Raw genomic sequence first — 56,731 nt, forward strand, 5'->3', positions numbered from 1 at the left:
GCGCGTGTCACGCCCGTCGCCTCCGCGGCCGCCAAGACACGGCCGATGGCCTGGGCCAGCTCCGCGGCGCCCGGCAGCTCCATCCGCGGCTGCACGGGGCCGTCCGCACTGATCAGCGCGACGCTGCGCGTCGGGTCCATACTTTCCGCGTCCACGCTGCCCAGCTGCACGCGGTCGAAGGCCAGCACGTCCGCGCCGACCGTCAGCAGGATCAGATCGGCCTCCATGCCGCCCAGCACCTGGACCGGGCCGGAGAGTCGGAACGCCCCGTCCGCGTCGCGCGAGGCGAGCCCCTCCGGCACGGTACCAACCGCGCCGACGACGGTGCCCTCGGCGAGCCCCGGCAGTGACAGCTGCTGCTGCTGCTCGGGGGTGCCGCTCGCCGCGAGCAGCGCCGAGGCCCAGACTGTCGGTAGGACCGGGCCCGGGGCCAGCACTGCCGCGAGCTCCTCGACGACCACCGCGGCCTCGCCCATACCCATGCCCGCCCCGCCGACGTCCTCAGGGAGGTGGATGCCGAGCCACCCGAGCTCCGCATATTTCGCCCAGTCGCCCGGCAGGCCCACAGTCGGACTCTCCAGCCGGGCACGGGTCTGCCCGAGGGCGTCCGTGCGGCGGTAGTAGTCATTGATTGATTCAGCCAGCGAACGCTGGTCCTCGGTAAGCGCAATAGCCATATTGCGGACATTACTGTAAGGCTGGGGTGAGGTTGGCCACGTCGTCGGCGTAGGCGTAGGCCGGCACCGTCAGTAGGCAAAATCCTCGGCCGGCCAGATGTGAGACCAACGTGCTCGTCTGCTCGAGGCCGTCCACTCGCCTTCGATCCGGTGTTCCCGTCCATCACACAACAGCAATGTCCGTAATTCTTCCTTCGCGATGTACGCCGACAATATCTGCGCCCTGGGATCTCGAGCACCGACGCCGTCTTCACCCCGTGAAACCGTTGTCCGACATACGTTCCCGCGCTCGGAGTAGTCGGCGCCGGTTCGGTCAGACGGCGCTCCTCGTGAACCGGCATGAAAGCACGAGGCCAGGTCAGGCCAAAACTAGGCCGGTTTCAGCCGCCGTAGACCTTCGGGTGAAGAGTTCCGATGTACGGCAGATCGCGATAGCGCTCGTTGTAGTCGAGTCCGTATCCGACGACGAATTCGTTGGGAATGTCGAAACCCACGTTCGCGACCTCGATGTCCACTTTGATCGCGTCGGGCTTGCGAAGCAGTGTCACCACCGACAACGAGGCAGGGTTACGAGTGGCGAGGTTGCGCTTGAGCCAGGACAGCGTCAGTCCCGAATCGATGATGTCCTCGACGATGAGTACGTGACGGCCGCTGATGTCGCGGTCGAGGTCCTTGAGAATTCGAACCACTCCGGAAGACGACGTCGACGAGCCGTACGAGCTGACCGCCATGAACTCGAGTTGCGTCGGAATCGGGAGCGCGCGAGCAAAATCCGTCATGAACATGACGGCGCCCTTGAGGACACCGACCAGGAGAAGATCACCCTCCGGCGCGCCCTGCGGATAACGCTCGGCAATCTCGTTGGCAAGCTCGATCGTACGAGTCTTGATCTGCTCCTCGGAGATGAGAATCGATTCGATATCGCCCTCGTACACGGCGCTTCCCTTCAATTGTTTCTCGTACCTTCACAACTCTCGCAGATTCAAGCACCGCCATGTCGCAGGCTCCACTCTTGCTCGAGCATCAGCCTGCCACGTCGACGCGCGACCACCAACCTGGCGTCGGACGCCCCTGAACGGACAGCTACGCCCCCCTGCCCGTGCCAATCTCCGACGAGATCGTCTATCAGCCGTAACTGCTTGTCCGACAGCGCCTTCACGCCACTTCGCAGCAACCACAAACGCAATGCCCGACGACGCAACGCAGCGGGGACCGACGTGAGGGTCGTCACGTCCACTTCTGGTTCGGCGAAGTTCTCCCGTACCAAGGTCTCGGCCATGGCGTCGAGAACCGTGAGGTCTTCACGAAGTTGCGTCGCCGTGCGAGCAAGAGCCGCCGCGACACCACCACCGAGCGCATCTTCGAGCAGCGGCAGAATCTCGTGCCGAAGCCGGACGCGAGTGAAGTCGGTGTCCGTGTTGTGCGGATCTTCGAACGGCGTCAACCCCAACTCGGCACACGTTTGCCTTGTCACTGCTCGCCGAACCCCCAGCAGTGGTCGGCCCCACGGCTGATCCACCGGGGACATACCCGCGATCGATCGCGGCCCGGACCCTCGCGAGAGTCCGAGCAGAACGGTCTCCGCTTGATCGTCGAGTGTGTGCGCGAGGAGGACTGTGGCGTCGCCGCGGTGGCGGTTCAATGCCTCGTACCGCGCGCGACGAGCCGCGGCCTCCATTCCCCCCGAGCCACCGACGGTCACCGTCAGCACCGACGCGTCGACGCACCCCAGCTCCAGTGCCGTCGCTGCAGCAGTCTTTGCCACCGTGTCCGATCCCTGCTGTAGCCCGTGGTCGACGACTAGTGCTCGGACGTCCGGGGCCTCCGCGGCCACTGCAGCGGTCAGCGCGAGTGAATCGGCACCGCCGGACAGTGCGAGCACCACTGGGCCCGGGCTCGATGCGAGCCACCGACGAACTGCCTGGCGCAGCTCGAGAATCGCAGGCTTCTCCGGCAGCGCCACCCCGGTACGCCGCATCATCGAAGTACGCGGGCGATCCACCGGTCGGGGTCCTCGATCTCGTCGAGAAGCGGCAGCGTGGCGGAGTCGGTCCAGATGGTGTTGAACTGTTCCATGCCGACCCTGCCGACGACGTGGTCGACGAACGCTTTGCCTCGCACGTACTGCGCCATCTTCGCGTCCATCCCGAGAAGGGCCCTGATGAGGCGTTGGAGTGGGTTGGTCTTTCGTCGACGCCTGCTGTCGAAAGCCTGGCGGATTTGCAGGACCGAGGGCACCACTGCGGGCCCGACCGCGTCCATGACGTGATCGGCGTGACCTTCGAGGAGCGTCCCGAGCACGAGGAGCCGATCGATCGCGTCCCGCTGGGCCGGGGCTTGCGTTGCGCGCAGCAACCCGACGATGCCCGCGTCCTCGGCTTTGCCGGATTGCTTCCGGTTCTTCAACGCGCTCGTCAATCTCGCCGCGAATTCACCGATCGGTTCGTCGACACCGCCGGACAACAGTGCGACGGAACTGCGCATGTACTCGCCCAACCACGGCGCCGAGGAGAACTGAACTCGATGCGTCACCTCGTGCAGGCATACCCACAGCCGGAAGTCGCTCGGCGGCACTCGCAACGCCCGCTCTACGGCGACGACGTTCGGTGCGACGAGTAGAAGCGTCCCGTGCTCACCGGTGAACGGGTCGTACTGACCGAGAATCGCGCTGGACAGGAACGCGAGCATCGCGCCTGCTTGCACACCCGCGGGTTTACCGCCGAGCAGACCGGAAGGAGGCTCTGCATCGGCATCGCCCGTCAGGTGTTTCATCGATGCCGATGCTGCGTGGATCCACCCTGCCCGATCGACGACGAGTGCCTGCGGTACCGGAAGTCCGTCGGCGAGACCTGTCGTTTCACGTACCGGTCCTTCCGCACGCACCGACGCCTCCGACAACTCGGCGACGACAGCTTCAGCGGTGTATCGGGAGATCGACGGTTCTTTCGGAGCCAATTTGGCACCGGTCTTCGCGGCCAACGCCCAATCCACGGATCCACTGAAGCCTTCTGCGTCCGCTGCTTCGTTCGTCATCGGCAACCACACAGTCTGAGGGTAGCCGCCACGGCGTCGAGCGCCGGTCTGCTGACTTCGGGTGGACGGTCGTTGGACATCAACGCGAACGTCAACGTCCGGCCGTCCACATCCACTACGTATCCAGCGAGAGCACTTGCGGTCGACAAGGTGCCGGTCTTGGCCCTCACCCAGCCTGCTCCGACGCGTTCGGCGCTGGCGTATCGATCCGACAGCGTGCCGGTGGACCCGGCGACGGGAAGGTAGTCGAGCATCGGGCGGAGTTCGGGCTTGCCCGATCCTGCGGCCGAAGTCAATATCTGATCGAGCAGTCTTGCCGGGATCACCCCGTCGACCGACAGTCCGCTCGAATCGTGCAGCTCGAGGCCGGACATGTCGAAACCGGCGGCGAACAGTGTCTGTTCGATCGAGTCCACCGCACCGGTGAAGGAAGGCTGCGTGTTGGTCTCGATGGCGATCTCGCGCCCGATGGCTTCTGCGAGGACGTTGTCCGAGCGGCCCATCATCTGGCCGAGACGATCACGAAGAGGTGCGGATTGAACACTCGCCACCTGATCGGCACCGGGTGGTGCCGCACCGGTGGACACCCGAGCCGGGTCGATCCCTAGGCCCCGGGCCAGCGCGCGACCAGCATCGAGGGCCGGCTCGACGCTTCGCGGGGACTCGTCTTCCAACGGATCGGATCGGCCGCCGTCGATCATGATCGGTTCGATCGGCGTGATGTAACCGGCTGCGATGTCAGGAGCAAACCATCCCTGTGCCATTGTCGGGCCGCTGTAGATGGATGTGTCCACGACGATTCTGTCGACCGGCGTACCGGATTTGGATATCTGCTCCACCAGATCGTCTATACGCGCCGAGCCTGAGTAGAAGCTTTCGCTGCCCAGGGGCCGAGCGGTGATCGTCGGATCGCCGGCGGCCACGATGACGATCTCACCAGCGGATTGCCCCTTCACCACTCTGGTGGTGACGCGATGTTCCGGTGACAGCGCGAGCATCGCCGCGCCTGCCGTCAAGACCTTGGTCGTCGATGCGGGAGTCATCGGGGTGTCCGGCCCCGAGGACCACAGCACCTCCCCCGTGACGGCGTCGGCCACAGATCCGGTGAATGCGCCGAGATCCGGCGATGCGACCACCGGCGCGAGCGCGGCAGCGATACCTGCGACGGAGGGTGCAGGTGCAATGTCCGATATCGGCGCGATGGTCGGCACGAGCGTTACCGGGTCCGGCTCGGGCGCGAGAAGCACCTCGGAGTTCGTATCGGCTCCGTGCGGGACGATGGCCGCAATTGCTGTTCCGCCCGCCGCAAGGACCAATACCGCAACGAGAATCAGAAGGATGCGGGTTCTCCGTCGCCGCCTCCCCGCGGTGGGACCGAGATTTCGCTTGGTCAACCTGGCCAACATTCCTCCATCGGTGTCTTCTTCTTCCCGTTGCCAGTTTCTCCAACAGTATCCTCGGGTCCGGTACGCTGACCCCGCCACCATCGTGCGTCATTCGAGACGCAAGACGAGAACAAAGAAGAGCGAGGGCAGCGCGTGTCGTTCGACGTCACCATCGAGATCCCCAAGGGTCAGCGAAACAAGTACGAAATCGACCACGTTTCCGGTCGAATTCGCCTCGACCGCTACCTGTACACGGCGATGGGTTACCCGGCCGACTACGGCTTCATCGAGAACACCCTCGGCGAGGACGGCGATCCGCTCGATGCTTTCGTCCTTCTCCCGGAATCCGTTTTCCCCGGAGTCGTCGTCGAGGCCCGCCCAGTGGGAATGTTCAAGATGGTGGACGAGGCCGGCGGCGACGACAAGGTCTTGTGTGTACCCGCAGGCGACTCACGCTGGGACCACATCCAGGACCTCAGCGATGTCTCGACATTCGAACTGGACGCGATCAAGCACTTCTTCGTCCACTACAAGGACCTCGAGCCCAACAAGCACGTCACGGCCGCGGACTGGGTAGGCCGGGCCGAGGCAGAAGCCGAAATCGCTGCATCGTTCAAGCGTTTGGCAGACAATCCAGAGCACTGAAAACCTTTCGACACCTGCAGTTCCGTACTTGAATGTTCCCGGCAGGGGAAGTGTTTGCGCTTCCCCTGCGGTACGCAGCACAGCATGGTTCGATCGACGCACTAGTGGGGAGATTTATGAGCGAAAGCAATTCCGTCGATTCGTCCGCAGATTCGGGCGAGCGTCGTAAGAACAGACAAGTCAGCTTCGTCTCCGATGCGGGACAATTTCCGGAGCTGCCGGTGACGGTTGTTCTCGACCGCATCCCCGTGCCGATTCTCGCCGTCGATCCCAGTGGCGCAATCGTGTTCGCGAACGAAGCCTTCGACGATCTATTCGGCACCGAGGAATCCGCTCGTGCAGACTTTCATTTGCATGACATCTTTCCCGATCAGGCCCCCGAGGGCGTCAACGTCGCCGACATGTTCTTGACGACGGTTGCCACGCGAGCTGATTCGCTGTGGCGCATGACCGACAAGACCGGCGATGTGGTCCAGGTTCGGGCCAGTAAATCGATCCTTCGTCGAGCCGAGGACACGGTCGTACTCGTCGCGCTGGAGGACTTCACCGATCAACTCTGGAACGACCCCAAAAGCGCCCTACGCTGACTCCGGGTCGTCATGCCTCGACCGGGTAGCCCGAAGACGAGACATGACCGACCTGGATTCGTTCCTCACGAACCTCTGGACGTATCCACTCTGGATCGCTCGTAATCGGTCAGAAATCTGTCCAACAGTTCGACCAATGACGCACGGTCGTCGTTCGACCAGTCTTCGATGATCTTGCCGATGTGCGCGGTCCGGCGCAGCTGGATTCGATGAACTACTTCCTTGCCCGACTCGGTGACGGCCAGGGCAAACGCTCTGCCGTCGCTCTCGTCGCGAACACGTTCGACATGCCCACGGTCGACGAGCTGGGCGACCTGCCTGCTCACCGTCGACGGGTCCGAGTTGACCAGTGCCGCCAGCTCACTCGACCTCATCGGGCCGTCGCGAAGCAATCGAAACAAGCACACGAAAGCTGCCCCGTCGACGCCACCGGACTCTTCGGTCAGCTGCGCGATCTTGCGGTCCCGTGCGCGCTGCAGACGCACCAGCTGGGTACCGATTTCTTCGGCGTAATCCACGGTGGGTCAGCTTCCGGAGAACTCTGCCGGGCGCTTCTCGAACACTGCGGTGATCGCCTCGGTCAGATCGTTCGAGGCGAGGAAAGCCGCGTTCCAAGCAGCTACGAATCGCAGGCCGGCGTCGACGTCGGCTGCACGTGAGTTGTCCAGGACCTCCTTGACGCCCTGCACGACGAGAGGCGGGTTGGCGGCAATCTCTGCTGCCGTAGCCCGAGCACCGGCGATCAGCGCGTCGTGGCCCTCGAACACGTCGTTGATCAGTCCGATCTTCTCGGCACGAGCGGCGTCGATGTCCTTGCCCGTCAATGCGAGTTCGCGAAGGTGACCGTCGCCGATGATCGCGGGCAGTCGCGCGAGCGAACCCATGTCGGCGACGATGGCGACCCGCACTTCGCGAACACTGAATTTGGCATCGGAGCTGGCGTACCTGATGTCGGCGGCACTGATGAGATCGAGGCCGCCACCGATGCACCAGCCGTGCACGGCTGCAACGACGGGCTTGCGACAGTCGGCAACGGCGTTGGTGGCCAACTGCATCCGCTTGATCGTGTTGTGGAATGCGGTGCGCGGACCCGCGAGGGCCTTGTCTGCCATCAGCGGTGCGAACTCGCCTGCCATCGCTGCCAGGTCGAGACCGAAAGTGAAGTGTTTGCCCGAGCCTACGAGGAGTATTGCGCGTACGTCGGGATCAGCGTCGAGCTGCGCGAAAACCAGTGGACACTCGTTCCAGAAGTCCGGGCCCATCGCGTTACCCTTGCCAGGACCGATCAGGGTAACTACCGCCACATGGTCGGCGATTTCGACGGAAAATGCGTTCCAGATTTGTTCCTTCATGCCGCTGAGCCTAGCGGCATGCCTGCGGTCACCTACTAGTAGAGACCGAAGATTCGACCGATCAGCCCAGCTGCGACGATGATCACAACCAGCCCGATAAGACCGAGAAACACGATCGGTAATGCCAACCCTCGTTGCGGCGGTTCGTGATGTGGCCCACCGACGCCAGTTTCTGCCGGTGGCGTATCTCCGGGCTGAACACCGCCGCCTGGTTCCAATCCTGCGGTTTCGTTCGGATCCGGGTTCTGAGCGCTCATGTCGGGTTGAATACCCGATGAGAACCGCTTCAATCTTGCTCGGTCGCCCGGGCGATTGCCCCTGCGAAGAGTTCGGTGATCGCGGCCCCGATGGTTCGTTCGTCGATCTCGTCCGGATCGACGGAATGCTCGACGGACAGTCCGGAGATCAGGGCCAGCAGTGACGTCGCGACTTCTCGCGCATCGAGGGTGTCCGCTACGCCCCACGGCTCGGCTCTGGCGGAGATCAGGTTGGCGAGTTCTTCTCGAAGAAGTCGACGCTCGCGTCGGTAGCTCTCCGCCAATTTCGGGTCTCGACCTGCATGTATGCCGAACTCGGTCACCAACAGTGGCCACCGGGGCTCGGCGACGATCCACGACGCGATGGCGCTACCACCTGCTCCGGCAGCGTCCCCGGGCCCGAGGTCGGACACGTCGTCGACGACTCGCGCGGCGAGTTCCAGCGAACGGCGCGAGAGCAGCTCGGCGAACAGCGCCTGCTTGGACTGGAAATTGGAGTAGACGGCGCCCTTGGTGAATCCAGCTCGTCTTGCGATGTCCTGGAGTTTGGCCGCCGCGAATCCGTGTTCGGTGAACTCGTCGGCTGCGGCGTCGAGCAGCCGCTCACGCACGTTCTCGCGTCCGGGCCTGGCCGTCGGCATCTGTGTCGACTGCCACTCTTCTTGACCATCTACCATCACGATACCTAGAGTATTCAATACCTTAGGTATTGACAATTCGTTCGAGAGGGAGTTCGACCCATGCGCAAGGTTGTCTGGCTAGCGGCCGGAGTGCTGATACTCCAACTCGGCTTCATCCTCAGCTATGTCGCGGCTTTCCATCAGCCCACGCCTCGTGAGATTCCGATCGTGGTCGTAGCCGAGCAAGGACTCCCTGCCGGAGTGGACTCCGACACAGCCGACAAGCTCAACGCCATCGACGGCACTCCCCTCGATGCCCGAACTGCTGCCAGCACGGGTGATGCACGTGCAATGATCCGCAACCGAGAGGTCCTGGGCGCCTACGTTCTGAGCCCGACGGGCACCGATACACTCATCACCGCCAGCGCTGCAGGCAGTTCCATTGCCAGCTCGCTCGAAGCAATCTTCACCAAGGTCGACCAGAGTCAGAACCGCACCTTCGTCGTCCGCGACGATATTCCCGTGAGTATCCACGACAACCGCGGATTGTCCGGCTTCTATCTCTCCGTCGGTTGGGTCGTCGGCGGGTACCTCCTCGCGGCAGCAATCGGGCTCCTCATCGGCGCACCGAAGTCGCTACGCGAAGCGTCGGCTCAATTCGGGGTGCTCATCGGCTATTCGATCCTGTCCGGAATCCTCGGTGCGTTCATCACCACGCATGTTCTCGGAACGTTCGCCGGCCACTGGTTCCCTCTCGCACTGCTGGGGACAGCCGTGGTTCTGGCCACAGCACTGTTCACGCTGGGGCTACGCGCTGCGGTGGGTGTTGCCGCTGTGCCGATCGCGATCATCGTATTCGTCATTCTCGGAAACCCCAGCGCTGGAGGCGCATTCGGTCCGAACGTGCTTCCCGAGTTCTATTCGGCAGTCGGTCGCTGGATCACCCCAGGTGTCAGCACCGAAGGCGTTCGGAGCATCGTCTACTTCTCCGGCACCGGCCTGGGACAACCGGCCCTGGCACTCGTCCTGTACACAGTGATCGGACTCGCCCTGTTCTTCGGCTTCACCTACCGCAGACAACAGAAATCTTCGAACCTCCCAGTCGACGCCTAGTACGAGGCACGGACTGCCGTTTGGCAATACGCTTGCCATATGCACCGGCTTCTTCACCCGAACGCAGCCCACGTCGCGGACGTCCTGATCTCGCGTGGACATCACGGGGTGGTCGTCACCGCGCCCGTGCCGACAGTGACCGCCGACGCCGCCGCCGAATCTCTCGGCGTCGACGTCGGCGCGATCGTGAAGTCACTGGTGTTTCTGCTCGACGACGACCCAGTGCTACTGCTCGTCTCCGGTGCGCACCGCGTGAACCTCGATCGGACAGGTCGGCGCCTGGAGGGCACGTTGTCGCAAGCTTCACTCGAGCTGGTCAAGCACTGCACCGGTCAACCGATCGGAGGCATCGCACCGGTGGGTCACCCGACGAATCTGCCCACATACGTCGATGAGCAACTGGCCGAGTACCCCGAATTATGGGCTGCTGCAGGACATCCGAACACGCTCTTCCGGACGACCTATTCGGAACTGCTGCGCATCACCGCCGGACTCGCTCTGTCTATGACATGAAAGCAAAGGCTGCGGGGACATGACAGCAGAGGCTGCCGGGGACATGAAGGCAGATGCGGAGCGAGTAATAGTGCGAGCTACGAGGCGAGCACGTGCGAGGCAGGTCGAACTCCGGTGGCTCCCTCCACCTTCGACGCCGAGAACGCAACGCCACGATCTTCCAGCCACGGCACGACGCCGTAGGCGACCTTGCCGAAATTCGCTTCCTGGGGACCCACCGCGATCAGGGTGACGCCATCGGCGACGTCAGCAGCTTTCACATCGGCTATCAGGCCTGCCAGCCCGACGGGTGTACCGATATAGCGAATCGAGGCCGGAACTACCGGGGCGTCGAGGCCTGAAAACTCTCGACGGGCAGTGCGTGCATCGTCCGCAATATGTATCTCGATATCGAGATACACGGCCACGTCGTCGGCGTTCTTGCCCGACTCGACGGCCTCGGCCCGTAGCCGCGTGCGCAGATTCTGCGCTTCCCGTAGGTCCTCGGCCTGAATTCTCACCATCTCCGAAGACGGAGTCGAGTCGGTGAGTTCGGTCCACTGACCCAACACGTCGAGGGCCACCCGGATGGGGCGAGCGTGGGCGATATCGGAACTGTGCGACATGCGATCGTGTCCTTCGTACAAGGCAAGGGATGCGGCTTCTGTAAGGGTCTAACCCGAGCGCCTACAAGATCCGGACGCGGTCCGGCACAAATCGACGTACCTGTCGCACCAGCGACGGTTGCGCCACAAGACAATTGCTGTCATATTCCGATGCTAACCGCTTCAGTCGGCGATGGGGCTTCGTTCCACTCAGCGGCACCTGGCTCCCCGAGGGCACTCACCGGCACCGCGGCAGGAACACAGGGCGATCCGACTCCTGCCTTCCCGTCCACCAGATCGGGGAAGGGACGCGGATCGGGCACCGGATTCCACCATCCGTCCTCCTCCGCGTATGTCCACGAAGCACCCTCGTGCACGAGCTGCGTTATGGCTCCGAGCAGGCGATCGACGTCGGCGCTCGAGCTTCCCAGACCGAGGCTCGCCCGCACTGCCCCGTCGGGACGACCTAGGCGCGCAAGAAGTGGATGCGCACAGAATTTGCCGTCTCGAACACCGATGCCATGCTCGGCCGACAGGTAGGCAGCGATTTCACCGGGCCCGAAGCCGTCGATCGTGAATGTGACGATCCCCACAGTATCCGGAGCGTCGGTCCACACTTCGAGCAAGCGCACGCCGGGGGTTGCCGTCAGTCCGGCACGCAATCGGTCCGACAGAGCACGCTCGTGTTCGACGGATCCCGATCTCTCGTGCCCGGCGAGCGCCTCGCACGCCGCAGCCACTGCGGCGACACCGAGGACATTGGGCGTGCCTGCTTCGTGACGCGCGGGCGAGCGCGCCCATGCAGTGGATTCCACGCTCACACTGTGCACGGCACCGCCACCTGCCAGGTACGGCTGAGCCGCATCGAGCCAGTCGCGACGACCCACTAGTACTCCTGCACCGTGCGGGGCGTACAGCTTGTGGCCGGAGAAGGCGAGGTAGTCGATGCCGAGGTCGCTGATGTCGACCCGCCGATGCGGTACCAACTGGGCGCCGTCGACGAGTATGCGGGCACCGTACCGATGAGCCAGCTCTGCGAGTTCACGAATGGGCAACACCTCACCGGTGACATTCGAGGCGCCCGTGATAGCAAGCAACGCAGCAGGTTTCGTGGCGAGCTCGACCTCGATGCGCGCCACTGTCTCAGCGAGGGTGTCGGCAGCAACGACGACACGGCGGTCCCGCCACGGCAAGAGATTTGCGTGGTGCTCGATGTCGAGTACGACGGTCTCACCGGGCACGCACCGCGCCAGCAGGTTGAGCGAGTCGGTGGTGTTCCTGGTGAAGATTGTCACCGAGTCACTGTGTGCAACAACAAAATCCGAGACAGTCGTACGAGCCTTTTCATACGCCGCCGTCGACACGCGCGAGGCATAGCCTGCGCCGCGATGCACACTCGAGTAAAAGGGCAGGAGCTCGAGGATCCGATCGGTCACCGCTGCGAGAGCAGGAGCACTGGCAGCGTAGTCGAAGTTCGCATAAGTGCAGGTACTGCCGTCGACCAGCGGGACCTGGAGGTCCGCCCCACTGACCAAGGCGAACGGTGCGCACGAGCTTTCGAGAACAGCAGTCATGACAAATATCCCCTTGTAGATCAAGGGACTCGAAATATCGAAGAAGGACGATCGAGTCCGCGCTTGCCGCGCCGGTATTCCGGCGTCAGCCAGGTCGTCACCCGGAGCACCCCACCGCGGAGGAGGGTTGCCGACCAGCAAGCCGGGGCTCGATGCTGGTACTCATGACCTGTGAAGAGGATGGCAAACGGTCTACGCGGTTGTCAACCCTTCCGGTAGGAAATCGCGTCTCCAGCCGAGCCGAAGCCGTATCCCGAGTAGAATTCGCGCGGTGTCGAGCCTCACCGATCCATCCGTCCGTTCACCTTCCGGCCACCCGAACATGAGATAACGACCGTCGAGGTTCACTCGCAATTCGGAACCAACGAGAAGAAGGACACCCGGTTTTCTGTGCAACCACAAGCGGATTCGGCCCCCGAGCTGCCTTCGGCCGACGTACCCACCGACTTCTTGCGCTCCGAGCACGCGCCCGAGCAGCGCACGCTCATCGATATCCTCCGCGCCACCGCAGAGCAATACCCTGACGCACCCGCAATCGACGACGGCACTGTCGCGGTGTCCTACAGCGAATTGCTCGTAGACATCGACGAGGGATCACAGTGGCTGTCTCGGGCCGGTGTTCGCCGCGGCGATCGCGTCGGAATCCGCATGCCGTCGGGATCCTTCGCCCTGTACGTCGCCATTCTGTCGATTCTGAACGCCGGGGCGGCCTACGTGCCCGTCGACGCGGACGACCCGGACGAGCGCGCCGAACTCGTATTCGGGGAGGCCCGAGTCACCGCGGTGGTGACCGCGAGCGGAATCGTTGCAGGCACTGCCGAAAAAGACACTGCACCCGCCTCGGACGTCGGCGCCCCGACACCCGAGGACGACGCCTGGGTCATCTTCACCTCCGGGTCGACCGGGACCCCGAAGGGGGTGGCCGTGAGCCACCGCAGTGCAGCGGCCTTCGTCGATGCAGAAGCGCGCATGTTCATGCAGGACGATCCACTCGGCCCCGGCGATCGTGTGCTGGCGGGCCTGTCCGTGGCGTTCGACGCATCGTGCGAAGAGATGTGGCTCGCCTGGCGTCACGGCGCCGCATTGGTGCCCGCACCCCGTTCGCTCGTGCGCAGTGGCCTGGACCTAGGTCCGTGGCTCGTCTCGCGCGACATCACCGTCGTGTCGACGGTTCCCACTCTGGCGGCCCTGTGGCCTGCCGTCGCCCTCGAAGCAGTCAGGTTGCTCATCTTCGGCGGCGAGGCATGCCCACCCGAGTTGGCCGAGCGTCTCGCCGTGGACGGGCGCGAAGTGTGGAACACCTATGGTCCGACCGAGGCGACCGTCGTCGCCTGCGCATCGATCATGGACGGCAAGGGTCCGGTGCGCATCGGGCTACCGCTCGACGGCTGGGATCTCGCGGTCGTCGATGCTGCAGGCAAGCCCGTAGCCGTCGGAGAAGTCGGTGAACTGGTGATCGGGGGTGTCGGACTCGCCCGCTATCTCGACCCCGAGAAGGACGCCGAAAAGTACGCGCCCATGCCCACGCTCGGATGGGAGCGCGCGTACCGCAGCGGAGACCTCGTCAAACTCGAGCTCGAAGGTCTCCTTTTCCAGGGGCGCGCCGACGATCAGATCAAGCTCGGCGGGCGACGCATCGAACTCGGCGAGATCGACAACGCACTACAGGCCCTCCCCGGTGTTGCCGGCGCTGCCGCTGCAATTCGCACCACCGGCGCGGGCAACTCGGTACTCATCGGTTATCTGTCCAGCACCGACCCGAACTTCGATCTCGACGCCGCGCGCACCCTGCTCGCCCAGCAACTTCCATCGGCGCTCGTTCCGCGGCTCACCCTCGTCGATGAGCTGCCGACACGGACGTCGGGCAAGGTGGATCGAAACGCGCTCCCGTGGCCACTCCCCGGCATGGGCGAACACTCCGGGCTCGGCGGAACCGCAGGATGGGTTGCCGAACTGTGGACCGAAATTCTCGGCGCTCAGATCTCCGACGACAACGCCGACTTCTTCCAGAACGGTGGCGGATCGTTGTCCGCCGCGCAGTTGGTAACAGCGCTGCGTCAGCGTTTTCCCGAGGTCACCGTCGCGCAGTTGTACGACCATCCGCGGCTCGGCTCACTCGCCCGCATGCTCGACGACCTCGCACCGCCGGTCGACGTCGTTCCGCGTGAGGTCATCCCGACACCGCGTCGGGCGCAGTGGATCCAGATCGCCGCAACGGTGCCGCTGACCACGCTGACCGGTCTGCAGTGGGTCACCTGGCTCGGCATACTCGCCAACGTCATGTCGTGGTTCGCCGACGTCCCATGGGCGCCGACGGTGTCCTGGTGGTGGCTCCTGGTCGCATTCTTGCTGTTCATCACGCCGGTCGGCCGGATGGCAATCTCGGTCGTCGGCTCACGCCTGCTGCTGACCGGAGTCAAGCCCGGCGCCTACGACCGCGGCGGCAGCGTGCATCTGCGCCTGTGGACGGCAACGCGCCTCACCGACGCCAGCGGCGCCTCCAACCTGTCCGGCGCACCGTGGATGGTCTACTACGCCCGAGCACTCGGCGCGAAGATCGGCAAGGGCGTCGATCTGCACACCATGCCTCCCGTTACGGGAATGCTCGAACTCGGCGACGGCTGCTCCGTCGAACCCGAGGTCGACCTAACCGGTCACTGGATCGACGGTGACATCGTCTACATCGGCGGCATCAGGATCGGTGCAGGGGCAACTGTCGGCGCACGATCGACGCTCCTTCCCGGCACCTCGGTCGGCAAGAACGCCGTCGTCACTGCAGGTTCCGCGGTTGTCGGACGCGTCAAAGCCGGTCAGATGTGGGCGGGCTCCCCCGCCACGAAGATCGGCAAGGCCGAGCACCCGTGGCCCGAGGAAACACCACCTCGCGCGACCCGGTGGATCGTGGCGTACGGCGTCGCGTCGCTGTTCCTGTCGGGTATGGCGATCTTCTCGATCGGCGTCTCGTTGGTACTGATGGGTTGGTGGCTGCACACTGCGGCGACGCTGCTCGGTGCACTCGGCCGCGGCGTGCTGCTGCTACCTGTCGCCACGATGGTCTCGCTCGCGACGTTCGCGCTCATCACGGTGGCCGCGGTGCGTCTGTGCAGCATCGGCCTGACCGAGGGCTATCACCCGGTTCGCAGCCGAATCGGCTTTCAGGTGTGGGCAACGGAACGACTCATGGACTCCGCGCGCACCTTCCTGTTCCCGCTCTACGCCAGCTTGTTGACGCCGGGATGGCTGCGACTTCTCGGCGCCAAGATCGGCAAGGACGTCGAGGCCTCGACAGTGCTGATGATTCCGAAATTCACCACCGTCGCCGACGGTGCATTCCTCGCCGACGACACGATGATCGCAAGCTACGAGCTAGGCGGCGGCTGGATGCGCCTCGGGGATGCCAAGGTCGGCAAGCGCGCATTCCTCGGCAACTCGGGCATGACGGGTCCAGGACGCACAGTCCCGAAGAACGGCCTCGTCGCAGTGCTGTCGGCTACCCCGGACAAGGCGAAATCAGGATCGTCCTGGCTCGGCAGCCCACCCGTGCGGTTGCGTCGTGCCTCCGGGAGAGCAGACTCCTCGCGCACGTTCGATCCGCCGACGAAGCTCAAGATCGCCCGGGCATTCGTCGAGACCTGCCGACTGATTCCCGTGGTTGTGACGTTCGCGATCGGCCTTGGTGTGTTGTTCGGACTCTTCGCATTGGCCGACAGTCATGGGTACTGGCTTGCCGCTCTACTCAGCGGAGTCGTACTGCTGATTGCCGGTGCCGTCGCCGCCGCCATATCCGCGCTGGCGAAGTGGGCCTGGGTCGGCCGCATCGACAAGGTGGAACACCCGCTGTGGAGCTCGTTCGTGTGGCGCAACGAAGTGTCCGACACGTTCGTCGAAACCGTCGCGGCCCCGTGGTTCGCGCGGGCAGCAGAAGGCACGGCGGTGCTCAACATGTGGCTTCGTTGGCTCGGCGCGGACATCGGCCACGGAGTCTGGTGTGAAACATACTGGCTGCCGGAAGCCGATCTTGTGACACTTGCCGACGGCGCGACAGTCAACCGTGGGTGCGTTGTGCAGACGCACCTGTTCCATGATCGGATCATGTCCATGGACAGCGTCACCCTCGGACGAGGAGCCACACTGGGGCAGCATTGCGTCGCACTGCCTGCCGCGGGAATCGGCGACGGTGCGACCGTCGGGCCGGCATCTCTGGTCATGCGCGGTGACACCGTGCCTGCGCACACGCGTTGGCAGGGTAACCCGATCGCGCCGTGGGCAAAGGGCGATCCGTACCGCCGGATCACTGCAGCGGCCGAGGCGACCCTGTGAAACCTGGCCCGAAAACGGTGACTCCGATGTTCGACCTCGACGCCAACGATGCGCCGATCGACCCGTACCTGCCCGAGAGCGGCAACCGCGGATATCGGGTCTCGCGGTACGAGCTGGATCTCGAATACAAGGTCGACAGCAATCGACTGACCGGAACGGCGCAGATAACCGCCGTCACCACCGCGACCATTGCGAAGTTCGCGCTCGATCTCGGGCCTGCACTGCGGGTGTCCAAGGTGTCGGTCAACGGGTCTCGCTCGGTGAAGTTCTCGCAGCAGCGCGGCAAGTTGAAGATCACCATGGCCAAACCGATCCTCTCGGGTGGGGCGCTCGTCGTTACCGTGCATTACGGCGGAATTCCCAAGCCCATCAACAGTTTCTGGGGTGAAGTCGGCTGGGACGAACTCGCCGAAGGGGCCATCGTCGCGAGCCAACCCAACGGTGCCGCGTCCTGGTTTCCCTGCGACGACCATCCCGTATCCAAAGCGAGCTACGGCATCACGATCACCACGGACTCGCCCTACTATGCGGTGGCCAATGGAACGTTGGTGCGCAAGCAGACGCGGGCGAGCCGCACGACGTGGCTATACGAGCAGCCCGAGCCCATGGCGACGTACCTTGCCACCATCCAGATCGGGCACTACGAGCACCGCGTCACCAGCACCGAGCCCGTACCGATAGAGGCGATCATCCCTCCACGGCTGCGTCGGCACTACGATCACGATTTCGGCCGTCAAGCCCAGATGATGGAGACCTTCGTCCGCCTGTACGGCCCGTACCCGTTCGCGGCCTACACCGTTGTCGTCACCGATGACGAACTGGAAATTCCGATCGAGGCGCAAGGCATTTCGATCTTCGGCGCCAATCATTGTTCGGGTGATCGCCGCTTCGAACGCCTTGTCGCACACGAGCTTGCGCACCAGTGGTTCGGCAACAGCCTCACCCTCGGAACCTGGGCGGACATCTGGCTGCACGAAGGCTTCGCGTGCTACTCCGAATGGATCTGGGTCGAAAACTCCGGTGGCGCAAGCGCTCACGACAAGGCGCAGCGCGCATACGCCATCCAGCGGACCTTGCCGAAGGATCTGATACTCGGCGATCCAGGCAAGGCCAAGCTGTTCGATGACCGGGTCTACAAACGTGGCGCGCTGGCATTGCATTCACTGCGGAGGACCGTGGGTGACGAGCGGTTCTTCGCACTGATTCAGCTGTGGACCAAAGAGTATCGCTATTCGACGGTATCGAGCCAGGACTTCATCGACCTGGCATCGCGCTTCGGTTGTCCGCGAACACTCTGGGACAGCTGGCTCTATCAGGCGGAGCTGCCGGCGCTTCCGTAGGCTCCGGCCCGCTTCCGTAGGCTCCGCCGCCGACGCTGGCGCTGGCGCTGGCGCACGACTCAGGGAAGGTGCGCTCTCGACCGTGTGCGAACGGACACCCAGCAGAGCGCAGCGAGAACCGAACCGAAGACGAAGATGGCGGGATAGGTCACGACCCCCGGCCACTGCTCGGTGAGCGCGGACAGAATCGCCGGTATCGCGAACCCCAGGTACGTGAGTGAATAGAACACAGCGGTCAGTCCGGCCAAGTCATCGGGGCCGGCGATACGTTGCACCTCTTGCAATCCGGATACCAACGCCATGCCGTAACCGCAACCGAGCACTGCCGCCGCGATGAGAGCGGCGGCGATCGTCAATACCGATGCGGCCCACGCTGCGAGCAACATCCCGACGACCAGAATGGCGAGCGCAACGAGCGCCCCTCTGGCGTGAGTCGGAGTGTCGATCTTGCGCCCGATCGCTTGGATGGCGAAGCCGGAGCCGAGCGCGATCACCGACATCAGTGCCGATAGTGCGATGGGGTAACCCCCACTGTTGTCTGCCATCAACGACGGCAATACCGCGTACGCGACACTTGCGGCACCGAACACCCACGGCGCCAACGGAACTACGACCAACAGGAATCTTCGGTGCGACGCCGCGGGGATCAACAGATCTTTGCGAAGCGGTTCACGATCCACCGGCGGCACGGCAGCCCGCGTCTCCGGTACCGACGCCATGCCGATCCCTGCGAGGACACAGATGCCTACATGAACGAGGTACGCGAGATGCGTCGGCCACGGCGCCCACTGTGCCAAGATGCCGGCGACGCCTGCACCGAGCGCGAAACCTGCAGTCAAACTCATCGCCGCGCGACGTGCTCCCGCGCCGGCTGCGGCCGAAGAGTCTAGGGCGGTCAGCTCTTTCACCCAACTGCCGCCGACGGCCATCCCGATACCGAGAGCGACTCCGCTGAGAACCCGGCCGCTGAACAGCACGCCTGCGTTGTCGGCGCCGAACGAGATGAGAATCGATCCGGCAGCAGCCACGGCCGTCGCGGGCAACATCACCGGCCGTCGACCCAGCCGATCGGACAGCGGCCCACAGATGAGCAGCGCGGGCACTATCCCGATGACATACGCGAACAGGAACATATCGACCGTGACGGCGGAGAAGCCGTGCTCGAGCCGGTACATCACCAGAAGTGGGGTGAATTCGTTTCCGCCCCATGCGACGGCGAACATGCCTGCTGCGACGAGTAGCCAGCGAGCAGTACCGACCTTGGTGACGTTCGACCCGGTCGAGAGTGCGGTCATTGCCGACCACCCTCGGTCAATCCATGCACCCGGTTCATGTGTTGCTCGACCGCATCAGCGAAACCGTCGACGTCGCCTGCTTCGATCAAGTCGGTGAGCTCGGCGTGATCGTCGACGATCCGCGAGATCTGCCCGGGATCGCGGATGAGCGAATGCGCCGTCATCCGTCGCTGACGCTCGCGAAGACCTGTGTAGAACTCGTCGAGAAGGGGGTTTCCGCCTGCATGCACTATCAGCCGGTGAAAGTCTGCGTCGGCAGCACTGAATTCGGCTGCCGTGCCCGTCTCGACGAGGCTACGTTGGCGCTCGAGGTTGCTGCGGAGATCAGCGAGAAGTTCGGTTCGGGCCCGTTCATCACGGACGATAGTGCGAACGCTGGCAGTCTCGACGATCCAGCGCGCTGAGACGATATGTTCGGCCTCGCCGGGCGCGATCGGCACGACGAGTGCCCCTCGCTTGGGATAGAGCCGCATCCATCCTTCGACCTGAAGTCGGAGGAACGCCTCGCGAACCGGAGTCCGGCTCACGTCCATGCGTCCGGCGATGTCACCTTCGCTGACCAGCTCACCGCCGGGAAGTTCACCGGTGACGATGAGTTCCTTGACAGTCAGGTAAGCCTGCTCCGATGCCGATGTCGGGTTCGATCCATGGATAGACACAACATAGATACTAGATGCCGACGCTTCCCGAACCCATCTGGGGCTTCGTCTCGCATGCCCCTACCCCGAATCGCTCATTCGTCCTCACCCTTCTTGAACACGCGCCGAGCAGTCGGAATGAGCACCACCAGTGCCCCTATGAGAACCACGACCGAGAACACTTCGAGCCACATGCGCTTACTCCTTCGGAAAAGTCGAGAGTGGGACGACACCTGAACTAAGACGCCGGCGCGAGCCAACTGCCGGCTGGGATGTTGCGCAGAATCGTGAACGCCACCACGACGGCGACACTCGCAACGAACAGCCACGTCGGAGGACGCATACTCCCGAAGGCCCTGCCGCGTGCACGGGCGCGCAGCCACACTCCCCACACCACAACCCCCACGGCGACGAGTACGACGGCCAGAGCGTTCGTGGCCAGCGCGGACTGTAGATCACCGCGTACCAGGTCACCGAGGGCCCGCGTCGTGCCACACCCTGGACACCACAACCCGGTGACGGCATGGATCGGGCAAGGAAGATACGTCGACGTCCGGGGATCCCGTACGTAGAACAATGCCCCTGCCGCGACGGCGAGAGCTCCGACAGCCAGCGGTGCTCCTGTCCCCCTACGCAGGTCGAGTGAGATCACCTGTTCCACGATATCGGTGATGCGAGCCCAGGACATCCGACCAGCTACTACAACTCAGCCCTGAACGAGAACGGTTCCCATCATGTCCGGGTGCGGAGTGCAGTGATACGTGTACGTTCCCGGCTCGGTGAATGTGTGGGTGAACGTGTTCGAGGTCATCAGCGGGCTGCGGAAGGACTTGTCATCGGCGACGACGTCGTGCGTCATGCCGCCGTCGTCGAACACCCAGGTCACCGTGTCGCCGACGTCGACGGTGATGCTCGCGGGCGTGTAGGTGCGGTTTTTCACCGTCACCTGGTTCGCCACCGGCGCCGGAGCTTGTTCGGGTTCCGGCGAAGAACAGCCGATAAGAGATGCGAGGACGAATGCCGATGCGATACACCCTGATAGAGCCCTCGAAGTTTTCACTACACCGAGGCTACCGGCAGTCGGGTGGTCCTGAGCTCGGGTAACATCATCGCGGAAGTTCACCCCTGCGAGAGGCACCACCCATGACCGAGCGACACGGTCGCAGCAGCGCAGCTGCCCTGTTCTCCCTTCTGTTCGTCCTCGTCGCCTCGCTGATGGGGTCGGCTACCGCCCAAGCAGCGCCTGCACGCTTCGTGCCTGCTGGGGAGATCAGCCCAACCGTCGGCTTCGATCCCGCCGGAGTGCTCGAATGGCGGCTCGATCAGGTGTTCGTCAACCAACCGATCTTCGTCCGAGTCGACCCTGTGCTCCCCGGCTTGACCGACTTCTCACTCAACAACTGGTGTAATTGCGCCATCAACTGGTTCAACAACACCACCCAGGTCGGTGGCGTCGCATTCCCCGGACCGCTGGACACCGGGCCCATCCGCACCGGATCCGGTGACGTCTCGGCGTGGACCGATATCCCGGGCGGCTGGACGATCGTCCGCGGCAACGGCCACTGGTGGGTTCCCTGACTTCTCGGAGCTATCGGAACACCTGCTCGCCCAGATAGCCGCCTTCCTCGACCCCCGGCGGAATCGCGAAGACCGCAGACCCAATAGGGGTTGTCCACTCGTCGAGCGCATCATGGGCGTCCACCGTCAGTCGCGGCTGAGAGCCTCCCCCATCGTGCGATTCAAGGTATCCAGCGCGCGGACCACGCTACGCACGGATCCCGAGGTGGTCTTGGACTCGAGCAGGACGTCGCGGGCGGAAGTCTCGGTAAGTTTCTCCGGCGGCTCGACGTGTTCACCCGTGAGAGCTCGTTTGACGTCGCCGATCGTAGATTTCGTGACTTCCGCGGCCTCTCGGATCGCCAACGTCGTTGCCTCCGACGGTCTCGATTCCGGTTCGGCGCGTGCTGCGCCGACTCCGGCTCTGGCGAGTGCATGTCCGGATCGGTTGCTGACCGCCATGATCCGCAGCAACCGCTTGGCGCCCCTGCGAGTGCGGGTAGTCGGGCCCAGCTCCAGCGGTTTGCCCGCCGTCATGAGCTCTTTCAACGCGTTGTCGAGCTTGCGTACGTCGGCGACGAGGTTCGTCGCACTTCCGGGCTCGACGACGGACTCGATACTCGAGTCGATGATCGTCGACATCCGGTCAAGGTAATTCTCGACCTTCTTCACCAGCGTCGATCGTGTTCCGGTGGAGAAGACGAAATACGCCGACGCGATGCCGACCAGCCCTCCCGCGGCGGTTTCGTAGATTCGTAATTCGAGCACCTCGAGGCTGAAGGTTCCGAGAAGGCCGTACAACATCGCAAGCATCACCGTGATGAAGAAGGCGAGCAGCGCGTAGGCAACGGTGACGAGGTAGAACGCACAGAACACGCATACGACCAGTAGTACGAGTTGGAGTGGTCGGTCAGGTCCGACGAGGGCAGACAACACCACTCCCGCAAAAACTCCGGCGATGGTTCCGACGACCCGATGGCTGGCACGGGAGAGGATCTCACCGCGCGTCGATGCTCCCGTGAACACCAGGAACGCTGTCAGGACTGCCCAGTACCAGCGATCGGGCGAGATAAGTTCTCCGAGAATCGTTGCAGCACTGGTGGCTACAGCAACCTGAATGGCGGCCTTCGTGCTCGGATTCAGACCAGCGGATTCATCGCCGTCCGGAATGGGGTCGGCGACGTCGTCGTTCTTCTCCACTGGGGATTCCGGATCCTTGCGCAACGCATTGATGGTGATGTGGTGGATTGCAATGTGGGCCTGCACTGCGCGCATAGCAACCGCCGTAGCGATTCCCGCCTGGGTCGACGGGTCTGCCTTGTCGGCCGCCGCCGTAGCGAGACGTCGCGCCGCACGCAGTTGATCTTCCGATGGGTTGTTCTGCAGGCTCGAACCGAGGGCGGTCGTAGCCTCACCGAGCGGTTCCGGCCATGGCTCGTTCGGATCGAGCGCCCATAGTGCACTCACCAACTGTTCGGTAGCGATCTGCGCATCGAAGATTCGTAGTGAGAGGTCGTCGCTGGTGACGCTGAAAAGTTGGGCCGCGTTGTTGCGGTCGAGCCAGTCGTCGATCATCAGGGCGGTGCGGCCGAGCCGGTCCAGCTTCTTGCGCAATGTCACGAGATCACGCTCGCTCCGGTTCGACGCGACCTCGAGCACATCGATCGACGCAGCCCGAAGCGCCCGCACAAGTCTTCTCAGTTCGACCCCTGGCCGCTCCGGGAGGATCACCGTCCGAACGAGCAGCGATATCGCGACACCGCACGCGATCGATACCAAGAAAATTGGAATCTGGCTTGGCTGCGCACGCAGAAAGAGGGCAAAGAAATAGCAGATGAAGGCCACCATGCCCAGGGCAGTTCCACGTGGGCCGTACCGCCTGACCCAAACGGCGGTGAAGAGCACGATGATGAATCCGACATCGGCGACCGGGCCGAACTGCGACAGGACCGCCGAGAACGAGACTGCAGCGGCGGCTGGGAAGAACAGCAGCAGGGTGGTGATGACGCGGCTGCGCTGGTCCTTGTCCTTCACCGCCGCAGCCGACTGCATCGCAACGACGGAGCCCAACAGCGCGACTGTGATCGGTTGACCGATCAGATTCGACGCCGGTAGAAGAAATGCAATGGCGAGAACCAAGGTCAGCGTCGTTGCCGTTGCACTGCGCAGTCGAAGCCTGCCGGGGTCGGATACGGCAAGAAAACGCGACGTCTCGTGCAAGAACCGAACTGCCATCCACCGATTATGCGGCCCCGCCTACATTGTCCGCATCATCGGTGGACAGTGTGGTCCTATCGCTCGAGCTCTAGTAGCGGGCGGCTCGTTCGAGTCCACGCCGACGATCCGCAGGCGTTCGCCGAGGGCAGCTGGTGCACTTGTCGGCTCCTGAGGTCTCGTATAGAAGGCAACACGAGCAGCGTTGGGTGAACCGGCGGCCCCCGACGTCGACAAATCTCGGGGACGGCATCGTTGCCTGCATATTCGCGATCAGCGACGCGGCGAAGCGACTGCCGACGGTCCTGTCGCCGAGCGCGGCCCCCACGTCGAGGCTGCGGTTGGCGATGGAGTCCGTCGCGATTGCCCACAAAGCCTGTCGACGGGCTCCCGAGGCCTCGGCGAGTACGTCGATGATGCCCCCGAATGTTGCGTCCAGTCCGGGTGCCAGTTGCTCGGTCGAGATGGTCAGCTCGGTGCTCACCCCACCCAGATAGCCGTTGGGCCGCAGGAAGCAGCGTGCGGTGTCGAGCGTTGGATCCGCGACCTCACCGGTCACCATCGCGGTGGCGACAGCAACGAAAGCTAGCGTCGAGCTGGCCGAATACCACCACAGGGTGCCGTTGACCCGATCGTCGACGCAGTTCCACCGCACTCCGGTGTCGACGACGCGAGCCCGTATCCAGTCGGCGTCGAGCATCACCGACGCAGGAAGATCGAACGGGCCTTCGAGGTATTCACCGAGGCCCGGTACTCGCGCCGCGGCACGCGCATAGACGCTCATGCCAGCCCGTGAACGTCGATGACGGGCCTCGGGTGGGTACGCACCGTCGCCCGAATGCCGAATACCTCCGCCAGCAGAGAGTCGGTCAGAACCTCCACAGTCGGGCCCGAAGCGACGACGGATCCACCGTCGAGAACCGCCAGCGAGGAGCAGTACTCGACGGCCAGACGCAGATCGTGCACGGTGATGACGATAGCGAGCCCGTCGGCAGCAAGGTCGGCAATGGCGCTCATGACGATCAGTTGGTGGCGCAGATCGAGGTGGTTGGTCGGCTCGTCGAGCAGCAGAATTCGCGGTTGTTGAGCCAGCGCGCGGGCAATGGAGACGCGTTGCCTCTCACCGCCGGACAATGCCCCGACGTCACGGTCGGCCAGACCGAACAGTTCCAACCGGAGCAGGCAGGATGTCACTACCTCGTCGTCGGATGCGGTCGGGGGAGAGAACCAGCCGCGGTGCGGCACCCTCCCGAGCGCGACCGATTCTCGGACGGTCAGCCCCACGGATGCCTCGGGTTCCTGCGATGCGACGCCGACGGTCCGCGCGAGTTCCGCGCGCTTCATCGACCGTGCGTCGATATTGTCGACGAGGACGGACCCGGATGCTGGTGTCAACGCTCGGTAGCAGCAGCGCAGCGCCGTGGTCTTACCTGATCCGTTGGGTCCGACGAGTCCCAAAATTTCCCCGGGTCGGACACTGAAATTGATGCCGTGCAACACTTCTCGCGATCCGAGCCGGGCAGTGACCTCGTGTATCGACAGAGTCATCGCTCGGCCCTTCCGTATTGGCGAGAGAGCATGAAGACGAAGATCGGTGCGCCTACCAGCGCGGTGACCACTCCCACCGGCACCTCGGTGCTGCTGGAAACCGATCGGGCGAGTGTGTCTGCCCCTACCAACGCGATCGCCCCGAGCAGAGCCGCCACGGGAAGGAGCCTGATGGCCCGGGTACCGACGATGTATCCCGCGAGATGAGGTACGAGCAAACCCACGAAACCGATTCCGCCACCGACGGATACGGCGGCACCGGCAAGCATCGAGACGGCCAGGAGCTGAAGTACACGGAATCGCTGGACATTCAATCCCAGAGCAGCGGCGCCGTCATCACCTGTTTTGAGCAGGTCCATGCGCGGCGCACTGAGCAACAGCACAGTGCCGACCACCAGGAGCGCGATCGTGGGGAAAGTCAACGTCGACCAACGCGCGTCGCCAAATCCTCCTGCAAGCCAATGCAACACACCGCTGAGGGTACGTTCGTCGGCGAAGACGAGAAGAGTGAAGGTGATCAACGCCGAGAACACTGCTCCCAAAGCGACGCCGACGAGGACGATCGCCGTCGACTGTGGGTACCTGCCACCGATCAACAATGCCAGGAACAACGGGATCATCGCCCCGACGAAGGCCGCCGCTGGAATGGTGAAGACCCCGATCGCACCCGCTCCGATACCGAGCGCCATCACAACCACGACACCGAAGCCCGCTCCCGAGGACACTCCCAGCAGATACGGATCAGCAAGCGGGTTACGTGTGACGGCCTGTGCGACACCGCCCGCGATCGCAAGGGAGGCACCGACGACCGCGGCAGTCAACGACCGCGGAAGACGGGAGTCGAGGACGATCACTGCGCGGGCCTCGGTCCACCAGGATTCGAACGCTCCCGGCATCACCTTGTGCATCACGATCGCCCAGACGTCGCCGACGGGAATCCGCACCGACCCGAAGGATGCTGCCGCTGCGACCGCAGCCAGAAGACCGAAGATCAGCAGTACAAGAACCACTACGAGCGGAAAGCGTGAACGTCGATTCGACGTGGATCCGACAGGCGCAGTTCGAGTTTCGACGGCGGTTGTCATCAGTCCTGGAACCGGTCCGGATGCAGTGCGCGTGCGATGGTGTCCACGCTCGTCACCAGTCGTGGGCTCTCGAAGAAGTCGTCGAGCGGTACGACGATGAAGTTGTCGCGTTGGACGGCGGGGGTCGTCGCCATGATCGGTTGACTTTTCAGGAAGTCGATCTTGCCCTGTGCGGAGGTGTCGCCGTAGTCGAGGACGACGATCGCCTGTGGTGCGCGTTCGCCGATGATCTCCCACGTCGTGTCCAGGTAGGGCCGCTCGCCTTCGGGGAAGATGTTCTCCGCCCCTGCGTAGTCTGCGATGATTTGCCCTACGCCGACGCCCCCGATGGTCATGGGGACGTCTTCACCGGAGTCGTAGAATAACGTCGGGGTCGGAGCAACACCGGTCAATTTCTCACCCACTGCATCCAGGCCTGCCACGACACCGTCGGCGACGTCCTTCGCGGCATCCTCGGCTCCCAGAATCTCACCGAGTTGGGAATAATCGTTTTCGAGCATCCCGATGTCGGGGAATCCCGATCCGCAATACTCGGAGAACAGGAACGTCGCGACGCCGACATCGGTGAATGACTCTCGGGAGCGGCCCTCCTTGTCGTTGAATGCGCTGCGCATGCCTCCCACGACGAGGTCGGGGTCGAGATCGAGGATCTGTTCTTTCGTCGGGTATTCGTCGGCGAGGCCGGCGATTCGTTCGAATGCAGCTGCCGTCTCCGCAGTCGGGGTGGCGTTCTGGTAGCCCATCCCGACGATCCGATCCGCGACACCCATCTCGATGAGCACCTCGGTGACGTGATCGTTCATGGAAATGATGCGTTGTGAAGGGGCATCGAACTGCTGGGTGAGGTCGCAATTGGAGATGGTGACAGGCTCGTCGAACGCGGCCCCGGCCGAGGTGGCGTCTATCGAGTCGCCACGCGAACAGCCCGCGAAGAGCAGCGCTGCCGCGGAACCGACCGCGACAATTCGGACGATGGAGGGAGTAGATGGTGACATATGAACCTCACTAGGAGCTCAGAGCCACGAAATTGAGAGTCGACGCGCAGCAACAATCAACCACGCGCAGGACTGCCGATTCGTAGACCACGACGAATAGGTGTCGCACACACAGCCGCTGGGTAATCGGACTTGCCATCTCCACGAGAGGAGACAGCCCACCGTTGCGGGTCAGCGCCGGATTTCGACCGGCTTCCCCCTACGACTGGCTTGCTAAGTGCTTCGTCCAGCAGTATGCACGAGAGGTTTCGGCAGCGGTCGAGCGCGCCCACCGATACCCACACATGTAGTCAGCGGATACGTCGCGCCCGAACCGCAGGTGCCGAAGAATGCGGCAGCAGTCTGCTGATGTCCTCGGGCATCAAAATTTCGAGGGTCGCCGACGCGTCGAACCGGTAGGGCTGCGTCATGACCACACCGGACAGCTGCTTGCGCAGACGCGACATTTCGGCCCTGACGGTGATCGCCCTTCCGCCGTCTCCGAACAGATCCGCCGCCATCTGTGCCGCGGTCCGCCCCTCCCGATGGACTGCCAGCAGGTAGAGGATCTCTGCGTGACGCGGCGTCGGCTCGTGTATCCACTCCCCGACCTCGCTGCGGATCTCTAGCCGAGTGTGCTGCGGATGGCGTAGATCGATGCAGATCGTAGTGGCACCGGCCGTCTCGGACACCGATGCGCTCTCCGCCACCCCTGTCGGCCGGACGAGCCAACCACCGGGCAACGGCTCGACTTCACACACACCGAGCGTCGGCATCCAGAATCGTCCCGTGGCCAGATCCTCGGGCAGCAGAACTCGAGTGCGCAACGCGACGGACGAGGTCGCCGCTACCCACCCGTTGGCGTCGACCGCCAGTGCGGGGGAATGCAACCGGGCGAGCATGGGGGCCGCGACAGAGCGCAGCAGATCCAAATTCTGCCGATGATGCTCGCGCAGTTGGGATTCAGCAAGACGGGCAATGGCATCCACGAGCGCGAGTGTGGTCGGATGCACGCTACTCGCAGGCCCACTGACATCGACCGCACCGATCACCTGACCGGTCCGCGGGTCCTTGATCGGCGCACCCGCACACGTCCATGGATGATGGCTTCGCACATAGTGTTCCGCCGAAAAAATCTGCACTGCTCGGCGCGAAACCAACGCAGTCCCGATCGCATTGGTACCGACCGAGTCCTCGGCCCAGCTGGCACCCTCGACGAATCCGAGTCCGTCGGCGCGATCGAGCACTGCCGTAGATCCACTGCGCCACAACACCCGCCCGTGACGGTCGGCCACAACGAGAATGTTGTTTCCGTCCTGAACGACCGATTCCAGCCCTCGAGCCAGATCGTCGAGGACGTCGAACAGACCCGAATCACGACGGCTCAGCTCGAGATCGGAAACGTCTACAAGTGAGGGTGAGATGGATTTTTGTTCGGGATCGATACCGAGGGTCTGCAACCGCCGCCACGAATCACCGATCACCTCGCGTGGCCGGGCTGGCCCCCTACCGCCCGCCATCGTCGCGTCGTAGACGGCCGTCAGTATCTGCGCGTAGCGGCGCGGATCCTCGCCTGCCGCCAGCGCAGGCTCGGGACCTGTCGACTGAGTCATTGCCGACAATTGTGCGCCAGCTCACATAGCGATGCAGAGGTGGGGTCAGTTCGCTCGCGTCGACAGCGCCTTGCGGGCACTGCGGGGCGCTCCGCGTTTGGGGAACAGAGCGCGTGACACCTCACGAGCGGCGTCCACGACCAAAGGTGCCACTCGCTCGAGTTGCGCATTCCGCGTCTCTCCACACAGCGCGATACCACCGGCCGGGCCTTCGTAACCACGAATCGCCGACCCCACGCATGAGATCCCACGGACCGCCTCTTCGAGACCGAACGCCAGCCCCTGGCGCTGACGAATGCGGTTCAACTCCAGATGTAGGACCGTCCGCTCGGTGATGGTCTTGTCGGTGAAGCGAGGAAGGGTCGCGCCGAACAAGGTGTCTACATGCTCGGGATCCAGCCACGCCAACATCGCCTTCCCGCCGGCCGTCGCGTGTGACGCGGCCCGGCCACCGACGCGGGACGGCAGTGCGGCAGCGAACCGTCCACCGACCTTGTCGAGGCAGACGCTTTTGGATCCGTCGAGAACAGATAGATGAACGACCATCCCGGTCTGCATGTGCAGCTCGTGCAGAATCGGCGCAGCAACCTCACGAATCTGGCTGCGTCCGCCGTCACCGCCCCCGAGCCCGAGCGCACGTGCACCGAGTCCATATCCGACCGAAGCGTGATCCACCCAGTCGAGCCTTACGAGTTGATCGAGAATGCGGTGAACGGTGGACCTCGGGAGCTGAGTGCAGACCGAAATCTCTTCGAGGGTCAGCCGGGCTGCTTTACCCCCGAATGCGTCGAGAATCAGTGTCATCCGTTCGACCATCGACGGCGGCAGGTCTGCCTTGGACTGCGCGGCGATTGCCCGGCCCGCGAACATTGTGTCGTTCGAGTCAACGATGGTCATGACATTCCCCCAGATCAGTTTCGAGTCGACTCAGCAGCTTTGAGTGTCTCGGTCGGGATGTCCGAGTGTACCCAGAGGGACATGGAAAACTCCGCTTGGGAAGAGTCACCGGCAAACGAAAGAAGAGGTCCGGGGGCACCACCTTCGGTCTGCAAACCGACTCGACCCGTCGAGATGAATCACTGAGTGATACTTGGTATCTCATACGTGTCAAAGAGTAAGAGAGATTCAGATCACCGTCAAGCGGGTCCGCGTCGCCGGCGCGGACCCGCCGTAACGTCACTCCTGACTGGCAGCGAGCGCGGTGAGTTCGAACCCCTTGTACCCCGCTGCTGCGGCCTCCGCGATCTTCTTGCCGTAGTTGCCGAAACCACCCGCATACATCATGAAGACGCGCGGCTTACCCTCGATATTGGCACCCATGTACCAGGAGTTGGCCTGAGGGAACAACGTCTTCGCGGCGACGGCGGCACACTCCGCCATCCAGTCCGCAGCAGCTTGCTCGCCTGCCTCGACGATCGCGTAATCGTTACTATCGACGTACGCGATCGCGTCGGCGATCCAGTTCACGTGCTGCTCGGAGCCCAGCACCATGTTTGCCAGCACACCGGGGCTGCCGGGGCCGGTGATCAGGAACAGGTTGGGGAAGCCGGCCGCGGCGATGCCATGCAGTGTCTGCGGTCCTGCCGCCCATTTCTCACGCAGCAGTACCCCGTCGCGTCCACGGATGTCGATGCGGTCCAGTGAACCGGTGATCGCGTCGAAGCCCGTGGCGAACACGATCATGTCCAGGTCGTAGCGCGCGCCTGCAGTCGCGATGCCCGTCTCGTCGATGGCGATGATCGGCGCCTCGCGGAGGTTCACCAACGTGACGTTGTCGCGGTTGTACGTCGCGAAGTAGCCGGAGTCGGTGACGATTCGCTTGGACCCGATCGGGTGGTCCGTCGGGATCAGTGCGTCGGCGACAGCCTGATCTTCGATGACGGCGCGAATCTTGCGCTCGGCGAAGCCTCGGGCCAGGTTGTTGGCCTCGATGTCGCTCATCTGGTCCGCGAAAGTCTTGGCGAACAACACCCCACCGAGCTCCCAGTACTGCTCGAACTCCGCTTCCCGCTCATCCGCCGGGACCTCGAGCGCACTCTTCGGATTCGAGACGAAGGGGGAACCACCACCGCTGGCCCAACTCTTGCGTCGGCGCTCGGCGTAGGTCGCTTTCTGCTCACGGCGAGTCTCTTCGTCCAGCGGACGGTTGCTCGCGGGCACGGAGAAGTTCGGGGTGCGCTGGAAGACGTGCAGCGTCGCTGCCTGCTCGGCGATCAACGGGATGGACTGGATGCCCGAGGATCCGGTGCCGATGACACCGACCCGCTTTCCGGCGAAATCGACACCGGTGCGCGGCCAGTCGCCGGTATGCAGGACCTCGCCGCCGAAGCTGTCGCGGCCCGGGATGTTCGGCAGGTTCGTCGTGGACAGCGCGCCGGTGGCCAACACACAGAATCTCGCCGTCACCTTCTCACCCTTGTCGGTGACGATGTTCCACCGTGCGGCCTGTTCGTCGAACGTCGCGGACACCACTCGGGTGTCGAACTCGAAGCCGCTACGCAGGTCGAATCGGTCCGCGACGTGTTCGAGGTATGCCAAGATTTCTGGCTGCGTGGCATAGCGCTCGGACCAGTCCCACTCCTGCTGCAGTTCATCGTCGAAGGAATACGAGTAGTCGACGCTTTCCACGTCGCAGCGAGCACCCGGGTAGCGGTTGAAGTACCACGTGCCACCGACGTCGGAAGCTGCTTCGAAGCCCTGGACGTCGAGTCCCTGCCCGCGGAACTTGTGCATCGCGTACAGGCCGGCCAAGCCTGCTCCGACAACCACCACGTCCACATTGGTTCGCGTCATGATCGATTCCTTCTTTCTGGAGAGTGTGTTGGTTCGACAGGCACGCTGGTCACCGGGCTCTCACGCGTAGGCCATGTCGAGAGGCATCGTGATCCCGGTGATGGAGCGGGCCTCGTCGGAGGCCAGGAACAGGCTCACGTCGGCGATGTCCTGGCTCGCCCTTCCGTCCGTGCTCATGGAAGGGTTCACGATGTTGATTCGGATGTTGTGCGGCTCGAGCTCTTTTGCCAGCGACCGCATCAGCCCGACCAGCCCGTGCTCGGCCGCAGCGACGTGGCCCATCCCGTTCAGACCCCGGACACCGGCCGTGGAGCTGACCAGGACGAGCGAACCACCGCGCCCGCCCTCGATCAGGTGTGGAACAGCGGCCTTGCAGGTCTTCCACATCCCCGTGAGGTTCACATCAGCATCGTCTGCCAGACCTGAGCCGAGAGCTCCATGGTCTTGCCGGTGGAACTGATGCCTGCGCCGGCGCAGACGATGTCGAGCCGACCGAGTGCGCCGACGCCGCGGGCCAACGCCGCATCGAGCGCGCTCTGCTCGCGGACATCGGCCTCGATGGCGACAATCCGTCGCCCGAGCAGTTCGACCTGTCGGACAGTCTCCGCCAGGTCCTCGCTGCTCGCGACAGGGGTCGTCGAGTGCGTTACCGCGGTGCAGCAGTCCACCACGATCAGGTCGGCACCCTCCTGAGCGAATCGCACCGCCTGCGCCCGTCCGATCCCCCGGGCTCCGCCGGTGATCAATGCCGTCTTGCCCGCCAATCGCCCACTCATGACATCGCTTTCTGTGTAAGTCCGGCGTCGACCACCAGTTGCGTGCCGGTGATGTACCGCGCCTCGTCCGAGGCCAAGAACACCACCGCGTTGCTCACATCCACCGACTCCACCCACGGCACCGGCAACAGGTGCCGCGCGGCGAGCACATCGACGACGTCCTCGGCAGTTGGATCCGCAAGGTCCGGGCGCAGCCGGGCGAACGTGGCCGGGTTGAGTGTCATCGCCGTGTCCACCGCGCCTGGATGGACGGTATTGACGCGAATCGACTGTGGGCCGAGCTCGTTGGCCAGCGTCCTGGCCAGTCCGACCACCGCATGTTTGGCTGCGCTGTAGTGCGAGGCGCCGGGAGCCGCGCTGATGCCGGCCGTCGAGCTGATGATGATCACCGAACCGCCGGCGACCTCCAACGCCGCGACACCCGCCAGCACGGTGTGCCAGACCCCAGTGAGGTTGACGGCCATCGACCGCTCCCACAGGGCCTCGTCGATCGTCCACGACGGGCCGACGTTCTCGGTCACTCCGGCATTGGCGACCACCGTGTCCAACCTGCCGAGCTCGGCCACGCCGAGTGCGACTGCATCCTTCGTCGCCGCCAGGTCTCGCACGTCCGCAACACCGGTGACGATTCGACGGCCCTCGGCCCGAACGAGCGCCGCGGTCTCGGCAAGGCCTGCCTCGACGAGATCGAGCGCGATGATGTCCGCGCCCTCCTGGGCCAACCGCACCGCGTGCATACGGCCCATTCCTCCGCCTGCGCCGGTGATCAACGCGACCTTGCCTGCCATCCGTGACATCTGTGATTCCTCTCGTCAGTCTCGGTTGGCGACAGGGCGGTAACGCAGGAGCGTGATGTCGCGGTCGGGATAATCACAGAACACCGGCTCGACACGCATGCCGATTTCCAGGTCCGCGGGATCGACCTCGACCATCTCCGTACTCAGCCGCGGGCCGACGTCCCACTGGACGACGGCCAGGATCTGCGGGAGCGAGTCCGCCCACGGCGGCGCGGTGGGGCGATCGGCCACGGTGTAGGTGTACAGCGTCCCCAGCCCGGTGATTTCGCGCCACTCGAGGTCGTCGGCAAGCGTGCGCGGCGCCAGCACTCGCGGGTAGAACACGTACTCGTCCGAGGACGGTGAGTACTGGATCTCGATCCGATGCTCGCGGAGGCTGTCCCAGAACGGCTTGGTGACCGGGGTGGGCTCGGGAAACGGCTTGTCTGCGGTGCTCATACTCACTCTCCTTGCAGGATCAAAGCGACCTGCTCGCTCATGATTCCGCCGTTGCCGGTGACGAACGCCGTGTTGCAATCCTCGACCTGCGCCCCGCCTGCTCGTCCCATCAGTTGCCGGACGCCGTCGACCACATGGTGCATGCCGCCTGCCATGCCTGCCTGCCCGAAGGAGAGCTGGCCACCCGCAGTGTTCAGCGGGAAGTCGCCGCGGAAGGTGAGGTCGCGCTGCTTGACCCATTCCATGCCGGTGCCCTTCTCACAGAACCCTGCATCTTCCAGGCTCATCAGCACGGTGATCGTGTAGCAGTCGTAGATCGACGCCACGTCGATGTCGGAGCGCTCGACGCCCGCCATCGCGAAGGCTCTGTCCGCGGCCGCCTTGATGGGCGTGCGGACCATGTCCTCGGCATAGGTGGGAGTCTTGAACGAGATCCGCTCACCGAAGCCCTTCACCCACACGGGACGGTTCTTCGATTTGCGCGCCACGTCGGCGTTACCGACGATCACACCCGCGCCGCCCTGCACCCGCATGACGACCTCGAGCATCCGGATGGGGTCCGCGATCATCGGGCTGGCGAGCACGTCGTCGAGAGTGATCGGCTTACCGTGGAACACCGCACCGGGGGTAGCACACGCGTTCGTCCGCTGATCGACAGCGATCTTCGCTGTCGCCTCCGGGTCGTAGCCGAACTCGGCTGCGTAGCGCCGGGCGATCTGCGCGTACGGCGCGTTCTGCCCGAGGTTGCCGTAGGGGATCTCGAACTCCGCCTGAGGCGAGCCGAAGTTGTTGCTCGACGCACCGAAGTAACCGGGGTCCTTCGCCGGGCGTTGCTGCGAGCGCGGCAACATGTACGAACCTGGGACCACCACCAGGACGGCTTCACACAGGCCCAGCTCCACGGCAGCAGCCGCACGCCACACCATGCCGGCTGCCGTGGCGCCGCCGAGGTCCACCCGCTCACCGAAGTTCAACGGCAATCCCAGGTATTCCGAGAGCGTGGCCGGGACGAACATGTCCGACTCCGCCAGGCCGTGCGCGACGATGCCGTCGACCTGCGAGGCATCGATGCCCGCGTCGTCGATCGCCATCTTCGACAGCGTCGCCCACTGCTCGATGGTGAACTGCTCCGGCCGGGTCTGCTTGCGCTGGGAGGGCAGTTCGCAGAAGCCGAGGATGGCCGCTTCGCCGCGTAGTCCGCTCATCACACGGCCTCGGTCCGGCGTGGCAGGGTGACGGTGGCAGTGCCTGGCATCAACAGCTCACCGTCGCGCTCACCGCGAATCTCCAAGTCCACCAGCGCGCGTCCGTCTTCCTCGCGCTTGGCCGTCACCGTTCCCACGAAGTCCAGTTCCTGGCCGGCGAAGGCGACGGCGCGGTTCTGGGCCGAGTACGTGACCAAGGTGCCGGCGCCGCCGATCCAATCGGTCACCGCCCTCGCCAGTAATGCGGCCTGCAGCGGCCCCTGTACCAGTGGCCCCGAGTAACCCTCGACATCGACTGCCCAGGACTTGTCGTAATGGATGCGGTGCGCGTTGTACGTCGCAGCACTGAACAAGAACATCTGGATCTCGTCGACGCTCGTGCGCAGGGTGGTGATCTGGTCCCCTACCGTGACGTCTTCGAAGTGCAGCTGGCCTGCCATCACGTTCTCCCTCAACTCTTTTCCTTCTCTCATGGCCGCGCGATCATCGACGTCGTTGCTTCGGCGACCAGTTCGCGACGCTGATTGGTGTACGCGGTCTTCCACGTCACCAGCACGAAACGCCCTGAGCGGCCTTGCTTCTCCACGATCGACTCGACTGTGCGCACCGAGGTGATCACGTCGCCGTCGTAGGAGGGGCGCAGGAACATGGTGCTCTCGCCGCCCGCCATCCGCTTGGGGCACTTGGGAAACGTCAGGTTCCCGGATGCTGCACCGGAGGAGCCGTCGACGCGCAGGGTGTCGATCGGAGTGACACCGAGAATCGCGTACTGCACGTAGAGCGGTGGGCAGATGACGTCTGCGTAACCGTGTTCGCGTGCGTAGTCCCCGTCGAAGTACAGCGGGTTGTCCTCACGCACGGACACAGCCCAACGCTGCCAATCACGCTGAACGACAGCACCTGTCGCGGTCGCTACGACCGTTCCGATCCGGGCCGCGACCTCGTCCGGGATCAACGACTCTGCTGTGTCTGACATCGGTTGCCCGCCTAACTGTGTTGTATTCGAATGCATATCTCTGTCAAGCAATCTGGTGGTCGGTGATCAAGCCACGAGCCACCTGGTCGGCATACTGCTCGGCGGAGTAGCCGAGCAACTCCTTGTAGAGGTACTCGTTGTCCTCGCCGAAGCCCGGAACTGCCCGTCCGAATGCCAGGTCGAAGCCCTCTGCTCGCCACGGGTGGCCGGGGTAGAGGTGCGTGCCCACCGACGGGTGGCTGCGCTCCTGGAACCAGCCGCGTGCAGCCAGGTGCGGATCTGCGAGCAGCCGAGTTTCGCTCATGACCTCGCCGGCGGGCACGCCGACGTCCTGCAACTCTTGAACGGCCTGCTCAGCTGACCGCTTGCGGCACCAACCCGCCAGCACTGCACGGATTGCGGCGGAGTTCTCCGCGCGCAGCGCCGCGATCTCGCCCATCCCCGCCAGCCCTTCGGGGTCGACGAGTGCTGCCATCGCGACCCAATCGCGGTCGTCGCGCACCGACACCGCGAGCCAGCGGTCCTCGTCGGCCGAGAGGAACACGTCCTGAAGCATGTGCATGTCGGTGTTGCCGAGCACCTGCGGGTTACGTGCGTTCATCTGGCAGTCGAGCACGAACTCGCCGATGTCGGCCATGACCGCTTCCGCCTGCGGGAACTCGACCAAGCCGCCGAGCCCGGTGCGTTCGCGATCCCACAGCGCTGCCATCACCGCGAACGCGACGCCCGCGGGGGCCGCCTCGTCCATGTGGTAGTTCTCGCCTGCCGAATCGGGCTCTTCGCCCTCGTATCCGTCCATTGCTGCGATGCCGACGAGCGAGTTGAAGTTCGGCCCGTAACCGAGGTAGTCACTCATGGGTCCGCTCATTCCCATCGGCGGCATCCGTACCACCACCAGGCGTGGGTTGATCGCCAGCAGCGCCTCGTGGCCCAGTCCCAGCTTCTCGAGCGTGCCGTTGGAGTTGTTCTCCACCAGCACATCACTGATCTCGAGCAACGCGATTGCGGCGGCATGGCCTTCTGCGGTCTCCAAGTTCGCGCACGCGGCCAGCTTGTTCCGTGAATGCCAATTGAAGAGTGCGGTGCGATCATAGGGCCGTTCGCCCGGGTCCTTGTCCGGGTACGTTCCGCCGTGGTAACCGGTGGAGGCGATGAGTTCCTTCGTCGTCTTCGCGGACACCTGCCTGCTGGCGCGGTTGTTGCCCTCGAGCCGAATCACCTCGGCGCCGAGGTCACCCAGCAGTGCCGTCGCACCCGGCCCGGACCACACGACCGTCAGATCGACAACGCGGATACCTTCGAGTGGATAGCTCATGCCAGGCTCGCCTTCTGCTCGTTCTGCTCCCGGATCTGCGCGCCGTGTTGGTCGAGCAGCGGCGCCGCCGCGTGCACCGCGTGGCCGTTGCGCATGCGCCACGGAGCGCCCGTATAGGTCAGGGTTCCCGCGACGGGATGCTCCACCTCGGTGAACGCCCCGCGGCCGCGGAAGTGCTCGTGTGCCAGCAGCTCCGAGACCTCCATGAACGCGGTGACCGGGATACGAGCCGCCTCACAGCGCTCCATCAGGTCCATCTTGTCGTTCGCCAGGCACCAGGCCTCGATGTACGCCATGAAGTCCTCGCGGTCCTGGCCGCTCACGGTCGGCATGTTGTGGAAGCGCTCGTGGAACTCCGGATTGTCGGCGCCGGCGAGGTCGATCAGCCGGTTCCAGAACACCTGGTTGGTCACGTAGATCATCACGAAGCCGTCGCTGGTGCGGAACGGCCCGGTAAAGGTCGCGCCGTGCCGGTGCGGGCTGCGCACCCCGCGCGGCGCCACCATTCCCGAGTAGGCCGCCGAGAGCAGGTACGACGCACGGCGGTCTGCTCCAGCCAGCAATACTTCCTGCCCGGACACATCGATCACCGAACCCGATTCTGTGCGCCGGGCATGAAAGATGCCGGCCATCGTGGCCTCACCCGCCGAACGCCCGATCGTGTAATGCTCGAGCAGACCCGGCTTACGCAGCGGAGCACGGTCGGCCGCGCCCGTCGCGTTCATCGGGCCGCCGGCTGCCTGCAGCACGAGCCCGGTGGCCTCGCGGTCCCGGTTGGGCCCGGTCTGGCCGAAAGCACTGATACGGGTGATCACCAGCCGCGGGTTCCGCGCACGCAGCACGTCGGGACCGATACCGAGGCTCTCGAGATGCCCGGGACGGAACGACTCGACCACCGCGTCGGCGGTCTCGATCAAGGTGAGCAGGACCTCCACATCGGCGGGGTCGTGTAGATCGAGTGCCACCGACTGCTTGTTGGTGTTCAAGTGCAGAAACAGCGCACTGGCCTCGAGGTCCGGCATGTCACCGGGGAAAGGACCCCATCGACGCGTCAGGCTGCCTTCGCCGGGCCGTTCGACCTTGATGACCTCCGCGCCGAAGTCCGCGAACAGCTTCGTCGCGTACTCACCCGCCACCCACCGAGACAGGTCGATGACACGTAGTCCTGAAAGTGCTTGCGGCTCAATGGACAAGGCCGATCTCCTCCTCTAGCCAGCGTGCGGCCACATCTGCCGTACCGCCGCGGATCTCCGATACTTTGGCCCGCTCGGACCACAGATGCAGGTCCGTCTCTCGGACGTACCCCATTCCGCCGTGGACCTGGTGTGCGTTGAGCGTTGCCCACTTGTAGGCCTCGCTGGCGTGCATCTTCGCAATCGCCACGTTGCGGCCTGCCTGCTCGCCGCGTGCGAGCCACCAGACTGCCGAATCTGCGGACAGTCGCGAAGCCTCGAGTGCGATGTGAATGTCGGCCACGATGTGCTGGACCGCCTGGAAGATGCCGATCGGCCGTCCGAACTGCTCGCGGGTACGCACGTAATCCACGGTCCGCTCCAGCACAGCAGCTCCGCCACCGGACATTTCCGCGCACTGCAACGCGGTGACAACGTCTGCCACCCAACGCACCTCGGCGAGCGCCAGCCCGCCGCCGTCGAGAACTCGCTCGTCCGGCACGAAGAGCCCGTCGAGCTCGACGCGGTACTGGTGCTCACCTGCGATAGTCGGCTGCCACGTGCTCGTCCACCCTTGTCCACCGGGCTCGACGAGCAAGCCGAGCACTCGGTTCGGCTCCGCGAATACGGACGCGGTGGCCGTCACGAGCAGGAGTTCGGCCAGCTCCGCGTTCTCTACGAACGGCAGGAGTCCGGTCAGCGTCCAGCCTCCGTTTGCGCGCGTCGCCGTCAGGGTGGGACTCACTTTGTGGGCGTCGGCGGCGTCCCAGAGGGCAACCCCGGCCCGCAGTTCGCCCGCCGCGAGACGCGGAAGGTACTGCTCGCGCATCTTCTGACCGGCCAGTCGGTCCAGCGCGATGCCGAACGCCAGCGTGCTGTAGACGATGGACGGGCACAGTGCCCGTCCGGCCTCGGAGTAGAAGATGCCGAGCTCGTTGAGCGTGGCACCTGCCCCGCCGAGCTCTTCTTCGAGCGCCAAACCGAACACGCCCATCTCGGTCAGTGCGCGCCAGAGCGAGTCCGGGAACACCGTCCCGGCCGATTCGGAACCAGCAGCTTTCCACTTACGCACCAGCTCGGGCGTGCACTCCTTGACGAACAGCGAACGGAGAACCGATCGCAATTCCGACTGCTCCTCCGTGGGAACGAGTCTCATGACTTTCTCCTCTTGATCTCGTCTACGCAGCTCATGGTCATCGTCCGCCGCGCGGCAAGCCGTGCCCACGCTGGGCGATGACGTCTCTGAGCACTTCGTTGGCACCTGCACCGAACCGCAGCAGCGGTGCGGCGCGGTAGAGCCGTTCGAACTTTCCGTCGAGCGGGGCACCCTCAGTTCCGATCGCGAGAACACCCGCCATGCCGAGTACCTGGGTACCGACGTCGGCGATGCGCTGGCGCAGCTCACTCGAGTAGATCTTCTCGGCGCTGACCAGTACCGACGGAATGATGCCGTCCTCGAGCAGTGACGAGGCTTCGAAGCCCATCAGCCGGGCAGCCTCCACCTCGGCGTCGAGCTGTGCGATCTTGCGACGTAGCGCCGGGTCGTCGATCGGGCGAAGACCGTCCGCGCGCTCCTCCTTGGCCAGGCCGATGAGCTCGTCCACCGATCGACGCAGGTCGCCGACGTTGGTCAGGGCACCGCGCTCGAGGTCCAGTGCGCCGATGATGTAGCGCCAGCCCTGGTTGACCTCACCGATCAGGTTGGTCACCGGCACCCGGACGTTGTCGAAGAACGTCTCGTTGGTGCGGTAATCCGACCACGCCATGATCGGACGGATGGTGATGCCGGGTGCGTCGATGGGCACGATGATCACCGAGATGCCCTTGTGCTTGGGCACGTCCTTGTCGGTGCGCACACACAGCCACTCGTGGGTGACGCGCTGCGCCATGCTGTTCCAGATCTTGGATCCGTTGATCACCCACTCGTCACCGTCGAGCACCGCGGTGGTCCGCAGGCTTGCGAGGTCGGTACCGGCATCGGGCTCGGAATAGCCGACAGCACAGGTCATCTCACCGCGCGCGATCGGCGGCAAGAACTCTTCCCGGTTGCGAGCGGTGCCATTTCTCATGATCATCGGTGCTACCGAGGTGACGGTGAGGTCCGGCCCGGGGACGCCCCAGTACTCGAACTCACTGACCAGAAGATGCTGATAGACCGCACCCAGCCCCAGTCCACCGAACTCCTTGGGCCAGTTCAGCCCGAACCAGCCCTTGTCGCCGATCTTCTTACGGAACGCGGTGACCTCGCCACCGAGGAACTCGATGTCGTGCTCTGCCATTTCGGCGCGCAGTGCGGGGGTCACATTCTCGCCGAGGAACGCGCGTACCTCCTCGAGCCAGCGCTTCTGGTCTGCGTCCAACTGGAAATCCATGCCTCACAGCTTTCGATAGGGTGAAAGATCAAGAAGTTCATACAAAACTGGCTGACGTAACGAATTCACTGACGTTTCGAACGATGGCGTCCCAGCAGCGGTTGGCAGTGTCATCGGTTATGGCCGCACTGTGCGGTGTGATCACCACGCCCGGAGCGGTCCAGAGCGGATGCCCGGACGGCAGTGGTTCCGGGTCGGTGACGTCGAGGATGGCGTGGATCCGTTGTTCCTCGAGCGCGGCGAGCAGAGCGTCGGTGTCGACGAGCGGTCCTCGACCTGCGTTGACCAACACACTCCCGGGGCGCATTGCCGTCAGGAACGGCGCGTCGACCATGTGGTGGGTGTCCGCTGTGAGTGGGAGCGCCAGGACGACAACATCCTGCTCGTGCAGCATCGCCCGCGCTTGCACGAGATCGACCACGCCCTCTCGTGCGGTGCGAGCGGCCAAGGTCACGTCTGCGCCGAAGGGCACAGTTCTCTGTTGGACGTTCGAGCCGATGTCGCCGGCTCCGAGTACGAGTACTCGTTTACCGGCAAGTGTGCCGGTGGGGTGCCGTTCCCACGACTGCGCACTCTGCTTCGCGCGGTAGCCCACCAGGTCCCGATAGTGGTTGAGCAGTTGCGCCACAACCCATTCCGCAACCGGACCACCATGTGCCCGATCTGCTCCGGAAATCACCACACCCGCCGGGACGATGCCGGTCCAACCATCTCGTCCGGCGCTGAACAGCTGAACCATCCGTAGGTTCGGCAGTTCGGTGTGCATCTGCGCTGCGATCTCCGGTGCGACTCCGCGGCTCGCCAGGACCTGGGCCCGGTCGGCCCCGGCCGGGCGCGGGCTCGACAGGTCCCAGAGAATCGGTTCGAATCCGGGCAGTCCATCGAAGGCTTCGATCCCCCGCTGATCCGGCACCAGTACTACGACTGCGCTCGGGGGCGCAGGTGTCACTCCGACACCGAAGCAATCTTTTCGAGCAACTCGGGCTCGGTCCGCAACGCCGCACGAACTGCTGCCTCCCAGAAACCGTGGTAGCCGTTTCCGTCGCTACGAGCCTGGTTGCTGAGCCACCAGTCGGGCAGCGAGGTCTTCGCGGGTCCACCCGCGACGCGTGTCAGCCAAGCATTCTTGCAGCGAATCTCGAGACTCACCGCGCGCAGGTAGATCGCACGGGCGGTGCTGCCGAGGACGAATACGCCGTGGCCACCGAGGAGTGCGACATCCGCATCGCCGACGCCCTGGATTGCAGCCGCGGCTGCGGTCATGTTGTCCACTCCGCCGTCGTACTCGTCGACGAGGACGAGCTCGCCTCCGCCCAGACTCGAACTCTGATCGTGCATCGGCGGAATCTCTTTGAGATCGGCCCAGACGGTCCCGTACTCCGAGTGATTGTGCAGCGCGAACGTGACGTCCGGGCGCGCCTTGTGCAGGGCGAGGTGCAACGGGATTCCCAGCGGCACCGGCCACTTGCCCTCGATCAGATTTCCGTCGAGGTCGATGCGGAGTACATCCTCGGGACCGAATTCTTCCCAGGTCAGCAGCCATGGGTTGCAGAGAAGAGTGCCGTCGCCGACCGCGTAGGTGATGTGTCCCGCGAGATGGTCACAGTAGCCTTCGGCCCACAGGGTGCGGGCAAGCATGACGATCTCTTCTGCGGGGGTCAGTTCGGGCATCAGGCGATCTGCGGTCGGGATGAATCCCATCGATGGCTCCTTTTCGATTCACGTCGAATGTCCATCGACCCGGCCATGGCCGACCCCGGAGGGCCGTTCACGACCCGACGGCTCGAATGGTCGACACTATGACTGGCAACACTGTGGTATCGTAGAGTGATACCGTGTATCACTTTCAATTGAAGGATAGGTGGGATTCAAATCACAGTCAAGACGATCCGCAGCCTGACCCGCGGCCTCGAGATTCTCGAGGCGATCGCTGCCCACCAACCGATCGGTCTCACCGCGCTGTGCACGGCCACAGGCGAAGACAAGAGCGCACTTCAGCGGACACTTGCCACGCTGCATGAGGCCGGCTGGATCCAACCGGCCCCTGGTTCTTCACCGCAATGGGAACTCGGCGCCAAGCCGATCATCGTCTCCGGGCGGGCCCGTCAGTCTTCATCCCTGCAAGGTCGGGCACGCCAACTCCTCGGCCCACTGCGTGATGCGACCGGTGAGACCGTCCATCTCGCCCTGCTCACCACCACCAACCTCGTCGTGGCCGACGTCGCAGAGGGCATGCAGGTGCTTCGGACCGCACTGCCGGTCGGGCAGCTGCACCCTTTCGAAACGAGCTCCGCCGGCCGAGCGATCTTCGCCCACTTGAATCCTGCGCAGCGGACGGCGCGAGCCCAGGCACCCGAAAAGTTGATGACCTCGGCCGACTACGAGCAGATTCGCCAACGGGGTTGGGCCTCGAGCGCAGGTGCCGTTCTCGAGGGGTCGAACAGCATCGGTGCAGCGATACTCGATGCCGCGGGAACGCCGATGGGTGCGATAGTGATCAGCGGCCCAGCATCCCGTCTTACGCCGAACAGATGCGAGGAGTTGGGCGTGGCACTGACCGAGACGATTCACGCACTGTCCCACCACCACTGAACTCGCTCTCACCGAATTCCCTACTCGACCCGCCGAGAAGTACACCCCGAGAAACGGAGCACCATGCGTCTCACCGACGAGGTCCAAACCCTGCTCGATACTCTGAACGCCGGATTTCCGCGTGTGGAGGAGATGACGGGTGCCGACGCGCGTGCCGCGGTACTGGCCCGCAAGCAGATTGCTCCGAACCCGGAACCCGTTGGCTCGGTGACCGATACAGTCATCGAAGGCCCCGGTGGCCCGCTCCCGCTACGCATCTACCAACCGCTCTCGAGCACCACGCACGCAGCAACGACGCGGCCCGTCATCGTCTTCGCACACGGCGGCGGTTTCGTGTTCTGCGACCTGGACACTCACGATGAGTTGTGCCGAGCAATGACAAATGCCGTTGACGCAGTGGTCGTCTCGGTCGACTACAGACTGGCTCCCGAGCATCCCGCGCCTGCTGCGGCCATGGACGTGCACGCGGCGCTCGAATGGACTCGAGTACACGCCGACGAGCTGGGGGCCGACCTCGATCGGGTCGTCGTCGCCGGAGACAGTGCAGGCGGAAACTTGGCGGCAGTGACCGCCCTGCTGGACCGCGACAGCGCGTGGCCCCCGATCGCCGGCCAGGTCCTGATCTACCCGGTGATCGACGACGACTTCGACACCCCCTCGTACCTGGAATACGGTGATGGCTACTTCAACACCCGGAACGCGATGCAGTGGTACTGGGAGCAATACGCACCCGGGGGCGTCCGCAATTCCGAGCACCCCCATCACATCTCCCCCACCCGGGCCGACACGCTCGCAGGCCTACCGCCTGCCATTGTCTTTACGGCCGGGTGCGATCCACTCGACCACGAGGGAACTGCCTACGCAGAACAACTCAGTGCCGCCGGAGTGCCCACCACCCATCGCCGCTACGACGGCATCTTCCACGGCTTCCTGACCATTCCCTCCCTCACGATCACCGCCGAAGCGCGAACCCAACTGTGGGCCGACCTCACCGAGCTGCTCGCCTGAGTCACTTTTCCTGCCGCACAACCAGTTTCACTGAGGTAGCGGTAGGGGCTCAGGCGTCGTTGGCGCAGCGGAAACCGAGGTTGGCCGAGGCCGAGTCCGGGGTGTTCGACGCGCGCGCGGCCACCCGGTAGCGGTTGCAGTACGAGTCGTGGCACAGGAACGATCCACCGCGCATGACCCGATTCTCGCCGGCGTCCGGGCCTGCGGGGTTCTGCACGGGTGAGCGCTGGTAGTAAGCGGGGTCGAAGAAGTCGGCGCACCACTCCCACACGTTGCCGGCCATGTTGTAGAGCCCGAACCCGTTGGGCCGATACGTCTTCACGGGAGCGGTGGTGAGGAACCCGTCCTCCTCGGTGTTCACGTCCGGGAACTGGCCCTGCCAGATGTTGCAACGCCACTGCCCGCGCGGGGTCAGTTCGTCGCCCCAGGCGTACCGCTTGCCTGCCAGTCCGCCCCGGGCGGCGTATTCCCACTCTGCTTCGGTGGGTAGGCGCTTGCCCGCCCACGCGGCGTAGGCCTGCGCGTCGTGCCAGGACACGTGCGTCACGGGATGATTGGATACGTTGCCGATGCCGGAGAGTCGGCCCTCGGGATGGCGCCAATCTGCGCCGCGCACCGTGAGCCACCAGGGCGTGGTGTCGAGCCGGTGGAGCACGTCCGCACGGTCCGCGGACATGGCGACGTGGAAGACGGCGGAGCTGCCATGGATTTCGGACTCGGTGACGTACCCGGTGGTTTTGACGAACTTTGCGAAAGCGCTGTTGGTGACTGCGGTGGCATCGAGATAGAAAGTCGCGAGTTCGACAGAATGCACGGGAGCCTCGCCATCAGCGAGGTAGCCCTCGCCGAGCGCGTCGCCCATCTCGAAGGCTCCGCCGGGGATCAGAATCTGCCCCTTGGTGCTACGAGGCGAGCGGGGAGCAGCAGCCCCCGGGGCGAGTGAACCTGCGCGAGCTGCGCCTGCGCAGCAGGGGGAGGTGCTCATGCTGATTCCGATGGTTCGGTGACAATGTTGGCCAGCAGTTCGGCGAGGCGGCGCTCGATGTCCTCACGGCCGGACGGCTCGATATCGAACGCGGATAACATCTCCTGGCTGAAGATCGACCAGCCGAAAATCACGGTGAGCGCGGCCATCAGGCGTAGATCATGGTCCGGCTTCTGGGGCGACATGGCACGCACCTGACCGATGACCCGCTGCTGAGCGCTCGCAAGTGGGCCAGGCGAGTCCCCGTTGCCCTCGAGCGCCAGCCAGGCGAGCATGCGCACGAAATCGGTGTTGCCAGTGGAGCCGAGAAACATTTGCTGGATCGCTTCCGGGGCGCTCGTGCTCGAATCCAGACGTTTGACGCCCTGTTCGAGGGTGTCGGCGATAACCTCTTGCACCAGTTCGTCTTTGCGGCCGAAGTGGCGGTGAATCAGCCCGACGTTGACCCGGGCGGCCGCTGCAATGTCGCGCAACGATCCGCGGGTGCCCTCTCTGGCGAAACGCACACGCGCAGCCCGCAGGATCGACCTGCGCACGGCGTCGCGGCCCTGCGGACGCTCGTCTGCCGAAGACTGGTCTCGTTCTTTTTCGGAATCCACTGTACGAACTGTAGTCGATCGGCTACATTCGATCGATGTAGTCGACCGACTACAGTTGAGGAAGCGGGAGTTCAGCAGTGGTGAACCGGTATTCGATTCCCATCCAGCAGCAGCCGTCGAAGGTCTCTGCGGCCTACGACTATCGGACGCAGAACCCTCAGTTCAGCCGTCCGGAGAAGATCCGCCCGCCGGCGGGCGCGCCGAACGTGCTGCTCGTGATGGTCGACGACGTCGGCTTCGGCGCCGCCTCGGCCTTCGGCGGCCCGTGCCGCACGCCCACCGCCGAGCGGCTGGCCGACGGCGGCATCAAGTACTCGCGTTTTCACACCACCGCACTGTGCTCGCCTACGCGCTCCGCGACGCTGACCGGCCGCAACCACCACAGCGTCGGCTTCGGCGTCATCGCCGAGCAGGCGGGAACCTCGCCCGGCTACAACGGCACCCGGCCCGACTCCGCCGCTACTGTCGCGCGAGTGCTGCAGGGTAACGGCTACGCGACCGGTGCATTCGGCAAAATGCATCAGACCCCGCCGTGGGAGATCACGCCCGCAGGCCCCTTCGACCGCTGGCCGCTGCGCGAGGGATTCGAGAAGTTCTACGGCTTCCTCGGCGCGGAGTCGGACCAGTTCGAGCCGGTGCTCGTCGACGGCTTCACGGTCGTCGACCCACCGAAGACGCCCGAAGAGGGCTATCACATGACCGAGGACCTGGTCGACCAGACGCTGAACTGGGTCGAGGGCGTCAAGACGATGGATCCGGACAAGCCGTGGTTCGCGTACGTTCCGTTCGGCGCCTGCCACGCCCCGCTCCAGATCCCGGACAGCTACCTGGACAAGTACCGCGGCGAGTTCGATCACGGCTGGGACCGCCAGCGTGAGCTCACCCTCGAGAAGCAGATCGAGCTGGGCGTCGTCGGGCCGGACACCGTCCTCGCGCCGTGGGCGCCGGGCCTGCCGCACTGGGACGAGCTGGACGAGGACCAGAAGAAGGTCTCCGCCCGGCTGATGGAGATCTACGCGGCATTCCTGGAGCACACCGACGACGAGGTGGGCCGCCTGGTCGACACCCTCGAATCACGCGGCGAGCTCGAGAACACGCTGATCATCTACATGCTCGGTGACAATGGGGCCTCTGCCGAGGGCGGCATGGAGGGCTCGTTCAACTATCTGGCCGGGCTCAACGGCTTCAAGAGCACCACGGCCGAGGTGCTCGCGCGCCTCGACGAGCTGGGCCAGCCCTCGAGCTACCCGCACTACCCGGCCTCCTGGGCGATGGCCCTGGACACCCCGTACCAGTGGGCCAAGCAGGTGGCCTCGCACTACGGTGGCACCCGTAACGGCCTGATCATGCACTGGCCCAGGGGGATTGCCGAGACCGGCCAGGTCCGGCACCAGTGGCACCACTGCATCGACATCACGCCGACGATCCTCGAGGCGGCCGGCATCCCCGCGCCGCACATGGTCGACGGCACCCCGCAGACGCCGATGGAGGGCGTCGCGATGAACTACACGTTCACCGACCCCGACGCGGAGGATCGCCACACCACCCAGTATTTCGAGATCTTCGGGAACCGTGGCATCTACGACCACGGCTGGACCGCGGTCACCGCACACCGCCCCCCGTGGCTGATGGCGACGCGCGGGGTGAAGCTGCCGACGATGGACGAGGACCGCTGGGAGCTCTACGACACCACCCAGGACTGGTCGCAGGCGGCGGACCTGGCCGAGGTGTATCCGGAGAAGCTGGCCGAGCTGAAGCAGAAGTTCGTCATGGAGGCCTCGAAGTTCCAGGTCTTCCCGCTCGACGACCGAACCGTCAGCCGTTTCCCCACCGAGGAGTCACGGCCGCCGCATCCGATGCGCGGGCGCACGCGGATGAAGCTCTACCCGCACATGGACGGCCTCAACGAGAAGGCCGCGCCGAACTTCTTCAACCGCTCCTTCTCGATGACCGCGCGGATCGACAGCGATTGCAGCGCGGCCAGCGGCGTGCTGGCGAGCATCGGCGGGCGCTTCGGCGGCCTGTCCTTCTACATGCTCGAGGGCAAGCCAGTGTACTGCTACAACTACAGCGGCGGCGGCGTCACCCACGTCCGCGCCGAGCAGACGATCGCCGCGGACGCGAAGGTCCTCGCCGTCGACTTCGACTACGACGGCAAGGGCTTCGGCATGGGCGGCGACGTGACGATCTCGGTCGACGGCGCGGTAGTGGCTCAGGGCCGGGTCGAGGCCACCGCACGCGGCATCTTCAGCATGAACGAGCAGTTCGACATCGGCCGTAACCGTGGCAGCGCGGTCTCGCCGGATTACCAACGCAAGGGCGCCTTCGCGTTTACCGGCACGCTCACCTACCTCGAGGTGGATCTTCCTGCGGCGGAGGACATCTCTGCGGCGGAGCGTGCGCGGATCGAGATGGCGACACACTAGCGGCCACGCTCCACCCAGCCATCACCCCATCCCGCGGTAATCGATCGCGGTTCGGTCTCCACAATTCGAAGGAACTCAATGACTGTTCTCAGGCAACGACGACTGCGCACTATGGCGGTCGCCGTCATGGCGAGCGGCCTGCTCCTGGCCGGCTGCGCGAGCAACAACGGTGGCGGGTCGGGACCGGAGACCGAACCGGGCGCTGTCGGCATCATCGGCGACCAGACCGAGGGGGGCACCCCCGTGGACGGCGGCACCCTCAGCTTCGCCGGCTATTCCCCGGTCGCCAGCCTGGACCCGACCAGAACCCAGCCGGCCGGCTCCACCGGCGGCACCGAGATGGCCGCTGTATACGACCTCCTCGTGCGCTACGACGCCGAATCCCAGTCCTACAAGCCACAGCTGGCGGAATCGCTCACTTCGAGCGAGGACTACACAACGTGGACCATCACGCTGCGCGACGGCGTCACCTTCAGCGACGGCACCCCCCTCGACGCCGCCGCCGTGGTCGCCAGCACCAACCGCTTCAACGAAAAACGTGGCGCCAACACACAGGCATTCCAGGCCGGCGTCAAGTCTGTCGAGGCCACCGATGCATCCACGGTCGTCTACACGATGAACCAGCCGTGGAGCGAGTTTCCGTCGATACTCGTCTTCGGCCACGGCATGATCGTCGCGGCCGGCTCGGACCAGCCGGATGGCACGTTCACGCCGGTCGGCGCCGGTCCGTTCGCCTTCGAGTCCATGGCCCCGGGCAGTGAACTCGTGCTCACCGCCCGCGAGGACTACTGGAACGGCAAGCCACATCTGGACACCCTGAAGTTCGTCGACATCAAGGATGATCGGCCCAAGATCGAAGCCCTCAACACCGGCGGCATTCAGATGGGTTTCCTGCTCAACGCCGCATCCATCGACGAGGCCAAGGCCACCCTGCCGGGGTTTTACGAGACTCTGAGCCTGTCCAACCCCGTCGTGCAAATCAATCAACGTGAGGGCCGCCCCGGCGCCGACCTGCGGGTACGCAAAGCCATGCAGCTGGCGATCGACCCCGAGGTCATCGACATGCGCGCCAAAGACGGCAAGGGCATGCCCGGCACGGAAATCTTCCAATCCTGGTCCAAATGGCACAACGACATCCCTCCCGTGGCGCTGAATACCGGCGAGGCCACCGAGCTCGTCGACGCCGCCAAGACAGACGGCTTCGACGGCACGATCACGTACTTCACTTCGCAGACGCAGGCCGGGCAGGCCGCTGCCCTGGCCATCCAGGCGATGCTCGCGCCGGTCGGCATCGATGTGAACATCGAGTACGGTGCCTCGATCACCGACATCGTCAAACGCATCTATGTCGACAAGGACTTCGACATAGCCACCGGCGCCTACAGCATCTCGGACGCCGCGCCGTTCCTGCGTTTGTTCAATTCGCTGCACAGCACGTCCACCAATAACATCCTCGGCGTCGACGACCCGAAGATGGACCAGCTTCTCAGTGACGTCCAGACCGCGAAGGACGACGACACCAAGCGTGCGGCCATGGCCAGCTTGCAGGCCGAGGTCAACGAAACGGCCCCCTATCTGGCGCTTTCTGCGGGCGCGAATTTCGTGCCGTGGACCGAAAACGTGCACGGAGCGGTCCCGAGCCTGGACAGCATCATCTTGCTCGATCAGGCGTGGATCCAATAATCCAGACCACACGCTTTGCCCCCACGTTCCCCAGCCTTCAAAAGGAGCTTGTACCAGTGAGTAATAACGACACAGTTGCTACGGCGGCACCGGCAGCCCCAGTCAGGCGGAGCCCCTTGTCCGCGGTATATGTGCGGCCTCTGCACCGGACCGCCGACGACAGCGCGCAGGCTCCCTACACACTCTTCGATGTAGTCCCGTACTCCCGGACGATCGGCGCAGAAATCCGCGGAGTGGATCTGTCTGCGGAGATCGATCCGCAACTGCAGGCCGAACTGCACCGATGCCTACTCGAGTGGAAGGTCATTTTCTTCCGTGACCAGAGGCTCGACTCGCGCGCCCACCGCGATATGGCCTCGCTGTGGGGGAAACCAGAGGTCCACCCTTTCCTTCCCAAGGCCGATCACCCCGAGGTGGTCCTGCTCCAACGTGGCGAGCACGATATCCCGGTAGAAAATGTGTGGCACAGCGACGTCTCTTTCATGAAGGCACCTGCGATGGGATCCATTCTCAAAGCCGTCCAGGTACCACAAACCGGCGGCGATACCCTCTGGGCCGACATGGCGGTGGCTTACGACGGGCTGTCTGATGCTGTGAAGGAGCGAGTCGAGGGCAAGATGGCCGTCCACAGACATCAGTTCGGACGAGGTCTGGCACCGGAGGAAAAGGCGAAGAAGGATCGGGAGAACCCGCCTCAGGAGCACCCTGTTGTTCGCACACATCCAGAGACCGGACAGAAGCTGATCTACGTCAACAAGGTGTTCACTTCACACATCGTGGGGATGGACCGTGACGAAAGCGACGAGTTGCTGGAGATCTTGATGCGCGAGGCGACCCACCCCGAGTACCAGTGCCGCTTTCACTGGGAGCCCGGCTCCGTCGCATTCTGGGACAACCGTGCGACACAGCACTATGCGTGCGGTGACTACTACCCCGATCCCCGCACGATGCAGCGTGTGACGATTACCGGTGACGTCCCGTTCTAGCCCCCCAGCGTGTGACTCGACACAGGGCAGCGGCCCGAAGGTGAGACGAACATCGTGGTGGTGCTCATCGAAGACTCGCGCAAGCTGTTTCCCCTCGGCTTGCGCGAGCCGAAGGCTGTGCAACACCGTCGAATCCGCCCAAACCCGCAACGGGTCGGAGATCCTTGTGAAAATACGGCTTCGATACTCCGACGCGTAGGGGTCAGCGAAAAACGAGACCGCCGTCGATGAGGCCGGCCTGCCCTGTCATGTAGTCCGAATCGGGGCCGGACAGGTAGGACACGAATGCTGCGACGTCTTCGGGTGTCTGCGCGCGTCCGAGCGCGATGCCGCCGACGAATTTGTCGTAGGCCTCCCCTTCGGCCGCACCCGTCAGTTCGGCGAATCGCTTGTCGATGGTCACCCACATGTCGGTTCCGACAACTCCTGGGCAATACGCGCTGACGGTGATGCCTTGTGCCGCATACTCCTTCGCGGCGGCCTGGGTAAGCGCGCGGACCGCAAACTTGGTGGCGCTGTAGACCCCGAGCATCGCGAAACCGTCATGACCTGCGATGGATGACGCGTTGACGATCTTGCCCTTCTGCTGCAACGACCTGAATTTCGCTGCGGCAGCCTGAATTCCCCACAGCACGCCGTCGACGTTGACCGCCCAGATCTTCTTCGTGTCCTCCGGACGAACATCATCGAGAGGGGCGACCTGCGCAATTCCAGCGTTGTTTATCATTACGTCGAACCCACTGAGCGCCTCGTGCGCATGATCCACCGCCGCGAACACCTGATCCCGATCGCTGACACCGGCGACGAGTGTGGTTGCCTTCCGACCGATCTCGCGGACCTCGCCGGTGATCAGTGCAACGCTCATGCCGCACCCTCGTTCGGATCGACGAGCACCTTCATCTTCGTGCCTGCGTGCAGCGCTTCGAATCCGTCGTCGATAACGGATTCGAGTGCGATCTTGTCCACCCAGCCGGTGGTGTCGTACTTACCCTGCGACATGAGATCGATGACCGCGTCGTAGTCCGCCGAGGTGTAGCACAGCGAGCCCTGAATGCGAGACTCGTTCATCACGATCCTCTGAAGTGGTGTCATCAAAGGCTTTTCGTAGATCGCGACGCTGATCAGCGGTTTGCGGGCACCGATGCACCCCAGGGCCGTCTCGACGGCGGGTTGTACGCCTGCCGCATCGTAGATCGCGTCGGCGCCGCGGCCGTCGGTGTTATCGGCGATGAAGGCCGGCACGTCGACGGCCAAAGGGTCGAGCGTTTTGGCGCCCAGAGCCTCGATCGATGCGCGACGGGTGGGCGAGGGCTCCACCACGTAGACGTCTTCGAGTCCCTTGCCACGGAGAGCGAACCAGAGACCGATTCCGATCGGTCCGGCGCCGAAAACCATGGCGGTATCGTCGGGTTTCGGTTCACCGAGAGTTGCAGCGTGATAGGCGACGGACATCGGTTCGACGAGCGCCCCCAACTCCATCGAGACGTTCTCGGGGAGTGCGTGAATCATGTTCGTGGGCACTACCGTGTACTCGGCCATTCCGCCGTCGGACATCAGTCCATGGAAGCCGATCTGCTGGCAGATGTTGTAGTTGCCCGCCCGGCATGGACCGCAGTGGCCGCATCGGTAGAGGGGTTCGATGGCGACGCGATCACCGACCTTCGTCCCGGTGACGCCTTTGCCTACCTCGGTGACCGTGCCCGAGAATTCATGACCGAGGACGAGCGGGAGCTGCTGACCGGTGAGGGGATGCGGCTCCGTCGGGATGAAAATCGGTCCTGCGTAGTACTCGTGCAGATCGGTTCCGCAGATGCCGTTGTATCCGACCTTCACTTTGACCTGCCCCTCACCGGGTGAGGGTTCGGGTACGTCGGCGATCTCCACTTTGTTCGGGCCGTAGTACACAGCTGCGCGCATCGGGTTCTCCTGAGTTGACGAGGGTCGATGCACGTATGTCTAGGTGACCTGAGGCGCAGGCGACAGGGTTGCAGCGCGTTGCATCTCTAACGATCGTCAGCGCAAGTACCGCTTCGCCGCCCCGCACATCCTGAAGAAACTTCGGCTCGCAAACACCGCCGCATGCAACCCATTGCAACTCTCGACCAACGCGCGCCTGCGGTGTGTGCTGGGTCACAGAGCACGCACACGAGCAACAAGGGAGTTGGCATGACCCAGACCATCGAGCCGGTAGAAGCAACACGGTTTCAGAGCCCCCAGGAACGCGTCGACGAATGGTTGGCCGACTTCGAGGCCGCACTGACGGCCCGGGATATAGAGCGGGTCACTGCCAAGTTCACCGTGAGCAGTTTCTGGCGAGATCTGGTCACGTTCACGTGGAACCTGAAGACCGTCGAGGGCCGTGAGGGAATCGCAGCCATGTTGGAGGACCGTCTCGACGACACCGACCCGTCGAATTTTCGGACGATCGAAGCCCCCGACGAGGCCGACGGTGTCACTTCGGCGTGGATCGAGTTCGAGACCGCGACCAGCCGCGGCAAGGGGCATCTGCGTTTGAAGAACGACCCGGAAACCGGGGAGGACACGGCCTGGACGCTGCTCACCACGATGCAGGAACTCAAAGGCTACGAGGAGCGCCAGGGCCACACCCGTATCAAGGGCGCGGTGCACGGCTCCAACGCCGACACCCAGAACTGGGCGGAGAAGAAGGAGATCGAGGAGAAGGAACTCGGCTACACGGTCCAGCCGTACGCATTGATCGTCGGCGGTGGCCAGGGCGGAATTGCTCTCGGCGCACGATTCCGCCAAATGGGTGTGCCCGCGATCGTCGTCGATCGCGCGAACCGGCCCGGGGATCAGTGGCGCGGACGCTACAAGTCCCTGTGCCTGCACGATCCGGTCTGGTACGACCACCTGCCGTACTTGCCGTTCCCAGCCAACTGGCCGGTCTTCGCCCCGAAGGACAAGATCGGCGATTGGCTCGAGATGTACACCAAGGTCATGGAGGTTCCGTACTGGAGCCGGACCACCGCGAAGTCCGCAACATACGACGAGGCCGCCGAAGAATGGACCGTCATCCTCGACCGCGACGGCGAGGAAGTGATCCTGCGACCCAAGCAGTTGGTGATGGCCACCGGAATGTCCGGTAAGAAGAACGTTCCGAACTTCCCAGGAATGGACGAATTCGAAGGCGAGCAGCACCATTCGAGCGAACACCCCGGTCCCGACGCGTACGTCGGCAAGAAGGTCGTCGTCGTCGGATCGAACAATTCAGCGCACGACATCTGCAAGGCACTGTACGAAACAGGCGTCGACGTGACGATGCTGCAGCGATCGTCCACGCACATCGTCAAGTCCGATTCGTTGTGCGAAATCGCCCTCGGTGACCTGTATTCCGAGCGTGCCGTCGAATCCGGAATGACGACGCAGAAGGCCGACTTGACGTTCGCCTCGCTGCCGTACCGGATAATGCACGAGTTCCAGATCCCGGTGTACCAGCAGATCGCGGAGAAGGACAAGGACTTCTACGATCGACTGGAGAAGGCCGGCTTTCAGCATGATTTCGGCGACGACGGTTCAGGGTTGTTCATGAAGTACCTGCGCCGGGGTTCGGGATATTACATCGATGTCGGCGCCTCGGAACTCGTCGCCGACGGAAAGATCAAACTTGTTGCCGGACAAGTAGATCGGATCAGTAAGACCGGTGTCGTCCTGGGCGACGGCAAAGAACTGCCCGCGGACCTCATCGTCTACGCGACCGGTTACGGGTCGATGAACGGCTGGGTCACCGACCTGATCGATCAGGAGACCGCGGACAAGGTCGGCAAATGCTGGGGCCTCGGCTCGGACACCACCAAGGATCCTGGCCCGTGGGAGGGAGAGCAGCGCAACATGTGGAAGCCGACGCAGCAGAAGAACCTGTGGTTCCATGGCGGCAATCTCCACCAGTCACGACACTATTCGCTGTACCTGGCACTGCAGATCAAGGCACGCTACGTGGGAATCGACACCCCGACCTTCGGCCTGCAGGAAGTGCATCACCTGAAGTAACCCTTTCAGCGGTCTTGTGCGCACCTTCGGGTGCGCACAAGACCGTTCGAGCTACTGTCCCTGCGCTTTCGCGATCAGTGCGTCCTCGGCGCGCACTTGGTCCAGATTGACCACCCGAGTCGGCAGGATCGTCGAGTAGAGCCAATCGGTGGCAACTCGAACTCTCGCCGCGGCGGTCGGCAGCGCATACAGGTGATAGCTGCGGGCAACGAACTTCGCGACCGGCCCCTTCAGCGGTATCCCCAAAGGCTTTGCAACACCGTCGAATCCGCCCAAATCCGCAACGAGCCCTAGATCCTTGTGGAAATACGGCTTCGATTCTCCGACGCCGAGGCTTGCCGCCACATTCTTCGCAACCTGCACCCCCTGCCGCTGCGCATGTTGAGCGGTCGGCGGTGTGGGTTTCGACGCGTCCAACGCGAGATCGGGCACCGCAGCCGCGTCGCCGATGGCCCAGACGTTCGGCACTCCCGGCACTGTCATGTCGGGTTCCACGACGAGGCGACCCTTCTCCGTCGGCAAGTCCAGCTTGGCGATCAGCGGACTCGGCGCAACCCCGGCACCCCACACGAGAGTCCTCGACGGGACGACGGTTCCGTCGGTCAACGTCACCGAGGTTGCGGTGGCCGACGCTACCGACACCTCGAGCCGAATCTCGACCCCACGTGCGGTCAGCACGTCCATCGCTTCCTTGCCGAGCTTGTCCCCCAGCTCCGGTAGAACCGCAGGCGCCAGGTCGACGAGAAGCCATCGGACATCACTCGGGTCGATGCTCGCCCAGCGGGTCGCTATTCCTTTGACCCAGTTCTGCATCTGTGCAACGAATTCCGTGCCTGTGTACCCCGCACCGACAGCCACGACAGTGAGCCGCTCGATCCGCTCTGCACGACCGGCTGGAGTATCGGGCAACGAATCGGCGGCATCGAGCTGCGCGAGGACATGGTTTCGGATGAACGTTGCCTCGCTCAGTGTCTTGAGCCCGTGCGCGTTCTCGGCGACACCCGGTATGTCGAACTGTCTGGTGACCGATCCTGGCGCGAGAATCAGCTTGTCCCACTCGACTTCGGTGATCCCGTCCCGGCCCTCGACTCTCAGCGTGCGTTCGCCGAAGTCGATCGAGGAGACATGACCGAGCACGGTGCGAGTGCGTCGCAACGTCTGTCTGATGGAGACGGCGATGTCACGCGGGTCCAGCACGCCCGTCGCGACCTCGGGAAGAAGTGGGCTGTACAGGAGATAATCGGTCGGCGCGACCAGCGTCAGGCTCACTCGTTCGGGTTCGAGAAGTTTCTGCAGACGCCTCAATGCGTGAAATCCACCGAACCCGCCTCCGACGGCGACAATCCTCGCGGGAGCCAGGGGCAGCGGCGTTTTCGTTCGGGAGCCACGACCGAATGTGCGCATGAACGTCACTTTACTGCGGGTCAGAGGCGGGCGTCGGGAGACCGCGTCAGTTTCGGATCGGTGACGATGGATCCGGCAAGGGCGTCGTCGATCTTCCCCAACACCTCCGCGTCCAGGACGACTTCGGAGGCTTTGACGTTCTCCGCGATCTGTTCCGGCCGCGAGGCGCCGACCAGTGCCGCGGCCACGTTGTCGTTCGCCAAGACCCAGGCGACGGCGAGCTGAGCCATGGTGATGCCGAGGTCTGCGGCGATCGGCGCGAGTTTTTGCAC

Annotated in this window: 54 protein-coding genes, 1 pseudogene and 2 riboswitches (2 of these 57 running past the window's edge); of the genes and pseudogenes, 13 read left to right on the forward strand and 42 right to left on the reverse strand. The window is 64.1% G+C overall.

The features are described from left to right. The 6 genes from QMK32_RS03115 to dacB form a co-directional block, all read right to left on the reverse strand. Positions 1-677, reverse strand: partial view of an acyl-CoA dehydrogenase family protein gene (locus QMK32_RS03115; protein WP_283472909.1) — the start only. Its footprint begins 1,483 nt before the window's first position; 677 of the gene's 2,160 nt are visible here — the first part of the coding sequence; it begins with the start codon at positions 675-677; its stop codon lies off the left edge, out of view. 10 nt (positions 678-687) lie between these two features. Beyond that, positions 688-813, reverse strand: coding sequence for a hypothetical protein (locus QMK32_RS03120; protein WP_283472911.1), 126 nt, complete (start codon positions 811-813; stop codon positions 688-690). A 244-nt stretch (positions 814-1,057) separates the two neighbouring features. Next, positions 1,058-1,612: a hypoxanthine phosphoribosyltransferase gene (gene hpt, locus QMK32_RS03125; protein WP_269302890.1), complete on the reverse strand. Its 555-nt coding sequence runs from the start codon at positions 1,610-1,612 to the stop codon at positions 1,058-1,060. A 47-nt stretch (positions 1,613-1,659) separates the two neighbouring features. After that, positions 1,660-2,655 carry a tRNA lysidine(34) synthetase TilS gene (gene tilS, locus QMK32_RS03130; protein WP_283473175.1) on the reverse strand — a complete coding sequence of 332 codons (996 nt, stop codon included), beginning with the start codon at positions 2,653-2,655 and terminating at the stop codon, positions 1,660-1,662. Next, on the reverse strand, positions 2,655-3,710 hold the full coding sequence (locus QMK32_RS03135; RefSeq protein WP_283472913.1) for an Rv3626c family coenzyme F420 biosynthesis-associated protein: 1,056 nt from the start codon (positions 3,708-3,710) through the stop codon (positions 2,655-2,657). The genes tilS and QMK32_RS03135 overlap by 1 nt, the downstream gene beginning before the upstream one ends. Next, complete coding sequence (dacB, locus tag QMK32_RS03140; RefSeq protein ID WP_283472915.1) at positions 3,707-5,116, reverse strand: D-alanyl-D-alanine carboxypeptidase/D-alanyl-D-alanine endopeptidase; 1,410 nt, start codon at positions 5,114-5,116, stop codon at positions 3,707-3,709. The genes QMK32_RS03135 and dacB overlap by 4 nt, the downstream gene beginning before the upstream one ends. A 132-nt stretch (positions 5,117-5,248) precedes the next feature. On the opposite strand from dacB, the gene QMK32_RS03145 reads away from it, so the two are divergent. Continuing rightward, positions 5,249-5,740, forward strand: coding sequence for an inorganic diphosphatase (locus QMK32_RS03145; protein ID WP_269302538.1), 492 nt, complete (start codon positions 5,249-5,251; stop codon positions 5,738-5,740). A 116-nt stretch (positions 5,741-5,856) separates the two neighbouring features. Then, positions 5,857-6,327 (forward strand): PAS domain-containing protein, encoded by a 471-nt coding sequence (locus QMK32_RS03150; RefSeq protein ID WP_269302537.1) that lies wholly within the window; start codon positions 5,857-5,859, stop codon positions 6,325-6,327. Between the two features lie 65 nt (positions 6,328-6,392). On the opposite strand, the gene QMK32_RS03155 is transcribed toward QMK32_RS03150, so the two are convergent. From QMK32_RS03155 to QMK32_RS03170, 4 genes are read right to left on the reverse strand one after another with little or no spacing between them, the layout of a single operon-like run. Next, entirely contained in the window at positions 6,393-6,845 is a 453-nt protein-coding gene (locus QMK32_RS03155; RefSeq protein WP_283472917.1) for a MarR family winged helix-turn-helix transcriptional regulator, read from the reverse strand. A 6-nt stretch (positions 6,846-6,851) separates the two neighbouring features. Further along, positions 6,852-7,679 (reverse strand): crotonase/enoyl-CoA hydratase family protein, encoded by an 828-nt coding sequence (locus QMK32_RS03160; RefSeq protein ID WP_269302533.1) that lies wholly within the window; start codon positions 7,677-7,679, stop codon positions 6,852-6,854. A 35-nt stretch (positions 7,680-7,714) separates the two neighbouring features. Then, positions 7,715-7,936 (reverse strand): DUF6480 family protein, encoded by a 222-nt coding sequence (locus QMK32_RS03165; protein WP_283472926.1) that lies wholly within the window; start codon positions 7,934-7,936, stop codon positions 7,715-7,717. 29 nt (positions 7,937-7,965) lie between these two features. Further along, entirely contained in the window at positions 7,966-8,547 is a 582-nt protein-coding gene (locus QMK32_RS03170) for a TetR/AcrR family transcriptional regulator (protein ID WP_283473176.1), read from the reverse strand. Between the two features lie 129 nt (positions 8,548-8,676). Here QMK32_RS03170 and QMK32_RS03175 point away from each other — a divergent pair, with 129 nt between their 5' ends. Both QMK32_RS03175 and QMK32_RS03180 read left to right on the forward strand, forming a co-directional pair. Continuing rightward, the gene (locus QMK32_RS03175) at positions 8,677-9,669 is read left to right on the forward strand and encodes a hypothetical protein (protein WP_283472928.1); all 993 of its coding nucleotides are present in this window, start codon (positions 8,677-8,679) and stop codon (positions 9,667-9,669) included. A gap of 39 nt (positions 9,670-9,708) precedes the next feature. Then, positions 9,709-10,182 carry a YbaK/EbsC family protein gene (locus tag QMK32_RS03180; RefSeq protein ID WP_283472930.1) on the forward strand — a complete coding sequence of 158 codons (474 nt, stop codon included), beginning with the start codon at positions 9,709-9,711 and terminating at the stop codon, positions 10,180-10,182. Between the two features lie 77 nt (positions 10,183-10,259). On the opposite strand, the gene QMK32_RS03185 is transcribed toward QMK32_RS03180, so the two are convergent. Continuing rightward, positions 10,260-10,787 carry a hypothetical protein gene (locus QMK32_RS03185; protein ID WP_283472932.1) on the reverse strand — a complete coding sequence of 176 codons (528 nt, stop codon included), beginning with the start codon at positions 10,785-10,787 and terminating at the stop codon, positions 10,260-10,262. 140 nt (positions 10,788-10,927) lie between these two features. Continuing rightward, positions 10,928-12,340, reverse strand: coding sequence for an aminotransferase class V-fold PLP-dependent enzyme (locus QMK32_RS03190; protein ID WP_283472934.1), 1,413 nt, complete (start codon positions 12,338-12,340; stop codon positions 10,928-10,930). 54 nt (positions 12,341-12,394) lie between these two features. Continuing rightward, a riboswitch (SAM riboswitch) is annotated at positions 12,395-12,510 on the reverse strand. Between the two features lie 220 nt (positions 12,511-12,730). Between QMK32_RS03190 and QMK32_RS03195 the strand changes: the two genes are divergently transcribed. Both QMK32_RS03195 and QMK32_RS03200 read left to right on the forward strand, forming a co-directional pair. Then, a complete protein-coding gene (locus QMK32_RS03195; protein WP_283472935.1) occupies positions 12,731-16,660 on the forward strand; it encodes a Pls/PosA family non-ribosomal peptide synthetase in 3,930 nt (1,309 codons plus the stop codon). Positions 16,661-16,686: 26 nt separating this feature from the next. Then, positions 16,687-18,000 (forward strand): M1 family metallopeptidase, encoded by a 1,314-nt coding sequence (locus QMK32_RS03200; RefSeq protein WP_283473177.1) that lies wholly within the window; start codon positions 16,687-16,689, stop codon positions 17,998-18,000. A gap of 59 nt (positions 18,001-18,059) precedes the next feature. Here the strand turns inward: QMK32_RS03200 and QMK32_RS03205 are convergent, their stop codons facing one another. The 4 genes from QMK32_RS03205 to QMK32_RS03220 form a co-directional block, all read right to left on the reverse strand. Next, positions 18,060-19,295 carry an MFS transporter gene (locus QMK32_RS03205; protein WP_283472936.1) on the reverse strand — a complete coding sequence of 412 codons (1,236 nt, stop codon included), beginning with the start codon at positions 19,293-19,295 and terminating at the stop codon, positions 18,060-18,062. Then, a complete protein-coding gene (locus QMK32_RS03210; protein ID WP_283472937.1) occupies positions 19,292-19,954 on the reverse strand; it encodes a GntR family transcriptional regulator in 663 nt (220 codons plus the stop codon). The genes QMK32_RS03205 and QMK32_RS03210 overlap by 4 nt, the downstream gene beginning before the upstream one ends. A gap of 217 nt (positions 19,955-20,171) precedes the next feature. Then, complete coding sequence (locus QMK32_RS03215; RefSeq protein ID WP_283472938.1) at positions 20,172-20,585, reverse strand: DUF2752 domain-containing protein; 414 nt, start codon at positions 20,583-20,585, stop codon at positions 20,172-20,174. A 54-nt stretch (positions 20,586-20,639) separates the two neighbouring features. Continuing rightward, complete coding sequence (locus QMK32_RS03220; RefSeq protein ID WP_283472939.1) at positions 20,640-20,993, reverse strand: cupredoxin domain-containing protein; 354 nt, start codon at positions 20,991-20,993, stop codon at positions 20,640-20,642. Positions 20,994-21,076: 83 nt separating this feature from the next. Between QMK32_RS03220 and QMK32_RS03225 the strand changes: the two genes are divergently transcribed. Beyond that, positions 21,077-21,511 (forward strand): hypothetical protein, encoded by a 435-nt coding sequence (locus QMK32_RS03225; protein ID WP_283472940.1) that lies wholly within the window; start codon positions 21,077-21,079, stop codon positions 21,509-21,511. Positions 21,512-21,637: 126 nt separating this feature from the next. On the opposite strand, the gene QMK32_RS03230 is transcribed toward QMK32_RS03225, so the two are convergent. The 20 genes and pseudogenes from QMK32_RS03230 to QMK32_RS03325 form a co-directional block, all read right to left on the reverse strand. After that, the gene (locus QMK32_RS03230; protein WP_283472941.1) at positions 21,638-23,725 is read right to left on the reverse strand and encodes an FUSC family protein; all 2,088 of its coding nucleotides are present in this window, start codon (positions 23,723-23,725) and stop codon (positions 21,638-21,640) included. Between the two features lie 70 nt (positions 23,726-23,795). Then, complete coding sequence (locus QMK32_RS03235; RefSeq protein ID WP_283472942.1) at positions 23,796-24,488, reverse strand: (2Fe-2S)-binding protein; 693 nt, start codon at positions 24,486-24,488, stop codon at positions 23,796-23,798. Continuing rightward, entirely contained in the window at positions 24,485-25,252 is a 768-nt protein-coding gene (locus QMK32_RS03240) for an ABC transporter ATP-binding protein (RefSeq protein ID WP_283472943.1), read from the reverse strand. Before QMK32_RS03240 ends, QMK32_RS03235 begins: the two co-directional genes overlap by 4 nt. Next, entirely contained in the window at positions 25,249-26,337 is a 1,089-nt protein-coding gene (locus tag QMK32_RS03245; protein WP_283472944.1) for a FecCD family ABC transporter permease, read from the reverse strand. The genes QMK32_RS03240 and QMK32_RS03245 overlap by 4 nt, the downstream gene beginning before the upstream one ends. Then, positions 26,337-27,332: an ABC transporter substrate-binding protein gene (locus tag QMK32_RS03250; RefSeq protein ID WP_283472945.1), complete on the reverse strand. Its 996-nt coding sequence runs from the start codon at positions 27,330-27,332 to the stop codon at positions 26,337-26,339. Before QMK32_RS03250 ends, QMK32_RS03245 begins: the two co-directional genes overlap by 1 nt. Before the next feature lie 100 nt (positions 27,333-27,432). After that, a riboswitch (cobalamin riboswitch) is annotated at positions 27,433-27,578 on the reverse strand. Positions 27,579-27,622: 44 nt separating this feature from the next. Then, entirely contained in the window at positions 27,623-28,924 is a 1,302-nt protein-coding gene (locus QMK32_RS03255) for a GAF domain-containing protein (RefSeq protein WP_283472946.1), read from the reverse strand. Between the two features lie 45 nt (positions 28,925-28,969). After that, positions 28,970-29,821, reverse strand: a complete 852-nt coding sequence (locus QMK32_RS03260) for an IclR family transcriptional regulator (protein ID WP_283472947.1) — start codon at positions 29,819-29,821, stop codon at positions 28,970-28,972. A gap of 279 nt (positions 29,822-30,100) precedes the next feature. Next, the gene (locus QMK32_RS03265; RefSeq protein ID WP_283472948.1) at positions 30,101-31,717 is read right to left on the reverse strand and encodes a flavin-containing monooxygenase; all 1,617 of its coding nucleotides are present in this window, start codon (positions 31,715-31,717) and stop codon (positions 30,101-30,103) included. Positions 31,718-31,777: 60 nt separating this feature from the next. Beyond that, positions 31,778-32,493: pseudogene (locus tag QMK32_RS03270) on the reverse strand (SDR family NAD(P)-dependent oxidoreductase). After that, positions 32,490-33,290: a mycofactocin-coupled SDR family oxidoreductase gene (locus QMK32_RS03275; protein ID WP_283472949.1), complete on the reverse strand. Its 801-nt coding sequence runs from the start codon at positions 33,288-33,290 to the stop codon at positions 32,490-32,492. Before QMK32_RS03275 ends, QMK32_RS03270 begins: the two are co-directional and overlap by 4 nt. Positions 33,291-33,305: 15 nt before the next feature. Next, positions 33,306-33,728, reverse strand: coding sequence for a Zn-ribbon domain-containing OB-fold protein (locus QMK32_RS03280; RefSeq protein ID WP_283472950.1), 423 nt, complete (start codon positions 33,726-33,728; stop codon positions 33,306-33,308). A gap of 2 nt (positions 33,729-33,730) precedes the next feature. Next, positions 33,731-34,933 carry a thiolase family protein gene (locus QMK32_RS03285; protein ID WP_283472951.1) on the reverse strand — a complete coding sequence of 401 codons (1,203 nt, stop codon included), beginning with the start codon at positions 34,931-34,933 and terminating at the stop codon, positions 33,731-33,733. Continuing rightward, a complete protein-coding gene (locus QMK32_RS03290; RefSeq protein WP_502943513.1) occupies positions 34,933-35,406 on the reverse strand; it encodes a MaoC/PaaZ C-terminal domain-containing protein in 474 nt (157 codons plus the stop codon). Before QMK32_RS03290 ends, QMK32_RS03285 begins: the two co-directional genes overlap by 1 nt. Beyond that, a complete protein-coding gene (locus tag QMK32_RS03295; RefSeq protein WP_283472952.1) occupies positions 35,403-35,909 on the reverse strand; it encodes a MaoC family dehydratase in 507 nt (168 codons plus the stop codon). The genes QMK32_RS03290 and QMK32_RS03295 overlap by 4 nt, the downstream gene beginning before the upstream one ends. A gap of 43 nt (positions 35,910-35,952) precedes the next feature. Then, the gene (locus QMK32_RS03300) at positions 35,953-37,224 is read right to left on the reverse strand and encodes a CaiB/BaiF CoA transferase family protein (RefSeq protein ID WP_283472953.1); all 1,272 of its coding nucleotides are present in this window, start codon (positions 37,222-37,224) and stop codon (positions 35,953-35,955) included. Continuing rightward, positions 37,221-38,417, reverse strand: coding sequence for a CaiB/BaiF CoA transferase family protein (locus QMK32_RS03305; RefSeq protein WP_283472954.1), 1,197 nt, complete (start codon positions 38,415-38,417; stop codon positions 37,221-37,223). The genes QMK32_RS03300 and QMK32_RS03305 overlap by 4 nt, the downstream gene beginning before the upstream one ends. Next, entirely contained in the window at positions 38,407-39,552 is a 1,146-nt protein-coding gene (locus QMK32_RS03310; RefSeq protein WP_283472955.1) for an acyl-CoA dehydrogenase family protein, read from the reverse strand. Before QMK32_RS03310 ends, QMK32_RS03305 begins: the two co-directional genes overlap by 11 nt. A 37-nt stretch (positions 39,553-39,589) precedes the next feature. Then, entirely contained in the window at positions 39,590-40,768 is a 1,179-nt protein-coding gene (locus QMK32_RS03315; RefSeq protein ID WP_283472956.1) for an acyl-CoA dehydrogenase family protein, read from the reverse strand. A gap of 37 nt (positions 40,769-40,805) precedes the next feature. Next, the gene (locus tag QMK32_RS03320) at positions 40,806-41,717 is read right to left on the reverse strand and encodes an NAD(P)-dependent oxidoreductase (RefSeq protein WP_283472957.1); all 912 of its coding nucleotides are present in this window, start codon (positions 41,715-41,717) and stop codon (positions 40,806-40,808) included. Next, entirely contained in the window at positions 41,714-42,469 is a 756-nt protein-coding gene (locus tag QMK32_RS03325) for a class II aldolase/adducin family protein (protein ID WP_283472958.1), read from the reverse strand. Before QMK32_RS03325 ends, QMK32_RS03320 begins: the two co-directional genes overlap by 4 nt. Positions 42,470-42,664: 195 nt before the next feature. Here QMK32_RS03325 and QMK32_RS25320 point away from each other — a divergent pair, with 195 nt between their 5' ends. Next, positions 42,665-43,360, forward strand: coding sequence for an IclR family transcriptional regulator (locus tag QMK32_RS25320; RefSeq protein WP_502943523.1), 696 nt, complete (start codon positions 42,665-42,667; stop codon positions 43,358-43,360). Between the two features lie 63 nt (positions 43,361-43,423). Then, positions 43,424-44,368: a LipP1 family hormone-sensitive lipase gene (lipP1, locus tag QMK32_RS03340; protein WP_283472960.1), complete on the forward strand. Its 945-nt coding sequence runs from the start codon at positions 43,424-43,426 to the stop codon at positions 44,366-44,368. Positions 44,369-44,417: 49 nt separating this feature from the next. Here the strand turns inward: lipP1 and QMK32_RS03345 are convergent, their stop codons facing one another. Further along, positions 44,418-45,353, reverse strand: a complete 936-nt coding sequence (locus QMK32_RS03345) for a formylglycine-generating enzyme family protein (protein ID WP_283472961.1) — start codon at positions 45,351-45,353, stop codon at positions 44,418-44,420. Further along, a complete protein-coding gene (locus QMK32_RS03350) occupies positions 45,350-45,952 on the reverse strand; it encodes a TetR/AcrR family transcriptional regulator (protein ID WP_283472962.1) in 603 nt (200 codons plus the stop codon). Before QMK32_RS03350 ends, QMK32_RS03345 begins: the two co-directional genes overlap by 4 nt. 80 nt (positions 45,953-46,032) lie before the next feature. On the opposite strand from QMK32_RS03350, the gene QMK32_RS03355 reads away from it, so the two are divergent. The 3 genes from QMK32_RS03355 (at position 46,033) to QMK32_RS03365 (ending at position 51,047) form a co-directional block, all read left to right on the forward strand. After that, a complete protein-coding gene (locus tag QMK32_RS03355) occupies positions 46,033-48,378 on the forward strand; it encodes an arylsulfatase (RefSeq protein ID WP_283472963.1) in 2,346 nt (781 codons plus the stop codon). A 111-nt stretch (positions 48,379-48,489) separates the two neighbouring features. Next, positions 48,490-50,061 (forward strand): ABC transporter substrate-binding protein, encoded by a 1,572-nt coding sequence (locus QMK32_RS03360; protein WP_283472964.1) that lies wholly within the window; start codon positions 48,490-48,492, stop codon positions 50,059-50,061. Between the two features lie 56 nt (positions 50,062-50,117). Next, positions 50,118-51,047, forward strand: a complete 930-nt coding sequence (locus QMK32_RS03365) for a TauD/TfdA dioxygenase family protein (RefSeq protein WP_283472965.1) — start codon at positions 50,118-50,120, stop codon at positions 51,045-51,047. Between the two features lie 202 nt (positions 51,048-51,249). Here QMK32_RS03365 and QMK32_RS03370 read toward each other — a convergent pair whose 3' ends face one another. After that, the gene (locus QMK32_RS03370; protein WP_502943524.1) at positions 51,250-52,017 is read right to left on the reverse strand and encodes an SDR family NAD(P)-dependent oxidoreductase; all 768 of its coding nucleotides are present in this window, start codon (positions 52,015-52,017) and stop codon (positions 51,250-51,252) included. After that, on the reverse strand, positions 51,909-52,964 hold the full coding sequence (locus QMK32_RS03375; protein ID WP_283472967.1) for a 2,3-butanediol dehydrogenase: 1,056 nt from the start codon (positions 52,962-52,964) through the stop codon (positions 51,909-51,911). The genes QMK32_RS03370 and QMK32_RS03375 overlap by 109 nt, the downstream gene beginning before the upstream one ends. Before the next feature lie 249 nt (positions 52,965-53,213). On the opposite strand from QMK32_RS03375, the gene QMK32_RS03380 reads away from it, so the two are divergent. Then, entirely contained in the window at positions 53,214-55,055 is a 1,842-nt protein-coding gene (locus tag QMK32_RS03380) for an NAD(P)-binding domain-containing protein (protein WP_283472968.1), read from the forward strand. Positions 55,056-55,106: 51 nt separating this feature from the next. On the opposite strand, the gene QMK32_RS03385 is transcribed toward QMK32_RS03380, so the two are convergent. After that, positions 55,107-56,459: an NAD(P)/FAD-dependent oxidoreductase gene (locus QMK32_RS03385; protein ID WP_283472969.1), complete on the reverse strand. Its 1,353-nt coding sequence runs from the start codon at positions 56,457-56,459 to the stop codon at positions 55,107-55,109. Between the two features lie 20 nt (positions 56,460-56,479). Next, positions 56,480-56,731, reverse strand: partial view of an aldo/keto reductase family protein gene (locus tag QMK32_RS03390; RefSeq protein WP_283472970.1) — the end only. The gene runs 750 nt beyond the window's last position; only the last 252 of its 1,002 coding nucleotides appear in the window; the start codon falls outside the window, past its right edge — the gene reads right to left on this strand; its stop codon occupies positions 56,480-56,482.

Source organism: Rhodococcus sp. H29-C3, assembly GCF_030063405.1.
GTDB lineage: Bacteria > Actinomycetota > Actinomycetes > Mycobacteriales > Mycobacteriaceae > Rhodococcoides.

Excerpts from the sequence above, each read along its gene's own strand:
- QMK32_RS03160 (WP_269302533.1), bottom strand. The coding sequence starts at position 7,679 with ATGAAGGAACAAATCTGGAACGCATTTTCCGTCGAAATCGCCGACCAT.
- QMK32_RS03230 (WP_283472941.1), bottom strand. The coding sequence starts at position 23,725 with ATGGCAGTTCGGTTCTTGCACGAGACGTCGCGTTTTCTTGCCGTATCC.
- QMK32_RS03200 (WP_283473177.1), top strand. The coding sequence starts at position 16,687 with ATGTTCGACCTCGACGCCAACGATGCGCCGATCGACCCGTACCTGCCC.
- QMK32_RS03265 (WP_283472948.1), bottom strand. The coding sequence starts at position 31,717 with ATGACGCGAACCAATGTGGACGTGGTGGTTGTCGGAGCAGGCTTGGCC.
- QMK32_RS03345 (WP_283472961.1), bottom strand. The coding sequence starts at position 45,353 with ATGAGCACCTCCCCCTGCTGCGCAGGCGCAGCTCGCGCAGGTTCACTC.
- QMK32_RS03245 (WP_283472944.1), bottom strand. The coding sequence starts at position 26,337 with ATGACAACCGCCGTCGAAACTCGAACTGCGCCTGTCGGATCCACGTCG.
- QMK32_RS03135 (WP_283472913.1), bottom strand. The coding sequence starts at position 3,710 with ATGACGAACGAAGCAGCGGACGCAGAAGGCTTCAGTGGATCCGTGGAT.
- QMK32_RS03175 (WP_283472928.1), top strand. The coding sequence starts at position 8,677 with ATGCGCAAGGTTGTCTGGCTAGCGGCCGGAGTGCTGATACTCCAACTC.
- QMK32_RS03255 (WP_283472946.1), bottom strand. The coding sequence starts at position 28,924 with ATGACTCAGTCGACAGGTCCCGAGCCTGCGCTGGCGGCAGGCGAGGAT.
- QMK32_RS03295 (WP_283472952.1), bottom strand. The coding sequence starts at position 35,909 with ATGTCAGACACAGCAGAGTCGTTGATCCCGGACGAGGTCGCGGCCCGG.
- QMK32_RS03275 (WP_283472949.1), bottom strand. The coding sequence starts at position 33,290 with ATGTCACGGATGGCAGGCAAGGTCGCGTTGATCACCGGCGCAGGCGGA.
- QMK32_RS03240 (WP_283472943.1), bottom strand. The coding sequence starts at position 25,252 with ATGACTCTGTCGATACACGAGGTCACTGCCCGGCTCGGATCGCGAGAA.
- tilS (WP_283473175.1), bottom strand. The coding sequence starts at position 2,655 with ATGCGGCGTACCGGGGTGGCGCTGCCGGAGAAGCCTGCGATTCTCGAG.
- QMK32_RS03205 (WP_283472936.1), bottom strand. The coding sequence starts at position 19,295 with ATGACCGCACTCTCGACCGGGTCGAACGTCACCAAGGTCGGTACTGCT.
- QMK32_RS03165 (WP_283472926.1), bottom strand. The coding sequence starts at position 7,936 with ATGAGCGCTCAGAACCCGGATCCGAACGAAACCGCAGGATTGGAACCA.
- QMK32_RS03375 (WP_283472967.1), bottom strand. The coding sequence starts at position 52,964 with ATGCGCGCAGCTGTGTACTACGGCCCGAACAAAGTGGAGATCGCCGAC.
- QMK32_RS03380 (WP_283472968.1), top strand. The coding sequence starts at position 53,214 with ATGACCCAGACCATCGAGCCGGTAGAAGCAACACGGTTTCAGAGCCCC.
- QMK32_RS03225 (WP_283472940.1), top strand. The coding sequence starts at position 21,077 with ATGACCGAGCGACACGGTCGCAGCAGCGCAGCTGCCCTGTTCTCCCTT.
- lipP1 (WP_283472960.1), top strand. The coding sequence starts at position 43,424 with ATGCGTCTCACCGACGAGGTCCAAACCCTGCTCGATACTCTGAACGCC.
- QMK32_RS03315 (WP_283472956.1), bottom strand. The coding sequence starts at position 40,768 with ATGGATTTCCAGTTGGACGCAGACCAGAAGCGCTGGCTCGAGGAGGTA.
- QMK32_RS03360 (WP_283472964.1), top strand. The coding sequence starts at position 48,490 with ATGGCGGTCGCCGTCATGGCGAGCGGCCTGCTCCTGGCCGGCTGCGCG.
- QMK32_RS03300 (WP_283472953.1), bottom strand. The coding sequence starts at position 37,224 with ATGAGCTATCCACTCGAAGGTATCCGCGTTGTCGATCTGACGGTCGTG.
- dacB (WP_283472915.1), bottom strand. The coding sequence starts at position 5,116 with ATGTTGGCCAGGTTGACCAAGCGAAATCTCGGTCCCACCGCGGGGAGG.
- QMK32_RS03310 (WP_283472955.1), bottom strand. The coding sequence starts at position 39,552 with ATGAGACTCGTTCCCACGGAGGAGCAGTCGGAATTGCGATCGGTTCTC.
- QMK32_RS03260 (WP_283472947.1), bottom strand. The coding sequence starts at position 29,821 with ATGACCATCGTTGACTCGAACGACACAATGTTCGCGGGCCGGGCAATC.
- QMK32_RS03150 (WP_269302537.1), top strand. The coding sequence starts at position 5,857 with ATGAGCGAAAGCAATTCCGTCGATTCGTCCGCAGATTCGGGCGAGCGT.
- QMK32_RS03385 (WP_283472969.1), bottom strand. The coding sequence starts at position 56,459 with ATGCGCACATTCGGTCGTGGCTCCCGAACGAAAACGCCGCTGCCCCTG.
- QMK32_RS03180 (WP_283472930.1), top strand. The coding sequence starts at position 9,709 with ATGCACCGGCTTCTTCACCCGAACGCAGCCCACGTCGCGGACGTCCTG.
- QMK32_RS03235 (WP_283472942.1), bottom strand. The coding sequence starts at position 24,488 with ATGAGCGTCTATGCGCGTGCCGCGGCGCGAGTACCGGGCCTCGGTGAA.
- QMK32_RS03280 (WP_283472950.1), bottom strand. The coding sequence starts at position 33,728 with ATGAGCACCGCAGACAAGCCGTTTCCCGAGCCCACCCCGGTCACCAAG.
- QMK32_RS03185 (WP_283472932.1), bottom strand. The coding sequence starts at position 10,787 with ATGTCGCACAGTTCCGATATCGCCCACGCTCGCCCCATCCGGGTGGCC.
- QMK32_RS03285 (WP_283472951.1), bottom strand. The coding sequence starts at position 34,933 with ATGAGCGGACTACGCGGCGAAGCGGCCATCCTCGGCTTCTGCGAACTG.
- QMK32_RS03325 (WP_283472958.1), bottom strand. The coding sequence starts at position 42,469 with ATGGGATTCATCCCGACCGCAGATCGCCTGATGCCCGAACTGACCCCC.
- QMK32_RS03250 (WP_283472945.1), bottom strand. The coding sequence starts at position 27,332 with ATGTCACCATCTACTCCCTCCATCGTCCGAATTGTCGCGGTCGGTTCC.
- QMK32_RS03190 (WP_283472934.1), bottom strand. The coding sequence starts at position 12,340 with ATGACTGCTGTTCTCGAAAGCTCGTGCGCACCGTTCGCCTTGGTCAGT.
- QMK32_RS03290 (WP_502943513.1), bottom strand. The coding sequence starts at position 35,406 with ATGAGAGAAGGAAAAGAGTTGAGGGAGAACGTGATGGCAGGCCAGCTG.